Genomic DNA, 43833 nt, shown 5'->3' on the forward strand with positions numbered 1-43833 from the left:
GGATGACTTTGATGAACAAGCCAACCAGCACTGCTCCAAGTATTGCGTAAATAGCGGTAAAAGCAATTACCGAGAAGAGCACCTGACCGCTCGTTACATTAGGCGATACACTGTCCTTCGTCTGCATCAGACCGAAGACGGTCCAAGGCTGGCGCCCGAATTCTGTCATCACCCAACCCGCCGTATTGGCAATAGGAGGAAGCAGCAAGCCCCAGAACATCAACCGCATAAACCAGGTGTTCGGACGGTCCATTTGTTTGCGCCACATGAGATACACTGCATACATAGTAAGCAGAATCATCGCCGTACCTGCCAAAATCATAATCCGGAAACTCCAGAATGTCGTTCTTACCGGCGGGATATAATCCCCGGGACCGTATTTCTGCTCATACTCCGCCTGCAGCTCATTCATCCCTTTAACTTCACCGGAAAATTTACTATAGGAGAGGAAGCTGAGCAAATAAGGAACTTTGAATTCCCCGGTACTCATTTTATTCTCCGAATCAATATTCGCCCACACTGTCCAAGGCGCAGGGTCGCCGCTCTTCCCCCACAGACCTTCGGAAGCCGCCATCTTCATCGGCTGGGTTATGACCAAGTACTGTGCCTGCGTATGTCCGCTGGCAGCTACACCAATAGAGGAAATAACGCCTACAATGGCCGCAATTTGAAACGATTTCTTAAAAAAAGAAATATCCTGCTTCTTGAGCAGCTTATATGCACTGATGCCCGTTACAAGAAACGCGCCTGTTGCATAGGCAGCGAGTACAGTATGCGGAAATTCCACCAGCAGTTGTCCGTTAGTAATCAGAGCCAAGAAATCATTCATTTCTGCCCGGCCATTATTCATCGCAAAGCCTACAGGATGCTGCATAAAGGAATTGGCCGCCAGAATCCAGAATGCGGATAACATGGTGCCGAGCGCCACCATCCAGATGGACAGCAGATGAATTTTTTTGGACACCTTGTCCCAGCCAAAAATCCACAAGCCGATAAACGTTGATTCCAGGAAAAAAGCCAGCAGCGCTTCAATCGCAAGCGGAGCCCCGAATACATCACCGACAAAGCGTGAGTAGTCGGACCAGTTCATGCCGAACTGAAATTCCTGCAAGATCCCTGTCACTACGCCTACTGCAAAGTTAATGAGGAACAGCTTGCCCCAGAACTGTGCCATTCTCTTGTACTCTTCATTGCCTTTTCTTACATACATAGTCTCCATAATTGCAATCAAGAGCGCCAGGCCGATCGATACCGGCACAAAGAAATAATGAAAAATCGTCGTTGACGCAAATTGAATACGCGACAGCATCACTGTATCCATATTTCTCCCCTTCCTTCTCCCTAATTCGTAATCCTATTTTGTCAAAAATTTAAAAATAAAAGTGTGACATTTATCACATACAACATCTGATTTCGGGGTGAAAAATAATAATTTTGTGACAAAAGTCACAATTCGACAGAAAAATCGCAAAAAAATAAGACGGTTTAACCGTCTCATAGTTGAATGTGAATCTATATAAACTTTGCCCACAAAGGCGTTGGTTAGGTAATGGAAATACCCTTCTTCAGCGACTTGAGATCGCCATTCGAATTAAGCAATATTGGAAGCATCTTCATGCTTCGTTCCATTGGGGAGTCACAGAGACGGCAAGAAGGCGCATGCTCAAATGCGAAATTATCCCTCATCCATCCATTACATCCATCACTGGTACAGGCCCATATTGCGGTATTTTCTTCCGGTATTTCCTCCAAAGGCTTCTTCCGGTAGTTCATTGCCGTTCCTCCCTTCCTTTATGTCACAAGTTGATTAACAAAATAAAAAAAGACCGTCCCAACTTTCACAAGCGGGGACGGTGCCTTCTATTATTACAGTTTTACAACGTTCTCGGCTTGTGGTCCACGGTTGCCTTGAACAACGTTGAATTCAACGCGTTGGCCTTCGTCCAAAGTTTTGAAGCCGTCGCCAGTAATTGCGCTGAAGTGAACGAATACGTCGCTTCCGCCTTCAACCTCGATGAATCCGAAACCTTTTTCTGCGTTGAACCATTTAACTGTACCTGTTTGCATGTGTGTTACCTCCACAAATTTAAATTAATATGTTCTTTTTATCTTCAAACAAAGAAAAAATTCACACATTGAAAAGGGTTTTATTTATTCAATAACAGCCCTTTTCAATAGGGAAATTTACATCATCAGCTGTATGAGTATTTTCATATTACCACACCTCTGATTCAAAGGCAAGCTGTCCTATCCGAATTTCTCCGTTTCTCCCCATAAAAGGCTGACTTCCCAATGTAAGGGTTATCAGCCTCCCTAAACATGACTTCTACATTAGTATATACTGCTTTAATCATTTTTATTCCTGCGGTTTCTCCTGAAGGGTTACAGAAACTTGTTTCATGACTCCATTCCGGTAAAAGGTGATCTTCAGCTTGGACCCGATCTCCGTATGATCATACAAATACTTGCGCAGGGATAGCGTTGAGGTAATCTCCTGGCTGTCAAACTTCGTTATCACATCATTGAACTTGAGACCTGCATCTTTAGCCGGTCCAAGGGCATCCAGAACAACGGCTCCTTCTTTAACGCTGTCCGGCAGGTTCAAATTCTTACGCTGTTCCTCATCAAGCGGTACATAAGGATTATTGAGATCAACGGAGTATACGCCCAGATAAGAGCGGGCAATCTTGCCTTTTTCCGTGAGTTCATCGGCTGTTTCAAGGACATGGTTGGCCGGAATGGCAAACCCCAGTCCTTCTACGCCCGTATCGGATATTTTCATTGTGTTAATTCCGATGACCTGGCCGTTCAGATCAACCAAAGCCCCGCCGCTGTTGCCTTCATTAATAGCAGCATCGGTCTGAATGACCTCCTGCTCCCAGTCATATACACCATCCTGGTTAAGCGATACCGGAATCGTCCGTTCTGTATAGCTTACAATCCCGGAGGTGAGTGTATCCCCTAACCCAAGCGGATTGCCAATCGCAATAACGGTCTCTCCGAGACGCAGCTTGGAAGAGTCACCGATTTGCGCCACCGTAGTAATGCCTTTAGCATCAATGGAAAGTACTGCAATATCGGTTACTTTATCTGCGCCGACCAGTTCCGCCTTGCGGGTCTCGCCATCCACTGTGACTACTTCCAGCTTACCGGCTCCTTCAATCACATGATTATTGGTAATAATGAAGGCTTTGGCATCTGTCTTTTTATATATAACACCGGATCCGAGTGCGGACTCATCCAGAATATTCTGCTCCTCTTTATCCTCTTTATGGTTGATAATACTTACTACTGCCGGACGTACCATAGCAGCAGCCTGAATAATGCGGTCGTAGGGATCACCGCTGCTCGGAGTAATATTCTGAATCAAGGCAGGTTCCGCTGCCTGTTCTTGTATCCACTGTCCTGTAACCAGGCTGAAAAGAAGAACTGCGACTACTGCACTAATCAAGGAGCTAATCGCGGAAACTTGTAGAGTGGACAGACTTTGGCGCGATTTCCTCGGCCAGCCGTGGGTTGAAGATGCCTTCGATGCCTTACGCATTCTGCGTCGAGATACTTTGGTTGAATAAAAATCATCATCAAACAGTCCCACCGGAAATCCTCTCCTCTCTATTTCTACCCTCTTATAGACTCCCAAGAGCACTAAAAGGTTTCACTATAGGCATTCTCAAATTCTTTTAATATGGAATATTTCACTTCTCATAAGACTACAATAGTAGAAAACATATGTTTCAAGACGATACTTCTCTATATGATTGTATCACAGGCCGCAGCCGGGACGTTATTTTTCTAAAGTAAAATTTATGCATAATTATGGGGATCATAGGGTCAGAGCTAATAAAAGGAGGACGCATTATGGATTCTTTTTCAACAAGTCTTGATCTGGTGCAGTTTATCGGCAAGCTGGGTGATTTGAAAGACGAGCATTATCATATGACACTTACCATCAGTGCAATGGTTGAACTGCTAATCGACAAAGGTCTGATCTCCCGCCAAGAGCTGGAACGCAAGACTGCCGAGCTTGACGGACTTATGACTGGCTCACCATATCCCATGGCGTAGGACGGTCATAGTAGGTGTCACATAGTTTGAACTCACTGTCTTTGAAGAAGCAGCCCATGTCCTCCATAGCACTGCGGACTGACAATTTAGCCAAATCCATCATATTATGATCCCTGCTTAGATGGGCTAGGTAGGTCCGTTTCGTACGTCCGGTAAGAATCTCACTTAGCGCTGCGCCGGCAGCATCGTTGGACAGATGGCCCATGTCTCCCAAGATACGACGCTTGGTGTTCCATGGATAACGTCCCATCCGTAGCAGCTCAATGTCGTGGTTGGCCTCCAGTACCAGTACATCGGCATCCGAAATCGCCAGCTTTACCTTTTCACTGACATATCCCAGATCCGTAGCCACGCACAACTTCTCCTTGCCGTCATAAAAATTATACCCCACAGGCTCAGCCGCATCATGGGAAATCGCGAACGACTCTACACGCATACTGCCAAAGTCTCTATGTTGACCGGTCTCCAGGACCATGCGGTTATGTTCTTCTATTTTACCAACCCCCTTTTCAATCGCCCCCCAAGTATTGGTGTTGGCATAGATCGGAAGGTCGTATTTGCGCGCCATCGCTCCAAGTCCTTTAATATGGTCGGAGTGCTCGTGGGTTACCAAAATACCGTCTATATCCCCGCCTGATAACTCGCGCATACTGAGCAACTCATCAATCCTTTTCGCGCTAAGTCCCGCATCTATCATAAGTGTGGTCTCTCCGTTGCGTACCACCGTAACGTTTCCGGTAGATCCGCTGGACAGTACTGTAAATGAAATCCCCATAATTCCTTGCTCCTTTTACTCCGTTGTCTTCGGACTGATGATATCCGCACTGATGCCATGCACATAATATGATTTTCCATTCTCCAGCATGAAGCGCCACATCGGAGCGGCCACCTGGCTCTCGGAGTTAAACAATTCACCATAATAACCAAGCTGAATATCGGTGACCACCGTATCCGGCGCAAAATACTTCTCAATCAGACTGCTCAGCGCCTGGGAAGCCGGAAGGACTTTCTGAACCTCTTGGCTGCTGCTGGTCCCAATCTCAATCTGCGGCCGGCGGTAAGCTACAATCTTCTGGTTGCTGTTGATTAGCTCCAGACTCACTCTGAACAGTGGCCACTGCTTCTGAACCAGCGGATGGAGCACAAACTTGCCAACCTCGCTCTCCTGCGAATCAAGCCTATAGCCCGCGATATCGGGAATCTGGCTTTGCAGCTCGCTGCTTAGCTCGGAGAAAGAGGAATAGATCAGCTTGCTGTCTATCGGCTGCACCAGCGGCACAGGCTGTTGATCCAGCTCTTCACCCGAGTATCGGTAGGTGATATCAGGCAGCTGCGGTGTGGCAGCCGGGATCGGACCGAGCACGCGAATACCCTTCTGCTCCATAATCTGCTGGGTCTCTTCGGAGAGGGAGGTGAAATCAAGGTTGGCGCTGACCTGATCGCGCAGATCCACCCACAGCTGATAGCACAGCAGCAGATTCAGCAGTAAAAAAGCGTAGATCAGCACATTTTTGGCTCTTCCCCAATCCATACCCCATCCTCCTCAACTTGTTAATTCAGTGTAAGCACAGTCCCGTCACTGAGCGTAACCTTCCATACCGGATGCAGCTGCAGCTTGTCCCCCTTGACCACAGGGACATAGGCGGGTGCCAATTCCTTCACGGACGAGGCTTTGCCGATTTGAGCCAGTTGGTTTTTCAGCGTTTCCCCTCCAGACAGCTCTACCACTTTTTTTACGGCTTTAGTCTCATCAACGTACATCAGGGAACGTTCATATGAGGATACCGTGCCCTGCTGCAGATCCAGATTTATTACACCATACCGGAGCTGCGGTTTGTTCATGATCGGATAGGAGCCGTAAGGATAGGAGCCATAATATTGCTGGAAGGAAACGAGCCTTTCCTGATTTCCCTCTTCGGCCGATGCCATCTGTTCCCCGGTTCCATCCTCCGATGCTTCAAGACGGTAAGAACCGTTCCAGCCGCCATGCTGGTTCACGAAATCCACAGCTTCCAGAGCATCTTTGGCCGGCGTACTCTCCCCAGCGGGCAATGCGGCAGGATCGCTGTAGCTCATCCAATTCTGCTCCTGATCGACCTGCAGACTGCGTTTGCTGTCCGTATAGATTTCCGAGCCGTCTTTTTCACGAATATACCTTGTGCTTCCGGCATCGAAGAAGAGGCTGCTCTGCATCTGCCCGATGGTATACATGCCCGAAGGGATTTCCGCTTCCACTACTGATACATTGCTGTCAGGCACATAATAATCACCGTTGACCGTCGTATAGGAGGTCCAATTCTTGCCGAAATCCACATGCTGCTGCACATCCTGTACCGTAAGATCGGCTTTTGCCGCTTCGTACACGATATCTCCCCTTGTACTGAAGAAGATGGCATGCGCTTTGGAGTCATTCTTCAGGTTGTAGATCCAGATCCGGTCAATGCTTTCCCCGGCGAACAGGGAATCGGGCGACAGCTGCATGACTCTCTGCAGCAGCGTTACAGGAATACCTGCTCCGAAGCTCAGCTCAATGCCCGGATTCTCACTGCGAAGCTTGGCCCAATCAAAATCCTGCACAGACCGCCGCTGAAAGCTTTCAAAGCCGCGTCCTTTCAGTCGGTTAAGGATCAAGTTATAGAAGGTTGAGCTGGGGTAGAACAAGGTGTGTTTGTTATCACCCATATGAATAATCATTTGGTCAGGGTAAAGCAAATTCTCAACTTTCTCTTCCGGACCCATGTTATCTGTCTTTACATACAGGTTCTTCGAAAGGACCGCGGTATCACTGCCCGGGAGACGGTAAATCAAATAATAACTCTCGATAAGACTGCTGAGCACCAGCAGGGCAAGTATCCAAGACTTTATTCTTTCCTTCACGCCTGCCCCCTCCTTTGCTCGTCCAGAGGCAGCGTAAAGGTTACCTTTGAGCCTTGGTCCAGTTCAGATTGCAGGGAGATGGAGCCCCCATGCGCTTTCACAATTTCCCGGGCAATGGACAGACCCAGTCCGGTTCCGCCCATGTTCCGGGAACGTGCCTTATCGACGCGGTAAAAGCGTTCAAATATACGCTCGATATCTTTCTTAGGGATACCTATCCCGGAATCCCGGACGGAGATTGCCAGCATTCCTTCCTCATTACGGCAGGCCTCCAGTTCAATCTTGCCGCCTTCCGGTGTATACTTCAGCGCATTGGAAACGAGATTGCCGAGAACCTGGTCGATTTGGTCCCGGTCGAGCCAGGCACTTGAGATCCCCCGGCGGACTCTCGTACTAATATCAATACGTTTTTGCCGAATTTGAAAGGAAAAGCGGTCGGCCACATCCTCCAGCATCTCGGCAATATCGGTCTGCTGGATGCGCAGCCGCGCTTCCTTGGAATCCAGCCGTGACAGGTGGAGCAGGTCTGTTACCAATCGGATCATCCGCTCCGTTTCATTGCGGATAACTCCTACAAAACGTGCAGCAAGCTGCGGATCATCCAGCGCCCCGTCATCCAGCGCCTCCGCATAGCTCTTGATCGTCGTAAGCGGTGTACGCAGCTCATGGGATACATTGGCTACAAACTCGCGGCGGGATTCCTCCAGATTCTCCTGATCCGTCACATCCTGCAGCACGGCAATGGTACCGGCTATACCGCCTTCCCGGCGGTGAATCGGGGTAAAGGTCACCCGCACAATGTTAGGATCCTCGCTTCCATGATGGGACAGCCGCAGCAGCGACGACTGGGCATTGCCTCCGGACAACGCTCCGGCCTGCTCGGGATCCAGACCCAGCAGCAGTTCAAGCGGCGCCCCTTCCGGCAGCGGCCCTTCCTCGCCAAGCATTAGCGCCGCACGCCGGTTCATCAGAATAACGATCCCGCGTTCATCGGTCGCTACTACACCATCACTCATATTCGTCAGAATAGAAGCGAGCTTCTCCTTCTCTTCCTCATTTTGCGAGAGTGCTTCCCGCAGTCTTCCGGTCATATAATTGAACGCCTGGCTCAGCTGTCCGATTTCATCATTGCCGAATACCGGCATTTTCCGGTTGAAACGGCCTTCCGCAACAGCTGTGGCATGGCGGGTCATTTCCTTGATAGGCTGCGTAATCGTGTGGGCAAGGATAACACCCAGCACAGCCGTAAGCGCGAGCGCCAGCAGCAGGCCGGAAATAAACACTCTGTTGATCCGGCTCATCGTAGCATACAAATCCTTCATATCCGCAGCGATATAAATGGCGCCAACAATTTTGCCCCCGGAGACCACCGGCTTGGCCACTACCTTCTTCCGCACATTATCATCGCCAATGATATATTCCTCGTTATCACTAATCCCCTGCAGGGCACGGCTTACCACCGTTTGCGTGTTGCGTTGTCCCACGTAGTCGTTCTGTGAGGGAACGGAGGTTGTGATAATTTTACCGCTGGCATCAAGCACCTGAATCTCGGCACCGTTAATGTACAGATTGTTCACCATCCCGCGCAGGCTGTCCACCGATGTCTCATCATCGGACGTTGCCGTTTCACTGCCAAACTTGTCCGCCGTCAGAATAGACAGCATCTCGGCCCGGGCTTTGAGATCCTTTGTAAAGTTCTCGGTTAATGAATTTTTCATCGAGCTCACAAAATAAACGCCAATCAGCTGCATGGCAATCAGAATCAGCAGCACGTAAATAATAATAAGCTTGGCCTGTATCGTCCGAAAAAAGGACAACCTCTTCATCACAGCCCTCCGCTTTTGGGATTATGCATCAAGTAGCCAAGTCCGCGCCGCGTAAAAATATATTCCGGTTTGCTCGGATTCTCCTCGATTTTCTCCCGCAGCCGCCGAATCGTCACATCCACTGTCCGTACATCACCGAAATACTCGAAGCCCCATACCGCCTGGAGCAAATGCTCCCGGGTCATCACCTTGCCGGCATGCCGGACCATATAGTAGAGCAGCTCGTACTCACGGTGCGTCAGATCAAGAGGCTCCCCGTCCTTGTATACCATATACATATCCGTATCTATAAATAAATCGAAGTGATAAATCCCCTGCTTGCTTTCCGCAGGTTCACTGAAGGTCTCCGCCGGGGTCGGCTTGTTCTGCCGCCGCATCTGTGCTTTTACACGGGCCAGCAGCTCACGCGTACTGAACGGCTTCGTCACATAGTCATCGGCACCAAGCTCCAGGCCCAGCACCTTATCAATCTCTCCATCCTTGGCAGTAAGCATAATTATAGGAATATCAAGATGGGCTGAACGCACCTCGCGGCATACATCCATACCATCCTTGCCCGGCAGCATAAGATCAAGCAGCATAAGATCGGGCCTTTTGGACAGAGCAAGCTCAACCGCGCTGTTACCGTCAAATGCGCAGATTACCTCATAGCCCTCTTTTTCCAAATTGAATTTCAATATATCGGCAATAGGCTGTTCATCGTCCACTACCAAAATCGTCCCCATCTGCATGTCTATAGCTTCACCTTTCTATCTTTACTAGTGCATTGTTTCTTTTATTTTACCATACCTGCCTTGGCGTCACACCCTGCTCAAAAAAGAAACCGCCCGGACTTAAACCGGACGGCGCATTTATAGTAAAATGTATTATTTCAAGTATTTCATTGGATTAGCAGCCGAGCCATTCTTGCGGATTTCAAAATGAAGGTGGGTGCCGGTTGAACGCCCGGTGTTGCCCATTACACCAATCTTCGCCCCTTGCTCCACTCTCTGACCGAGTGAAACAGAGATTTTGCTTAAATGACCATAATAAGTTTCGTATCCGTTGCGATGATCGACAATAATTACGTTGCCATAACCACTCTGAACACCTGCAAAGGTAATGGTTCCGGCATCCGCAGCCATGATTGTACGATTGCCTGACACTAAATCCAATCCTTTGTGTGCACGGCCCCAACGTTCACCAAAACTGCTGGTAATGGACGCTCCGGACACCGGCCAAGCAAACATACCGGAACCTTCACCAACCACCTTCGTCCCCCGGTATACAACCTCCGGCAGTGAAGCCTTCAGAACCTTCTGTCCGAGCCATTCCTCCTGGACAACAACGCCATTCTCCTTGGTCAGGCGGTATTGCATTTCTTTAACTCCCGTTTGACCCGCCCGAACCACCTTGCTTTTGCCGGCTGTCAGCAGATCACTTTTACGCACGATCACTTCAGGCTCTGTAACCAGCTGCTCTGTCACCTGTTCTACCGACACCACGGTAATCGCGGGCTGAGGTACGGTCAACTGAAGCTCGTCCCCAATTTGCAGCGTCAGCTCCTTCACTACCGGGTTGTTCCTGAATATTTCCTTTTGTGTGATTCCGAAACGCTTGGCAATACTGGATATGGTATCACCTTCCTGAACGGTATAGAGCAGCGGGGCTTCTTCGCCTTCAGTCAGCACCTTGACCGCTTCGTCCATAGTCAGCACTTTATTGGGATCAGCCTTTATCGGTAAAATAGCTACATCCTCGCGAATATTAGCCGACTCTACCTTATCCGCCGCAGTTGAAGTTATCGCCCTTTTCGTGGTGGCAGCCGTCTTTTTCAGCTTTGCCCCGGCAGCTGGAGCCTGCTGAGGTATGTAATGCTGTTTAACTTTTTGCAATACAGCATTGGCTGTTTCCTGATCCTTCACAACACCTATCGACTTGCCATTCACCATCAGCTGCACGCCTACTGCGTAAGCCTTCAGCATGCCGTCCAGTTTTGCCAGTGTAGCTTCGCTATTGATTTCCGGTTTGTAAGCTTTTTCCGATTCTGTCGTGATTCCCTCGGTCTGCAGGATCATCACGGCATCCGGATATTTGGCCTGATACTCCTGCCGCTTTTTTTCAAACAGCTTATCCAGGTCAGTCTTTTCGCTAAGCGTTCCAATCTCTTCACCCTGCAACAGTACGCGATAATAAGACTTCGTGTTCGCGCCTACATACTGCTTCTCTGCCCCTATTAAAAAAGTAGTCAGGAGCACAATGCCTGCTGATGCCAAAATCCAGGTACGCCGCAGCTTGCGGTTTCCTGCTTCCTGAGGTAAGCCACCAGCAGCATTAGCGGTCTTACTGTCATTCTGACTTTCCACGCTGGATTCTGCCGCCGCCGTTTGGCCTTTCAGCAGTTTCCCCATCCAGCGCGTAAACTTTAATCCCCTCATGAAACTCTCCCTTTCAGCCCACTCATTCCTAACCTAACAGCGGACAAGCTTGTTTTACGACCCCTTATATATAATCTGGTGCATTCAAATTCTGTACAAACTATAGAAGAATAATCACTGGTATGAACCCTTTTAAAGGTTACAAAAATTTAACCGATTATGATCCTTGTTTACTTTAACATACTTGCGCGAAAAGTTTCAACTTTGTTCATATAAAAAAACCCGCTAAAAATGCGGGTTTTTTTCCATTTTATGCGTTTTGTTCCTATCCACGGTGTCTAAAATGTGACATTTTTTTATTTTATTGAATGGCGGTCGAAGTTGGTGTAAGCATTTTCATAAGAACATCGTATTCCTCTTTATCCACATACTTGGCGATGACCTCCTGAATCTCTTTTACTTCACTCTCCGTCAACCCATCCTCCATGGCAGTCGAGATTTTCTGCATTTCCTCCTGGGGAAGCTTGGTCATAAGAATGTTGAAAATATCGACTTTTTCCTCAGAAGGCAGGTTCTCCTTCAAGTCCCGCATAGCTTCCGGTGTCATCACCAACTGCTGATCCAGTGCACTCCCGCTCTGGCCTTCAGAGGTAACCGCCTCTTCTGCCGCCTCCCCCATAACAGGCAGTGCATCCTCCAGACTCTTGTCATCCCCGGGTTCTGATTGGCCGGAGCCGCTGCTGTCTCCACTGCTCTCTGTCGTTTCGGTCGACTTACTCTTGTTATCGCTCCCTGTGATACTGCTGAGTATCCCGGTAATCCCTGAAACCGGACTGTCGAGCTTCATATCGAAGCTGGACAGCACCGACTGAATATAGGCATTCACTACAAACCCTGTCGTCAGTACTGAAAGACTGCTCGCCAGTACCGAAATCAGGAGCACTCCAAGCGCACGCTTTACAATCCTCATCCTCATCTCTCCCTTGCGTCGGTTCATGTCCTTTCTCTTAGTATTGACCGTAACCGACTTCGGGAAACCTCTTTAAATAGATTGAACTTCCTTATATGTAAAAAAAGAGGCCCCGGAGGGCCAATGTCATTAAGTTAAGGCGCAAGGCCAAAAATCAAGAAAAAGAGTAGGTTATCGAAAAGATAGCCCGCTCTTTTTTTTGCACTAAAAAAAGAACTTGACAAGCAGATGGAAATGTGTGGCGAAGCCCCTTGAAAAAACGAGGAGGTTACGCCAATGGATGAGTACGCGATCTCGCTAAAAAAAACGCTGACATCCCTCATACGAAAAATGTCAGCCGCACCCGCTCCTTTTGTCAAAAACCCTGAAAAAGATTTTACCCGAAAGAAAAAGCTGCCCTTTGAAACGGTCATGCAACTCCTGATTTCCATGGGAGGAAACAGCCTTTACAAGGAACTCTTGGAATCGCAGGGCTATGACGTAAACACCGCAACCACTTCTGCTTTTGTCCAACAGAGGAATAAAATCCTGCCGTCTGCTGTGGAATTCTTGTTTCACGAATTTACGCAATCCTATACGGATATCAAGGACTACCGAGGGTATCGATTACTTGCCATTGACGGTTCGGATTTGCATATCGCAACCGACCGGGCGGACACGGATACCTATTTCCAAAGTCAACCGAACACGAAAGGCTACAACCTTCTGCATTTGAATGCAGCCTATGACTTATGCAACAGACTTTACGTGGATGCCATTATTCAGCCACGGAGGTTGTGCAACGAGGGAAGGGCGCTGGCTGCCATGGTTGACCGTTCCCCCATTCAAGGCAAAACCATTGTTACTGCCGATAGGGGTTATGAAAGTTACAACAATTTCGCGCATATGGAACGCAAAGGGTGGAGCTATGTCATACGGGTTAAGGATTTGGATTCGAATGGCATTCTTTCGGGCTTGCATCTGCCCTCTGGCGGAGCGTTTGATATGGACGTTCATCTGACACTCACCAAAAAACAAACCAAAGAGGTCAAGGCTCATCCTGAGATGTACAAGTTCGTCCCTTCCACGTCTACCTTTGATTTTTTAGATTTGCACGAGAACTTGTTTTACCCGATTTCCTTTCGGGTTGTCCGTTTCGTCCTGCCGGGTGGCGCTTATGAAACCGTCATTACGAATCTTTCTGCCGCTGATTTCCCACCCGATGAAATCAAGTCCATTTATAACATGCGATGGGGCATTGAAACCTCTTTCCGGGCATTGAAATACACCGTCGGCCTGACGAATTTTCACGCAAAGAGACAAGAGTCCATCACCCAAGAGATTTTTGCAAGAATGATCCTGTACAATTTCGCTGAAATGATGACCTCGCACGTCGTCATTTCCCAAATGGATAAACGGCACCCCTACCAAGTCAACTTCACGGTTGCCGTTCACGTTTGTAGACATTTCCTGCGCTCACGGGACGATGAACCCCCGCCCGATGTAGAAGCACTGATTCGCAAGAACATTTTGCCGATTCGACCCATTCGCCCAGGGCAGAAGAATACGCGCAAAATCCGCTGGAAATCAGTCGTTAGCTTCGTCTACAGAGTAGCATAATTCGTTTCGTATGAACATTTTTTTAAGCGGATATTCCGTCCGCTTGTTTGCTGTGCGCTTTTTTCTTGCTTGCACCAAAAAAACAAACGGCACAGGGCTTTTTCCCATGCCGTTTCGGATTCCATTTTTATTCCCAGTCTTATCTTTGAGCTTATCTTAATGACATTGCCCGGAGGGCCCCTTCAAGCACAACATATTATTCATAAATCGGCAGTACTTGATTCGTCTGTTCACGATTTCGTCCTACGGAGAAAATAGCGATTGGAATCCCCGTTAACTCCGATACACGCTCTACGTATCTGCGGGTATTCTCCGGCAGGTCCTGAAGCGTCTTCGCGGATGTAATATCCTCGCTCCAGCCTGGCAGCTCCTCATATACAGCTTCACATTCAGCCAGCATTTTAAGGCTAGCCGGATAATGAGTAATGATCGCGCCCCGGAATTTGTAGCCTGTGCAGATCTTTACGGTCGTAAGTCCGCTCAATACATCAAGCGAGTTCAAGGACAAGCCTGTGATCCCGCTGACACGGCGGGCATGACGGACAACTACACTGTCGAACCAGCCTACACGGCGGGCACGCCCGGTTACTGTGCCATATTCATGTCCTGTTTCACGAATATAGTCGCCGATCTCATCATTCAGTTCAGTCGGGAAAGGACCGTCACCCACGCGGGTCGTGTAAGCCTTAGCCACTCCGATAACCTGTTTGATCTTGGAAGGGCCTACGCCCGAACCAATGCAGACACCGCCTGCAGAAGGATTGGAGGATGTAACGAACGGGTAGGTTCCCTGGTCGATATCCAGCATGACCCCTTGTGCGCCTTCGAACAGTACCTTGGAATCTGCATCAATTGCATCATTCAATATGACCGATGTATCTGTCACATAATTACGCAGTACTTCCGCATATTCCAGGTATTTAGTCAGAATCTCCTCAACATCCAGAGCTTCCGCTCCGTACACCTGAGTGATCACCTGATTCTTCTCTTCCATCAGGTGGCGCAGTCTCATTTCAAACTCTTCTGCGTCCATCAAATCTGAAATACGGATACCGTTGCGCGCTGCTTTATCCATGTAACAAGGGCCTATGCCTTTGCGTGTCGTACCAATCTTGTTCGGGCCTTTGCGATCCTCTTCCAGAGCATCAAGCAGCATGTGATACGGCATAATGACATGAGCGCGGTCGCTGATTACCAGGTTCTTCGTATCGAATCCATTCTCGTGGATATAATTGATTTCTTCTATTAGGGCAGCCGGATTGATAACCATACCATTACCGATTACACAAGTTTTCTCTTTATAAAATACACCTGACGGAATCAGGCTGAGCTTATACTTCTTACCGTCAATCAGAATCGTGTGACCGGCATTGTTTCCCCCTTGATAACGGGCGACCACATCTGCGCTCTCTGCCAGAAAGTCTGTGATTTTCCCTTTGCCTTCGTCTCCCCATTGTGTTCCCACCACGACTACCGTTGACATATTGTTCATTCCTCCGTAGGTGCTAGCAAAAGCACCATTATTTTTCATAATATGGGCTCTTTACGTCACTCTTATGTACGCAGCCCTCCGGACGCCAAGCGGTTTAGCCCGCTAAAGCACAATTAACAGTGTAACAGCCGTTATTTTTAAAGTCAAATAAAAACGAACGATTACACACTCAAATGTGCAATCGTTCGGAAATCGTCAATATTCAGCTTACCCGGCAAAAGGTTCAGCATGGGCCCGCTCGTAGTTGACGAACTTGTTGAAATTTTTCAGAAATACCAGCTCCACCGTCCCTACCGGACCATTACGCTGCTTGGCTATAATAATTTCGATAATATTTTTCTTTTCGGATTCCTTATCGTAGTAATCATCACGGTACAGGAAGGCAACGATATCGGCATCCTGCTCGATGGAACCGGATTCACGCAGGTCACTCATCATCGGCCGCTTATCCTGACGCTGCTCTACACCCCGGCTAAGCTGCGACAGGGCAATAACGGGAACGTCAAGCTCGCGCGCGATCTGCTTAAGTGTACGGGAGATTTCCGAGACTTCCTGCTGACGGTTCTCTCCCCCCTTGCCGCGGCCCTGAATGAGCTGCAAGTAGTCAATGACGATCATGCCAAGCCCCTTCTCCTTCTTAAGCCGCCGGCACTTGGCACGAATATCCGTTACCGTGATGCCCGGTGTATCATCGATATAAATCTCCGATTCAGAAAGAGACTGAATCCCCATCGTCAGCTTGGACCAGTCATCGTCACTCTTGAAGTCACCGGTACGCATGATGTTGGCGTCCAGATTCGCTTCAGCGCAGATCATCCGCTGTACCAGCTGCGGAGCTGACATTTCCAGACTGAAGATGGCTACAGTTTCTTTGGCGCGCACCGCTACATTTTGAGCAATATTAAGCGCGAAGGCAGTCTTACCTACAGACGGACGTGCTGCCACTATAATTAGATCATTGCGTTGAAAACCATTGGTCATCTTATCCAAATCTGCGAAACCTGAGGGAATACCCGAGGTTCCACCCTTATTCTGGTGAAGCAGCTCCACACGGTCAAATACCTGCATCAATACATCACGAATAGCAATAAAACCGCTCCCGCTGCGCCGGTTGGAGATTTCCAGAATACGGCGCTCCGCATCACTCAGCATATCCGAGACGTCTTCTCCGCCCGTATAGCCCTCGCTTACGATCTGCGTTGCGGTGCGGATCAACCGCCGCAGCATGGCCTTTTCCTCTATAATCTGTGCGTAGTACTCCACATTGGCCGCAGTAGGCACCGCATGAGCCAGCTTGGCCAAATAGCTTACTCCACCGATGTCTTCCAGCTGTCCCTTATCCTGCAGTCTGGATGTCAGCGTAATCAGATCAATCGGCTGGCTCTCTTCTCCGAGCTGTACCATCGCTTCAAAGATCATTTGATGCGGCTTATCGTAGAAGTCTTCGGTATTCACACGCTCCATAGCCGTAATCAGCGCTTCGTCCTGCAGAAGGACCGCACCAATTACCGCCTGCTCTGCTTCCAGATTTTGCGGGGGAATCCGATCGAAAAAGAGATCTCCACCCATATTACTCCTCCGTTACCTGAACCTTAAGCGTAGCCTTTACTTCGGTATGCAGCTTCACAATTACTTGAGTTACACCCAGATGGCGAATCGGCTCATTCAGCTCAATTTTTCTTTTATCGATAACAATTCCTTGAACCGAGGCCAATGTCTCGGCAATTTGTTTGCTTGTAATGGCACCGAACAGACGGCCGCCTTCACCAGCTTTTGCTTTCATGCTCAGCGTCAGTTCATCCAGTTTCTTACCCAGCTTCTGAGCTTCTTCCTTCTCGTTGTCTTTACGGCGTTGTTCAGCCGCAGCCTGATTCTCCAGTGTCTTCACATTGCCGTCCGTAGCTGGACGAACCAAGCCCCGCGGCAGGAGGAAGTTGGCGGCATAGCCTTCCGATACTTCTTTAACCTGGCCTTTCTTACCTTGCCCTTTAACATCTTTTATAAAAATGACCTTCATTCGAATAGCCCCTCTTTCGCTTCAATTTCAGCCAGAACTTCCAGCAGTCTGGCTTCTGCTTCCTTGCCTGTTCCCTCCAACTGAGCTGCAGCATTGGATAAATGCCCGCCACCGCCCAGCTTCTCCATAACCACCTGTACATTCATCCGTCCCAGTGAACGGGCGCTAATGCCTATCAAGCCATCCGGCCGCTCGCTAATCACAAACGAGGCCAAAACATTCGTCATTCCCAGCAGCGTATCCGCTGTCTGTGCGATCAACAGCTGCGGAATTTTCATTCCGGAAGCCGTCACAACCACCGCAATATGATCATATACCATACGGGCATGCTTGATAATTTCAGCTTTGGAGAGATACTCCTGCAAATCCTCCTTCAGCATTCGCTGAATTAGTATCGTATCGGCGCCAATGCGGCGCAGAAAACCCGCCGCTTCGAACGTACGCGACCCGGTATGAAGGGCGAACTGCTTCGTGTCCACCGTAATGCCGGCTAGCAGCATCGTCGCTTCCAGCGGTGTGAGATGAACCTTCTCATGAATATATTGCAGCAGCTCCGTTACCAATTCACAAGTAGATGAGGCGTAAGGCTCCAGATAGACCAGAACGGCATCGTTAATGAACTCCTCGCCCCGCCGGTGATGATCCACGACTACAATCCGGCTGGCGTATTGCACAAGCCGCGGCTCCATAGTCATCGACGCCTTGTGGGTATCCACTACAATCAGCAGAGTATGCTCAGTCATTACCTGCAGAGCCTGCTCTGTGGAGATGAAGGATTTGTACAGCTCCTCATCCTTACGTATCTCTTCAATCATCCGGGTAATAGAGGGATTCGGTCCCTCCATAACGATATTTGCTTCCACATTGTACATCCCTGCAGCCTTCAACAACCCGATCGCCGCTCCTACCGAGTCGATATCCGGAGTCCGGTGTCCCATAATTAGTACCCGGTCGCTCTCCTGCATCAAATCACGCAGCGCATGAGCAATGACGCGGGCTCTTACGCGGGTCCGCTTCTCTGCTGCATTGCTCTTCCCGCCGTAAAAGGACAAACGCTGTCCCGCCTTAACAGCTGCCTGGTCGCCGCCGCGCCCAAGGGCCATATCCAGACTTGATTGTGCCAAAGCCCCCAGCTCGCTGGCGGATTCAGCCCCGAAAGCAAGCCCAATACTCAGCGTCATCGGCACCTTAAGGTTCGCTGTCATCTCCCGCACTTCATCCAGGATAACAAAACGGCTTTCTTCAAGAGCCTGAAGACTGCGGTGATTTAGCATCATCAGATACCGCTCTGAGGACAGACGGCGCAAATATACATCGAACTGCTTGGCCCACTCGGTAATTTCACTTGTTACTTTGGCAATAAGCGAGGTTCGCTGCTGATCATCCATCCCCTGGGCGGATTCGTCGAGATTGTCCATCAAAAGAATCCCCAGAGCCAGCTTCTCTTCCTCGTAACGTTCCCTAAGCACTGCCAGCTCCGTTATATCGTACAGATATAGAAGGCGCTCACTGGGAATGAGTACAACCTGATAGTAGCGCTCATCTACAGCAATTTCCACGCGTTGATCCTTTAAAGAAGGTTCCTTGGGAGAGCTGTCCCTGGAGAGATCTCTTTTGACCAGGGCAGTCCCTTGAAAAGAGGACATCAAATCCGGCAGCAGCTCCGGCAGCGGTTCACCCACCAGTGATTTCCGGGAAAATATATCGCCTGCATAACGGTTATTCCACTCAATCGCACGATCCTCACCGTAGAGAATAATTCCGAGCGGCAGCATGCTGACCGCTTCACCCTCCACCCGCTTGATACGAAACGACAGACCATTTATATACTCCACAAGTTTGCGCCGAAACGATATTTCCGCTTTCAGCATAGAGAAGCATAAGGTTCCGGCTAGAAACAGGCTGGAGACGCCCAGAACCCAGTTGTAGGTGCTGACTATAATGATAAGTACCAGCAGCAGCATAAACGCCCATACGGTGTGATAGCCGTGCCAGCGTCTTTGCAGAAATTTAGGCATGAACTCTCACCCTATCGTTTCGATTTCGTGACACGCTCGCGCAGCGGAAACACCAGATCAATAATACCGATAATCCACAAGGATGGCAGTAAAATAACCGGGATCGCCAGCAAAATCGGAAATACCTTATTCCAATTCCGTTCATGCGCAACAAAAAAGAAAAATCCAATCGCCTGAATCTTAAAGCCGAGCTGTAACAACGGCAGCAGATTGGCAGATATCATTAACATATAGCTGTTATCTGAACCGGAGAACAACATAAGAACAATAAAACCGATTAGATAATACCAAATAAATGATCTTGGAAGTCTCCAATCACGTATAGGCTTCATCTTAGGTACTGCATAGTTCATACTGTTCAGAATCGGACGAACAATAGAGTGGGTTATAACGGCAATCAGTGCCGAGCTGATAATCAGCGTCATTGGAATCATTTGAATCGTCATCACACTGAGCTTCTGAATTTCCTCGGAAGTCCAGCCCAAATCGCTCGTAGATAGCCCGATCAAGGGGGTCACCTTTAACACTTCATTCACATAATTATACAAATCAAAATGAAATAAGGTCTTGCCCAGAAACAACAGGAGCAGAAATTCACCAAGAATCGTAATCATGCCCGCGACCAGTGTAGACTGTGCCGAAGCACGTTTTTTATACCAGCGGCCCATGACCAATGCAGGAACTAATAAATAGGCAGCTATCAATACGTAGACCGGCGTAATAAGACCTACAATAAGCCATACCGGCAGGATATGAAGTACAAATTGCCTTGTATTCAAGGTTGTGAACAGCACTACCGGCGGAATGATCATAAACAGGGTGGTGATGATCAGTAAAGGGGTTGATAAGGAAAGAAGCAGGAGCAGATACGCTACGCTCCAAGCCACGGATGTCCAGCGAAATTTCAACAGTATTCACCTCTTACGCATATGTTCTTCTAACGCAGAAATATCTTTGTACCATTCCTCCAGCTGATGGCCCTCCTGCCTATGCTTCCTGAGCTTCTCAATCAGCAAATCGTCCAGCTCACGATAGGGAATGCCAAGTCTTCTCCCAAGAATGTAAGAGCTCATCATCAGACTGGCCAGACTGTCGCCTACGCGGGCCGTGCTGCCTTCCCACAGCGCTTTAAACAACCGGGATACCTGATCAATTACTTCCGTTTTCAGCCACTCAATAACCTTGGCGCGTTTGGCCACATCCAGGTCCTTCGGCACATTGGACACGTCTCTCTACCTCCGGCAAAAAGCTTTATTCTCCATTATAGCATAAAAATTTTACTCAGGTGCAAGCGCCCCCCGGTAATTCGGACTTGCCCTTTTTCAAAAAAAGCCCGCATTCCGTTGTTGCCGGAAATACAGGCCTTATTTACTTTGCTTCTGCATTCATCACAGGAATATTTATAATGATTCCATGGATTGCCGTGAAACAAATTTCTCGCAATATTCAATGATCTGACTCCGGCGCACAATACCGATGAACCGGTTCATGTCATCAACCACCGGCACAAAATTCTGCACCTTAGCCAGATTAATCAGATCTTCCATATCCGCTTCAATGGATACCGGTTTGTTGTTCATCCGCAGCGGTACATCCCTTAAAAGAAACTTGGAGGCATTCTCGAATGTAACCTTCCCGTCTGAGTCTTTCATGTACCAGAGCAAATCACCTTCGGTTACCGTACCCGCATATTCACCTTCCCGATTTAAAATCGGTACCGCAGTGTAACGGTGAAACTCCATCCGTTCCAATGTCTGCCGCAGTGTGGAATCGAGCGTTACGCAAGCCACTTCCTGTTTGGGAAGCAAAAAAAATGCAATATTCATGTCTTGATCCTCCTCAAAGAGTTCCGAAGGAATTACGGTTCCTTACCTTACCCTAACTATAAGGGCCAATGTTGATATACGCAGGGAATGATAAATAGTTCCAGATTATTATACCATAAAGACAACAAGCAGCAGCCGGTAACATTCCCCATGCTGCTGCAATTGGCAACTCATTGTTATCTAAAGCTGAACTATTGTGCCGAAACCGCAGCTGTATCTTTAGGTTCCAGCGCATTCCCTGCTTTTCCCGGATCAATTAATTGGTTGATAGGCGTTCCGGCATTCATCCAGTTGTCAATCATCAGCTTGGCCTTGCTCAAATCTTCCTCATTGACGATATCATAGAATACTCCGCCAATACGGGTGCCTTCTCCCAGCACCGTAAAGCTGGATATGTCCATCTTTTCGCCGCCCATGAATGTTTTGGCCAGACCAATAATCATCGAAGGCTGCATATCTGTTTTGAAATTATCGCCCATGATATCCAGCAGCTCCGGGATGTTCCCTATTTGATTGATTGATAACATCTTATTCGCTACCACATCAAGAAATACCTGCTGCCGCTTCGTACGGTTAAAATCACTATCCTCACGGTAACGAACGTAATTAAGCGCATCCGTACCGCCATAACTCGATTTACCGCCAATAATAGTAAACTTCTCGTGGTCTTTGCCTTTATTCACTATATCCTTCTGAATAGGGAGCGGAATGCCGCCGATGGCATCGACTGCGTCCTTCAGTCCCTGGAAATTAATCGTGGCATAATATTCGATATCATGGCCAAGCAGTGCTTGCAGAGTATCCTTAGCCATTTGCTGCCCGCCGAACGCATAGGCATGGGTGATTTTGTCTTTCTTATCATCTTTATATCCTATGATTTCTGTATAAGTATCGCGCGGGATAGAGACCAGCAAGATCTTGGAATCCTTGGGACGAATCACCGCATAGATCATCGTATCCGAACGTGCCGCTTCATTTTCGCGCTGATCAGTACCCAGCAGCATAACAGAAAACGGGTCATTTTTGTACACAATGGACTCCGGTTGAACCGTCTCTTTCTCGTTCGCCAGCGGCTGGTAAGATTTTGCCGCCAGTGCCTGCTCCACTTGATCCGACAGAAACAGGTCAAAGGCGAGAACGGTCAGCGGTTTGCGGAACAAAAAGCCTCCACCTGCAATAATCAGAAGAATGATAAGAGCGATATATCTTTTTTTCGATTTTTTCATTTTTTTTAATTCCTCTTTTATTTATTTAATAGACAGAACAGCTTGTATCCTGATACGAACAATATTTCTATTGTAATCACTAAACGGCAAAAAAGAAACTACAAAAATCGACAATATTAGCAAAAAAGCACCAAACTCTTTTCACAATAAGAGCACGGTGCTTGGATATTAGACTAGGAAAGAACCTATCATGCTTATAATATGCTTGACTTTCTCCCCCGAAGACAAGCTGTAGTAAAAACCGTAATCGAACAATCTGGCCGTCTCTTCGAAACGTTCTTGGCTGGTCTTTGCTCCCATGATTACGGCAATCAGGCGGCGCCCGTCCCGCTGCACAGTTCCCGTAAAACAATAACCGGTACGGCTATAACCCATTCACCAAGAATAAAGAAGGAAGAAACCCTTTCGGTTGCTGCTTACTTTAACAAAACTTTTTATGGCTCAACACCAATATCAGTTCTTGACGGAGAGGGATACTGTGCAAAAGGAATTACTCGGACTTTTGAGAAGCTGGTCCTAACTACTTACAGCAAATATAAGCGTGTTGATTTACCAAAAAAGAACTGAGTTGGTCGGCGGCCGGAAGTCCAAACCAAATCATAGTTATGACCGATATCTGTAAAGGAAATTCTTAAGTTCAAATTATCGGGTTGTGAACGGACCCAGGAGACTCTATCTACTTGAAACACCCCCGATTTCGTATTTGGCGGACAGAGGTGCACTTATTTTGCTGAAAGCGGGCTTAAGAAGGCATTGAACCTACAATTAGCGTCACCTCAGTCCGGGTCTGATCTCTTTTAGTACATCAGCACGATAATAGTTATCATGAACGAAACCGACATCGCAATTTGTTTATCTCGTAGGTTGAAATGGAAATCCTAAGAGTGAATGGCTCAAAGATTCCAATTCAGAGCTAACAAACAAAAAGGAGTCGGTTTACTAATGAGTATCGCCAAAAAGTATATTGGATTAGACGTATCCAAAGCCAAAATTGCTGTAGCCATCGCGGACGAGGGCCGAAGCGAACCCCGCTTCTGGGGGATTATCGAACATACCAGGGAACGTGTTCTAAGGCTTTTGCAGCAGTTGCAAGGTTCCGGAGAATCCAGAGCGGAACTGGAAGTCTGCTACGAAGCCGGGCCCACCGGGTACATGCTTCACCGCTGGCTGCTGGAATCCGGCATTTCCTGTACGGTTGTCGCTCCCTCCCTCATCCCTCAGCGGGCCGGCGACCGAATCAAGACCGACAAGCGGGATGCGCTGCGTTTGGCTCAGCTGTTTCGTGCCGGCGAGCTGACCGGTGTTTACATCCCATCCCCTGAGGAGGAAGCTCTCCGGGATCTCGTTCGAGCCCGGGAGGACGCAAAAGAAGATATGAACCGCCACAAGCAGCGCATGGGCAAGTTTCTGCTACGCTTGCAGCTCGCTCCCCCAAGCAAGGTCAAGGCATGGACCTTCGCCTACGAAGAGTGGCTGGACACCCTCCGCTTCGAGAGTCCCTGCCACCGTATGGTGTTTCAGGAATACCGGGAGAGCATTCGAGAAACGGCAGAACGACTCCGGCGTTACGAAAAAGAGATCGAGCTTCTCTCCCACACCCATGCGCAGGCGCCGCTTATTGAAGCGCTTCAGGCGCTGCGAGGGGTGGCTACACTCACCGCCACGACGCTGGTGTCGGAGATGGTCAGCGTGACGCGGTTTGCCAGCGCCCCCTCATTCATGAGTTACTGTGGTCTGGTGCCCAGCGAGCACTCCAGCGGCGTGAGCCGCAGTCAGGGGAAGCTGACCAAGGCCGGTAATGCGCATTTGCGACGGGTGCTGGTCGAAGCTGCCCACCATTACCGGCACTCGCCGGGAGTGCGCCGCAAACTGCGCGAGCGGATCACCGGACTGCCGCCGGAGGTGCAGCGGATGGCCTGGGAGGCACAGAACCGGTTGCACCGCAAATATATGAACATGCTGGGAAAAGGGAAGCACAAATCGAAGATCGTAGCCGCCATTGCCCGGGAGCTTGCCGGATTTGTATGGGCGATTGCCCGAGCTTTGGAGATGGACGACCGAAACCCCGTCCCGGAGTCCAAGCTTGCCGGGTAACCCTCTCCGTCCGTCTACTGCAATGTGACGCTGTATACCACTGAAAAATCACTCCCTAAAGGAAAGGAGATGAATGCCAGGAAGCCGGAGCATGACTTACCTTGGAGGCAAAATCGAGCAAGGTGAAGAGAAACGCCGCGGAAGCCCTTTGTGCCCGTTTGCTTGCGAACGATGGACGAAAATAGTTAGCGGCAGGCTCTTCAGATGGATTAATACCATGTGTAAACCCACGAATATCAGGATGCCGACCAGCGAATGATTTTTGCCTCCAAGCTAAGGACATGCTCCCTCCCTAATGTGTAAGGAAAGAAGTCACACTCAGAGTCAACCCCTTTGGAAAAAGGGGGCTCTCTTTAAAAGACGTCTATTGATAGGTTTGTTTAAGTGCGCCAAAAACGGAGTTGCTACAGCGGCGCTTGACAGTTTCGTTCATATCAAGGGCTATACAGTCCGCCCAACGGCTCGAATCCGCGTATCCCTACCTGCAACATTTTGTCAAGTACTGATTCTGGTGTTGATCCCTTTTAATAGCATACAATTTGTAATTTATTGAAATTAATATAAAAAGCCTGCCCGAGTAGGCAGACTCTCTATCTAATATGCGGGTTGTCAGTTGTCCTCTCCATCATAAACGATGCTGATTCCCTCAACATATTTGCGGCTCATCAGCTTCTTTTTCTTGCGGTTCTCCTTGCTCTCAAAAATAATATCGAAATCGTAATCGTCCGGATACAGCTCCTCTTTGGATATATAAGGTTTGAGCCGCTTGTGGTTGACGAACATTTTTTGCTTCTGGATCATAACGCCAATCATGCCCATTCCGTTTCTCTTCTCGAATACGATCCCTGTTCTGCCTAAGGAGCTGACATACACCGCATCGCCAATTTCAAAAGAGTGCGGCAGCGCCTTCCCGTTTGTCTCGTTGCAGTTGTCCTCGCCGTCGATGACCTCCTTTTCCGATTGCTTTGAGCGTGATCCTTTATCTGCAGGTTCTTGAGTTTTTATCTTCCGCTGCTGTACATGTGCATCCCGGAGCCCCCGCTCCTGGCGCTGTTCCTGTACAATTTGCCGTGATCGGTCAATTACCGCTCGATCTATTCCTAGCTTCTCGGCAATCTGCAGCGCATAGCTCTCGCCTGCTTCACCAATGGTCAGCCGGTATAACGGCTGCAGGGTATCCTTGTCGAACTCCATCCTCGCGTTTTGGAATCCCGGCGTGGCGGCCGCGAAAGCTTTTAACTCATTAAAATGCGTAGTGACGATAATGTTCGCGCCTCTACGGCTCAGCTCCTCCAAAATTGCAGTGGATAGTGCGATTCCTTCCCCGGGGTCCGTACCTGCAGCCAGCTCATCAATTAACAGCAACACGCCTTTTCCGGCGCCGCGCAGCATGCCCTCGATGCTCTTCATCTGTGCAGAAAAGGTACTGAGCGATTGCGCCAAGCTTTGACCGTCACCAATTACACTCATTACATCCGAGAAAACTGTAAATTCACTATCGGCCTCCACGGGAATCAGCAGCCCGGATTGCGCCATTAGGGTCAGCAACCCCAGCGTTTTCAAGACTACCGTCTTGCCGCCTGTGTTAGGCCCGGTTACAATAAGTGATTTATAGTCCTTCCCAAATTCCAGGCTGATCGGCACCATGCCCTGCAGCATCGGGTGTCTGCCTCCGTTCATCCGCAGTATGCCGCGCTCATTAAACCTGACGGCTTGCGCACCAAGAGAACGGGCGTACTTTGCTTTGGCAAAAATAAAATCATACGTACCCGTCACCTCAATGTTAAGCCGCAGCGCGCTCTCCTCCTGCTCCACCAGACCTGTTAAACGGCTTAGAACAACAGCCTCTTCCCGGGCCTCATCAGCCTGCAGCAGATCCATTTCTCCCTGCAAAGCAGCAATTTCATAAGGCTCTACGAACACCGTTTGCCCGCTTGTCGATTGATCGAGCACAGAACCCTTCACCTGCTTGTGATACTCCCGTTTCACCGGGATAACATAGCGCCCATTCCGCATGCTGTAGATGTTTTCCTGCAGGATGGACTGATGTCGGGACATAACACCTTCGATCTTTTTGTGGAGACGTTCTTTGGCTACAGACAACCTCTTGCGTACCTTTTCCAGACCTTTACTGGCCCCGTCATCGATGGACCCGAACCTGATACACCGGGCAATCTCTTCCTTGACATGATTCAGCTCCAGCAGCGAAGAGGCATAGGAACCGATCCTCGGTGCGCTTTGCTCCTTGGACGCCATGTATTTGCGCAGTTGGGTGCAGCTGTTCAGAAACGTACCTACTGCCGTGAAATCCTGCTCATTGTACAAATATCCTGTTCCCATTAGTGACATGATCCACTCGATACCTTCCAAAGAAGGAAGAGGGACACTTGATCCCCGCTCCAGCAGTTCCTTGGCTTCCGCCGTCTCTTCTATGGATCGGTGTATGGACGGCAGGTGGGTCATGGGCATCATATTCTTGATATGATCGGCTCCGGCATAGGACACGGCATAACGCGCCAGATCCTCCTTGATTTGATCGTATTCCAGTGTGCGTAAGCTTTGTAAATTCATTATTTTATATCCTCCTTTTGCTCTGTTGCTGTCATTTCCGGTGTAACTTCTCCTTAACGCAAAAAAAGGGCAAAGAATGCCACTACGGCAGTCTTTGCCCTCATTTGTACGGTATTGTTCCTTGTGGTTTCCAGGGCACCTGAAAACAGAAAAAACCGTGCTGCAAGAGCACGGTTAATCACAAAGAGAACAACAGCCGTAAAGAGGCCATTTGACACTTCGCGTGTTCTTAACTAAATCATCCACCCTTCAAGTAACCTAATCCTTCGCAGTGACAGACTTAAATAAGGCATGTAATCGCCATAAAACGAGTCTGCTGCTGTTACTTCAAGGTGATATGAAATTGCTTAGTTAAGAACGGCCACCAACATCAAAATTTCCCCTTTAGTTATAGGATACCTGTAATTTACTACATTCCTTTGCTCCCGTCAATTGGACACAAAGCAATTAAGCACCCAGATTATGCCGTTTTTTGAGTCGGCCACTTGCCCGTGCAGCGCTCCAAAGAAAGTATTCTGCAGCTCCACGAGTACTTGACCGCCATCAGCACCAATCTTGTTATAAATATTCCGTGTCTCTTCTTCGTTGTTGAATTGCATGATGATTCTGACATTCTCTCCCTTTGGAGTCCTGCCGAACGGATCTGCGAAATGAATCAGAGTCTGATCATCTTCATGCCTCCTGGCGCTTTTATATGTAAAGAAAAGACAGCCGACTTCCCGGCTGTCCTGAGTAGCATCCTATTCCGTTGTGTAAGGCAGCAGCGCGATTTGACGCGAGCGCTTAACAGCGATTGTCAGAGCACGTTGGTATTTTGCACTAGTACCTGTTACACGACGCGGCAAAATTTTTCCGCGTTCGCTGATGAACTTCTTAAGAAGCTCAGTATCTTTATAATCAATGTGAGTAATCTTGTTCACAGTGAAAAAGCAAACTTTTTTACGCTTGTTGCGTCCACCACGACGTGCCGGTCTTTTGTCGTTGTCTCCGCCTTCTCTTGGTTTGAAAGCCATGTTCTGTTCAGTCCTTCCTTATTAAAATGGCAAATCATCATCCGATATATCAATCGGTTTACCATCGCCCGAAAAAGGATCTTGATTATTGTTGGTGTTACGTGAGAAATTATTGTTATTTCCACGTCCACTGTTTCCGCCGCCACCATAGGAAGGCTCTTCTGGTATACTGCCACCACTTGCAGTATTTCCGCCTTCACGGTTCTGCGTAGATTCCAGGAAACGGACATTATCGGCAATGACTTCGGTTACGTATACACGTTTACCTTCGTTATTCTCGTAATTCCGAACTTGGATACGTCCTTCCACGGCTGTCAGACGGCCTTTGCGCAAATAATTGGCACAGGTTTCCGCCAGCTGTCTCCAGGTAACTACCGGGATGAAGTCCGCCTCGCGTTCGCCGCCTTGGCTTGTAAACGGACGGTCTACGGCAAGCGTAAACTGCGTTACAGCAACACCTGCTGGTGTATATCGAAGTTCCGGGTCACGGGTTAACCGACCAATCAGTATGATACGGTTCAACAATAGGATCTCCTCCTTTTGAGCAAATGGGTTACAAAGCTAACAAGATCTTAAGCTACATCGTTCGTAATGAGATAACGAATAACTTCGTCCGAAATCTTCATGATACGCTCTAACTCAGTAACTACTGCAGGTTCTGCAGTGAAGTTAACCAAAACATAGACGCCATCACGAAATTTCTTGATCTCATACGCAAGACGGCGTTTACCTTGCACATCGTGCTTTGTAATTTCCCCGCCATTGGAGATGATGCCTTGGAATTTTTCGACTGCAGCTTGAACAGCTTCTTGTTCAATGTCAGGACGAATAATGTACATCACTTCGTATTTGCGCATAATTTTCACCTCCTTATGGTCTGAGGCCCCTGATCACGTCAGGAGCAAGGATCGAGCACAAACTCGAACCATATTAATATACCAAAATGGACAAGTCAATGCAAGCTTTATTATCCTGTAGTTAATATCCATCTCTGTTTCGTACATGAAGAGAACACGGGGTGAGCACAATACAAAGGATATCATTTTTCAAAAAAAGGAGGGATATCATGGGCGAACAAACCGAATATGAAAAGGGCGATAAAGCGCCAAACCCCGGGATGTACACGGAGGTAGGTGAAGCACGAAGCTTCCATACCCAAATTTCCAATCCCAAACCAATTGAAATGAAAAAAGGGGATACCTTCCCCGAGACGACAAACAAGAACCGCAAGTGGAAAAAGGTTGAAAAAGCTCGGGTTCACTAATTTGGAGCTTCATGTATAGAACGCAGTTAGCCGGCCCATAATAAACTCAGGCAGTACAAAAGAGAGGTGTGGTTCCGTTGGACTTTCTAGTCGAACACGAACACAGGGATTCTGATTTGGCACCTATTGTCAGCAAGGAAGTGTAGATAGGGTATTGCCTTAAAAAAGCACTGCCCTAATGCAAAACCTAGTCACTTTAGCGGCTTATACAGAGAAATTCCAAACATCATTAATGTACTGCCTCTGAGGAAGGACCCGAAAGGGACCTTCCTTTTTGCCGTTTCAGGAATACCGTTTATTATTTATCGTAAAAGACATTAAAAATCCTCCACCACAAGGGCGAAGGATTGATTATTTGCTATGTAAAATGAAGATGGCGGAGAGGGTGGGATTCGAACCCACGCACGCTGTGACACGCCTAACTGATTTCGAGTCAGCCCCCTTGGGCCTCTTGGGTACCTCTCCGCAGCAAGAATTATTGTATCATGCAGCTTACCCTTTTGCAAGCTTAATTATTGCCCGGAAGGCTCCTCTGCCGAGCGCAGAACCTTCTTCATATTTTTCTCAAACTTGGCGCGGGGAATTAATACACTATGCTGACAACCGGTACATTTAATACGAATATCCATTCCCATGCGGATAATCTCCATCTCATTCGTCCCGCAAGGATGCGGCTTCTTCATCTGCACGGTATCTCCAAGCTGGAAGGCCTTACGCTCCACCACTTCGATCCTCTCCTTCTCTACCTTTGTATAACCGACTGTCCCCCCCGTACAATCCCAGAGAGCTCCAGGTGCCGCAGTCGTATTCCGTATAATTCTCTCTGTCATACTCTTGTCCAAAGCGCCTATTCCCCTGGTGCAGCCTCCAAACCGGTTTGCCGCTCCAACGCTTGCTTAATTTCGCTCTGAATTTGGCGTTCTGCTGCATCTCTGGCATTTGGCAGACAGCTCGCCACCACGCGGATAACGTACTCTGAGGTGCTCATGGATTGAATACCCAGCACATTAGGATAGGCAAGTATGCTCTCGTTGCGATCCTCAATTCCTCTAAGAGCTTCTCCTATGAGCCCCAGCGTCGCCTCCAGACTTCGTTCCATCTTAACGGGCACATCGACCACAGCCAGCGCATTGGAAAGCGAATAATTCGTCACATTGGCTATGGTGCCATTCGGAATGATGTGTACTTCTCCGGTGCTGCTGAGCAGGCGGGTTGTTCTCAGTCCGATCATTTCTACAGTGCCCTTGTAAGTACCGGTCTGAATCACATCACCAACCGCGAATTGATCCTCAAAAATAATAAAGAACCCGGTAATAATATCCTTGACCAGACTTTGGGCCCCGAAACCTACCGCCAGACCAAGTACACCGGCTCCTGCCAGTAATGGCGCAAGCTCGAAGTTAAACTCCGATAAAATGAGAATAATCATAACAAAGTTGCAAATGACCGTCACTACATTTTTCAGCAGCTCACCTACTGTTGTAAACCGCCGGGCATTTGATAACAACCGCGTATTGGTTTTGCGCTCCAGAGAACGGTCAATGGTTTTATTAACCACTTTAATAATAATCCGGGTCAGTATGAAGATGATGATAATCCGCAAGCCTGAAAAAAGTATATTGGCCCACATATCGGCATCCGTTACCCAGTTCCAAACCTTGTCCTTGAACTGTATTGCTTGCTGCACCGCTTCCTCAGATGAGTTTACTTCCAACCACCACTTATTCATAAGCTCCTCCTTACCCCCAAATCAATGTGTAACCGTCATTAGGACCCTTGCTATAGATCCCCTTGATTTCAACTTCCTGTTCTGCAACTATCTTTTTCACTGCCTCAAACCCATCCCGGAAAAACTGAATGGACATCGCGCAGCCTGCCGTAATCTCTTTCGGTGTCGGAAAAATATCGATTTCAATCTCTGCATATTCAAGCAGCATTTCGGCCCGAAGCGCCTGCTGGGTAGAGTCAAACGCTATCAGCATCTCATTTTCCATACCCTGCTCCCCCTCTAGGTTTCTTGTCCTATCTCTTACTCACCCGAGTATAAAATCGCTCTTTCATCCATATACTAGATATCAACAAATAGAATCAGCCCGGAAAGGAAGATGATATGTCTTATTCTTCAAATACCTCACCCTTGCAGGAATCATCTGGTTTAAAAATATCACATGCTGATCCCGAAATCTATTCAGCGATCATTCACAGATTACTTTTTCACTTTTCGCATACGCATCCTGGCACAGATATCGTCGTTGTTTGTATTGGTACAGACCGTTCCACCGGCGACTCTCTCGGCCCGCTTGTCGGCACCGCCCTTTCCCGCTATCATAGCCCATTGTTCCATTTATACGGCACGCTTGAAGAACCGGTACATGCCGTCAATCTTGAAGATACACTAGCAGTAATAAATCAAAAATTCAGTAATCCCTTTATTATCGGCATTGATGCTTGCCTCGGGCATTCTGCCAGTGTCGGTTGCATCCAGGTAGTAGACGGGCCTTTAAGACCCGGTGCGGGTGTAAACAAACAACTGCCGCCGGTAGGCGATATCCACTTAACAGGGATCGTCAATGTCGGCGGCTTCATGGAATACTTTGTTCTTCAAAACACTAGATTAAGCTTAGTCATGCGATTATCGGACATTATCGCTTCCAGTCTCTATACCGCCTTAAAACAGTGGCACATGCACTCTTCTAAATCTGCTGCAGCGCGAGAGCAATAACATCCTTTTCTTCCGGAGACAGGGAGTACTGCGATTCACCTGCCTGCAGCGGTTTAGCATAAATGTATGAATTCTCACGATTATGCAAGCTCGTAAGCACAACGCCATTTCGGTTGTCATCAACGATAGCCAATGAAAAGCTAAGATCATTCCCGCGTTCTCCGAATGCGTTATACCGCTTAACTGCTACATTGGACTTCATACCGCGGATTTTCTTCTGTGCAGCCTGAAGGATCTCTTTGTGCTGCCGTTGTTCATCTTCCAGCATTTCGCCCTGATTTCTCAGCTCTACCAGTAAGCCTTCCAAATCTTCAACACCACTTCCGGCCATCATGGCTTCATACCTGCGGCGAACCGTACGTAGCTTGGCTCCTTGCACCATAACCATAATTAGCAACAACAGAATAAACCCTGAAAAAGCTATAACAAACCACAGTAATTGCTCATTTATGAATTGATTCATTTCTGACATGGATTACCCATCCTTCTTTTTTATCTAGTGCCTGTCTTGCCATAAAGCTCTCCCATAGCATCCAGCATCCTGCTCACATCCAGCTTTGTCGAGTCTACGCCCACACTTGCCCTTACGGCGCCACTTTCCAGCGTATTCATAGCCTTGTGCGCTAACGGTGTACAGTGGAGTCCAGCCCGAACGGCTATTTGATATTCCCGATCCAAATGATGGGCGATTGTCGCTGAGTCCTGTCCTTCAATTACAAATGAAACAATGCCTGTCCGGGAGGCTCCATGAACGGGTCCAAGCAATCTGATACCCGGTATATGGATTAGTCCCTCCATCAACACTTGAGTCAGCTCCCATTCACGTTCATGGATCAGGTCTACACCTATAGATTTAACTTTTTGTACACCTGCCAGCAATCCGGCAATACCCACCGCGTTTTGCGTACCCGCCTCATATCTATCCGGCCGCACTGAAGGCTGTTCATTGTTCTCGGACTGGCTCCCCGTACCCCCATGTATTAGCGGTTCCAAGTCTAACCGAGGGGATATATATAGCCCCCCCGTTCCCTGGGGCCCAAGCAGCCCCTTGTGTCCCGGAAATGCAAGGAGATCGATATTCATCGACCCTACATCGATATGGAGTGAACCCGCGCTTTGGGCAGCATCTACCAGAAATACTGCTCCATGCGATTTGGCCAAATCCCCAATATCTCCGACAGGAAGAATGCTGCCGAGCAGATTGGAGCTGTGGCTGCAAATGACCATTTTAGTATTGGGCCTGAAGGCTTGTTCTACTTCCTGTAATTCCAATTGGCCCTCTTCGTTAACCTGCAAATAATCTACGGTAATACCCATTGTTCTACGCAAATATTCTAACGGCCTACGAACGGAGTTATGCTCTGTCATGGTGGAAATAACATGGTCTCCCCTGGTCAAGGTTCCTTTAATGGCCATATTTAGTGCCACAGTAGTGTTGTGTGTAAACGCAATATCTTGGGCATTTGTTATTGCAAACATTTCAGCCAATGCACTCCGCGCTCTTACAAGCACTCTGCCTGCCCCCATGGCCAGAGCATGATTTCCCCTTCCAGCATTGGCTCCAGATTGTTCCAAAGCCTTCAGCATGGCCTCTGCCACCTCTGGCGGTTTAGGCCAAGAGGTGGCGGCATGATCCAAATACAAAAGCTCTTTCAATCCTTCCCCTCCTCCGCTCATATTTGCTGCCCTATTTCGTCCAAAAAACATATCCTTCCTTATCCGGTTGCGGATATCTCAGGATATGTTCCAAGGTCATCCATTTATTAATTTCCCAATAATTCCAAAAGTCTTTCGAGATCTTGAGCATTGTAATAATTAAGTTCAATCTTACCCTTTTCTTTTCCCTGCTTTATCTTAACTGTTGTTTTGAATCTTTCACGCAGGGTTTCTTCCACATTAGCAATGTAAGGATCACGTTTCACGATTTTAGCTTTAATTCCATTGACAGGTTTACGATCAAGGTTCTTCACTGTTTCTTCCAGTTCTCTAACACTCCACTGCTGCTCCACGCATTGCTCTGCAAGCTGCTTCACCAATTCCGGATCTTTCAAAGCCACAATTGCCCGGGCATGTCCCATGGAAATTGTTCCACGTGAAACATAATCTTTTACCTCTGCCGGTAAGGAAAGTAATCGTAAGAAGTTAGCAATATGAGATCTGGATTTGCCAACCTTGAGTGAAAGCTCTTCCTGAGTAAGTGAAAATTGATCCATCAAGCCCTGATAAGCGACTGCAATTTCCATGGCATTCAGGTTCTCCCGCTGTAAGTTTTCAATCAGCGCGATCTCCATAACCTGCTGATCACTGAGACTCCGGACGACAGCGGGGATCGTAGCCTTGCCACAATATTGGGATGCGCGGAATCTTCGCTCTCCGGCGATGATTTCATAACCTTTTAAAACACTGCGGACAATAATGGGTTGAATGACCCCATGCTGTCGTATGGACTCAGCCAATTCCTGAATCGCTTCCTCATTAAAATCTTTACGCGGCTGGTAGGGATTCGCTCTAAGCTGCCCAAGCGGAATTTCAACCACCTTATCGTCCTCGTTAATAGACAAGGATGGAATGAGTGCATCGAGCCCTTTTCCTAACCTTTTACTCATAAGAAATCACTTCCTTTGCCAACTCTAAATACACTTCCGCTCCTTTAGAACGGGGATCATAGGTGATAATTGACTGTCCATGCGATGGAGCTTCGCTTAGTCGAATATTGCGCGGAATAATCGTTTTATATACTTTTTCCTGAAAATACTTTTTCACTTCTTCTATAACTTGAATCCCGAGATTCGTACGGGCATCAAGCATGGTTAATAATACCCCTTCAATCATCAGATGAGGGTTTAGATTTTTCTGTACCAAACGAACAGTGTTGAGCAGTTGACTAAGACCTTCAAGCGCATAATACTCGCATTGAATCGGTATGATCACAGAGTCAGCAGCTGTGAGTGAATTAATGGTTAGGATGCCTAGCGAAGGAGGACAGTCAATAATAATGTAATCATAATTACTTTTAACTGAATTCAACGCCTTCTTAAGACGCAATTCTCTGGAAATGGTCGATACCAGTTCGATTTCTGCTCCAGCTAATTGAATAGTAGCCGGAATGATATGCAGTCCATCGATCTGTGTTTCCAGAATTGTTTCCCCAGGGTTCACTTCATTAATAAGGATGTCATAAATGCAATTGGCTACATCCGCTTTATTGATGCCAACGCCGCTGGTAGTGTTGCCTTGAGCATCAATATCGACAAGAAGCACTCTCTTTCCCAGGGTAGCCATACCGGCTCCCAGGTTCACAGAGGTCGTTGTTTTACCGACACCGCCTTTTTGATTTGCTATGGCAATAATCTTGGACACTTATTTCACCTCGAATAGTTAGGAACAATCTTCTGTTGTAGGCATCATATATGCGCTATTTACTGTTTTTGTGTATCGCCAATACGACAAGAAGTAAGCCATGGAAAAGGCGGCCAATCACCTCAGGGCCGCCCTCAGCTTTGAATAGATTTTATCTTTTTGGTATTTGTATAATAATTTCGTAGTGATCGCCGCGGTCATTCTCCGACGTCTTAATCTCTAATCCCGATCCTGTAACCATATCAATGGATTGACGGATCGTGTTCAGGGCTAGTCGAACATCCTTTGTATAGGAAATCCGTTTAGATTTTTTATTCTTTGTAACTTCCTTATAAAATGCAATACGCGCCTCTGTTTGCTTAACATTCAGCTCTTTGGCAATAATCTCTGACAGTACCTTCAGTTGCATCTCTTCATTGTCCAGGGACAAGAGAGAACGAGCATGTCTTTCCGTAACTTTACGTTCCATTAGAGCCGTCTTAACTTCCTCGGGCAGCTGCAGCAGACGAATTTTGTTAGCAATCGTTGACTGGCTCTTTCCAAGACGCTGTGCCAGACTTTCCTGAGTGAGTTGATGAAGGTCTATCAATTTCTGATACGCGAAAGCCTCTTCAATAGAGGTCAAACCCTCTCGCTGCAAGTTCTCAATCAGTGCAATAGAAGCAGCCTGCGAGTTATTGAATTCACGAACAATAGCGGGAATACTCTCCATACCCAGCTTTTTAACAGCCCGCCAACGCCGCTCGCCGGCAATGATCTCATACTGCGAGTCACGCATACGGACAACTATTGGCTGAATAATCCCATGAGTTTTAATCGTTTGACAAAGTTCATCTATCTTGTCGTCATCAAAAATGGTCCGAGGCTGATAGGGACTGGTGACAATTTCATGGACCGGGATTTGTTTGATTTCTTCTCCGCTGCTCCGCTCTGTAAATCCAAACAGTTTGGTGAATTGTTCTTTCATTCCGTTCATAACCACCTAATTTCGTTATAGTACGATCTTCTCTACCTACATGACAGGAAAAGCATATCGTACGGTTTCAGAACAGCGCGGTCCATTAATTATTCGTACCGCTTACGAGCTTACTCTATTATTCTATCACTTTTCTACTCATAATCCTATTCTTCATATGGATCATTTTTTCCTGCATCATTAATAGTTTTCCGCTTCAAAAAAGAGCACTCCCGCATATGAATCCATTTGCAGAGAGCGCTCTTTAAGAAAACCTATTTTAGGCAAAATTGTTTCACGTGAAACAATCAAATCAAAGGTGATTTAGCCGGAAGCCCTGCCTTACGCGGATATTTCGCCGGAGTCAGTGCCGTTTTACGAATTAAAATAATATGTCTTGCCGACTCCTCAATAGGGAGACTGAAAGACTCAACTTTTTCCAAACGCCCGCGTAGTTCTTTAAGGCTGAATTTGGCTTCCGCCAGCTCTTCTGAGGGATCACTGCCTTTCATAGCAGCAAACAATCCGTCCTTGTGCACAAAAGGCAGACAAAACTCATTAAGCAATGAAAGACGGGCGACAGCCCGGGCCGTAACCAAATCATAAGCATCACGATGTCCGGATTGACGAGCCACATCTTCAGCACGGCCGTGGATGAGTTGTACCCCTTCCAGCTTCAGCTCATTACACACATGCTGTAAAAAGGATATTCTCTTGCTCAGAGAATCTACAATCGTCAACTCTAGATGGGGATAGCAAATTTTAAGAGGGATTCCCGGAAAGCCTGCCCCCGAGCCGATATCCGCCAAACTTTTAATACCGCTAAAATCTAGGTGAAAAGCTAAAGAAATGGAATCATAGAAATGCTTCGTATAGACCTGCTCCCGCTCAGTGATTCCTGTTAGATTCATTTTCTCATTCCAGGACACCAACTCCTGGTAATACAGCTCAAACTGCTCCAGTTGGGAGGCCTGTAAGATGATTCCTTTTTCCTGCAAACGCTGTGTAAATTGCACTACAGTATGATCCATTATTTATCCTTTCGCCGCTGTTACCCGATTGTAATGTTCCAAATATACAAGAAGTATAGAAATATCTGCTGGTGTCACACCGGAGATACGGGAAGCCTGTCCGATCGATATCGGGCGAATTTTCGAAAGCTTTTGCCTTGCTTCAATGGCTAACCCGTGAATATCGGTATATTCAATATCATCTGGTATTTTTTTCTTCTCCATCTTCTGCAAACGGTCTACATGCTGCAGCTGTTTTTCAATATATCCGGCATATTTAATTTGAATTTCTACTTGCTCCTTCATATCTTCATCCAATTCTACCGGCGAAGGAGACACCATGTCGACCAGAGTATATCCAAGCTCCGGACGACGCATTAAGGTAAGCAGGTTGCTTCCGTCCACGATAGGAGCAGACTCCATTTCTTCCAATATAGAATTCACATCTACAGGCTTTACTTTGGTTTCCTGCAGTCGTTTGATTTCCTGATCCACCCGGTTCTTCTTCTCCGTGAAAAGCTCGAACCGCTCCTGTGGAATGAGACCAATTTCGTAGCCTATCGGTGTAAGACGCAAGTCAGCATTGTCATGCCGAAGCAGCAGGCGATATTCCGCACGGGATGTGAGCAAACGGTAAGGTTCATTGGTGCCTTTAGTGACAAGATCATCAATCAATACGCCAATGTATCCCTGTGACCGGTCCAGTACCACCGGTTCTTTATCCTGTACTTTGCGGGCTGCATTAATGCCGGCGATGACACCTTGACCAGCAGCTTCCTCATAACCGGAAGTGCCATTAATTTGTCCGGCTGTAAAAAGCCCTGGCAGACGTTTGGTTTCCAGTGAAGGCCATAGCTGGGTAGGAACCATTGCATCATATTCAATAGCATAACCATTGCGCATCATTTCTACCTTCTCCATACCCGGAATTGAACGAAGAACGGCTAGCTGCACATCTTCCGGAAGGCTGGTAGACAAACCTTGTACATAGTATTCCGATGTGTTTTTTCCTTCAGGCTCCAGGAAGATTTGATGCTTTGATTTATCACTAAACCGCACCACTTTATCCTCGATAGAAGGACAATAACGGGGACCCGTTCCTTCAATGATACCTGTGAACATCGGTGCACGGTGCAAGTTATCATTAATGATCTGGTGCGTTACTTCAGAAGTGTAGGTTAACCAGCATGGAAGCTGTTCATTCTGGGAAGACTTCGTTTCAAAGGAGAAAAATTTAGGCTTATCATCTCCCGGCTGAATTTCTGTCTTTGTAAAATCAATGGTATCTTTATGAACACGCGGTGGTGTACCTGTCTTGAATCGAACGAGATCAAAGCCTAATTCACGCAAATTATCCGCCAAACGGACAGAAGGCTGCTGATTGTTAGGACCACTTTCGTAAGTCAGCTCGCCCATTATCACCTTACCACGTAAATAAGTTCCGGTAGTCAAAATAACAGTCTTACTGTGATATACCGTTCCGGTCTTGGTCACGACCCCGGCGCAGCGGCCATCTTCAACGATCAGCGTCTCAACCATTCCTTGGCGCAAAGTCAGATTCGGTGTCTTCTCCATCGTTTCTTTCATCGCGTGCTGATACAGAAATTTATCCGCTTGTGCCCGCAGGGCGTGAACCGCAGGACCCTTTCCTGTATTAAGCATACGCAGTTGAATAAAAGTCTTATCTATATTACGGCCCATCTCTCCGCCGAGCGCATCAATTTCGCGCACTACATGTCCTTTGGCAGGTCCGCCAATAGACGGATTGCAGGGCATGAACGCAACCATATCCAGGTTAATGGTAATCATCAACGTACTGCAGCCCATCCGGGCCGCTGCCAGAGCAGCTTCGCAGCCTGCATGACCGGCGCCAATGACGATAACGTCATAGCTGCCTCCTTCATAACTCATGTCCTGTTTCCTCCTTATAATAGAAAAATGTTATTTCCCTAAGCAAAATTGCGAGAATATCTGGTCCAGCAGTGAATCCGCAGCGGTATCGCCTATAATCTCACCCAGCTGCTCCCACGCGAGACGTACATCAATCTGAATCATATCAATCGGGATGAACTGATCCGCAGCCTCATAAGCATCCTGCAGCGATTGGTATGCTTTTTTAAGCAAGGCGATGTGCCGTACATTACTGACATATGTCAAGTCACCCGATTCCAGCTTGCCGCCGAAAAAGAGTGCCGAAATGGCTTCTTCCAATTTATCGAGACCTTCCTCTTCAATAACAGACATAGGCACAATACTCGATGGATCAAAATAATGGAGCAGCACCTTCTGGTCCAACCTGGACGGTAAGTCCATTTTATTCATGATTACTAAGGCTTGTCTACCGCCCATTTGTTCCATCAATGCCAATTCATCCTCATGAAGAGGTTCATTAGCATTTAGAACGAGCAGAATCAGGTCCGCCTCATTAACCGCAACCCTGGAACGTTCTACGCCTATTTTCTCCACTACATCCATGGTTTCTCGTATTCCGGCAGTATCCAGAAGTTTGAGAGGTATATTGTTAATCGTAACGTACTCTTCAATAACATCCCGTGTTGTTCCGGGAATATCCGTCACGATCGCCTTATTGTCACGGGCAAGAGCGTTAAGCAGCGAGGATTTACCTACATTCGGTCTTCCAATAATTGCAGTAGTAATGCCCTCACGCAGAATTTTCCCTTCATTTGCCGTTTTAAGAAGTTTATTAATGCCTTCCATAACTTCACTGCTCTTGGTCTTAATAAAATCTGCCGTGAGCGATTCCACATCATGCTCCGGGTAATCTATATTTACCTCGATATGAGCTAAAGTTTCAATCAGAGTCTGTCTTAGGGCATGGATACGCTGGGACAAAGAGCCGCTAACTTGCTTCAGTGCAACAGAAAAGGCCCGATCTGACTTGGAGCGTATCAAATCAATCACCGCTTCAGCCTGTGACAAATCGATTCGTCCATTTAGAAAGGCTCTCTTGGTAAACTCTCCAGGTTCAGCCAGGCGGATATCCTGCTGCAGCAGCAGCTCCATTACTCTTCTTACAGATATAACTCCACCATGCGCACTAATTTCAACAACATCTTCTGTGGTAAAAGAGCGAGGAGCTTTCATTACCGTAACCAGTACTTCTTCCAGCTTCTCTCCATCACCGGGATTTACGATTAGGCCATAATGTACCGTGTGGGATTCCGCCTCATTCAGCGAAATCCGGCTGCGGAACAAAGGTGCTACCTGGGTTATAGCTTCCGGACCGCTTACGCGGATGATCGCAATCCCTCCCTCGCCTATCGCCGTTGACACAGCAGCAATAGTATCGCTAAGCATGACATCATTCACCCCTTATCTCTATAACATTCTAAAAAAACAATGACCCCTTACATTGGACAAGGAGTCATTGCAGCAATATAGTCTTACTTCAAGGTTATTACGACTCGGCGGTTCGGATCTTCACCCTTACTAAGGGTATTCACTTGCCTATGATCCTGCAGTCTGGAATGAATAATCTTCCGCTCCTGAGGAGACATAGGTTCAAGGACAACCTCTTTGCGGGTACGAACGACACGGCTGGCCAACCGGTCAGCCAGTTCTTCCAGTGTCTTCTTCCGACGGTCACGGAAATTCTCCGCATCCAGCACAAGCCGGATAAAGCTGTCCGAATAACGATTGGCTACGATATTAGCCAAATATTGCAAGGCATCCAGAGTTTGTCCTCTTCTGCCAATCAGCAGCCCCAGATCCGGACCCGATATTTGCAGGGTAGTTGATTCTTTGGTATGGATGATCTCTACTTCGACCGTAAGGCCCATGCTCTTGGCGACATCCACAATAAAAGCAATGGCCTCTTGATAAGCTTCCTCTGCCAGATGTCCGGAATCCTGCCGCGGCACACCGCCGGTAGCCTCTTGTTTGCTCTCTCTGGTTGACTGCTGAGGCAGTGACGGAGAACTCGCCGCTGATAACGGTGCTGTTTCGGGCAGCAAGGCCAATTCGACCTTAGCCGCTTTTGCACCGATAAATCCCAGGAATCCTTTTGACGGCTGTTCCAGTACGTTGACCGTTACCCGGTCCCTGTTCACTCCAAGCTGGGTAAGTCCTCGTGCTACAGCTTCTTCAATGGTTTTCCCTGTCGCGACGGCTTTGCTCATTTTGACTTTTTGGCCTCCTTCGATGCCTTGCCTCCACCGCTGTTTCCAGCAGCAGCGACAGCCAATTGGGTGGTATCGTTATTGCGGTATAAGAAGTAGTTCTGAACAATGGTGTAAATATTACTATATACCCAGTACAAAGGCAGAGCTGCCGGGAAATTGTAGGACATGATAAAAATCAACACAGGATATACCATCATCATAAATTGCATTGGGCCTTGCATTTGTGTCGGGTTCATTTTGGTCATCATTCTGGTTTGCAGGAATGTTGTTAATGCGGCAAGTGCCGGCAGTATAAACAGACGATCCGGTTCACCCAGCTGCAGCCATAGGAAGGAATGCTCCCGCAGAGCCGGATTGTAATAAATAGAGTTGTAGAGAGCGATAAAAATCGGCATTTGCACAACTAGCGGAAGACAGCCGGCCATAGGATTAACCTTGTTCTCCTGGAACAAACGCATGGTTTCCTGCTGTACCTTTTCGGGCGTGTCTTTATATTTTTTCTGGATCTTTTGGAGTTCCGGCTGTATGGCTTGCATCGCACGCGAGCTCTTCACCTGTTTCATAGTAAGCGGCAAAATCAGCGTGCGGACAATGATAACCATAACCAGTACGGCTAATCCATATTGTCCATTAAACCACTCTGCGAACGTATCTAGAGCCAATGCAAAATAGTAAACTACGTTACTCTGCCATAAGCCCCCATTCTTCAAATCCTCCGTAGTGTGCGTAACTGTAGTCGACGACGGAGAGCATCCCGACAATACAGCTAACGACAACACCAATACAGCGATGACGAGGAACCATTTTCCACGTCTAGTCTTCAATAGAGACACTTCAAAACCCCTCTCATAAACATTCCTTTGCACCGTAAATCATATCATAATTATGAATACAAATAAACAAGCCTCTTTAGCCTCTATTTATTTACGGGAAGCCTTTAGAAGCTTGGCTTTGCGCAGCACATGCAGCACACTTTTTTCGAGCTCCGCATACTCCATCGCGAGAGCTCCCTTTCTTACGATAAATACCATGTCCAGTCCACTGGCAATTTCGGGTTCATGATGACGGACAATTTCCTTCACCACTCTTCTCATCCGGTTGCGGACGACGGCATTTCCGACCTTCTTACTGACCGACACACCCAGCCGGAACCGTTCCACCTCTTTTCTGCTGACCCAATAGACTACAAATTGATGGTTAGCAAATGATTTCCCATGGCGGTATACGCGGCTGAAGTCGGCACGGTTTCGCAATCGCAAACTTTTGTGCACGACAATCTCCTTATTAAAAGACCGGCTGAGCAGCTCCCCGGAATTTTCCTTCTAATTAGTATGGTCATTCAAGGTCGGGTATAAACGGCTTCGCCGCCTCTCATTATCCAACCTCTTTTTAATGAAGACTTCTAGAATTTCCATTCATAAATGAAACAACCCCACAAAGTGGCGCAAACGCTGGAAGCGTAAACCAAACTTTGCGGGGTTCTTGAGCCTTATACAGCAAGAAGAAACGGCTGAGTCATCCTTTATGGACGGCATCCGTTTCCAGGTGAAATATAAAAAAGAATAAGGAAAGACTTAACCTTTTTATATTTTAAAAAAGACCACCGCAGTGGTCTCTTAGTGTCCTAACTTACGCACTCAAAACTTTTCTGCCTTTCAAGCGGCGGGCTGCCAGCACTTTGCGGCCGTTTTTCGTGCTCATTCTTGCGCGGAACCCATGCACCTTTTTGCGTTTGCTAACATTCGGTTTGAACGTCGGTCTCATGTATTGCACCTCCCTTACAGGAACTAATTACTGTCGTATAAGCAAAAACGGCTAAGCCGTCCTTTAGTAGGGACAGTATCTACAGTATTATCATTTCATTTGGAGAAATCACCAGAGAAAACACCTTTATATATTTAAACATATTTTATTGATAAAAGTCAACCTCATAGAACGTCCCTCTCCTGCTAAACAGAGAATCAAATTATCCACAACCCTGTACAGTAAAAAACTAATCCACAGGCTTCTAAAGTTATCCACCTGTTACTAATAATAAAAATCGACTATCCGCAAATGAGCACAACCTGTGTATAAAAATATCCACACCGTGACGTATGCTGTCGAATCATAAACATATTATCAACAATATGTAGTGTTGTTCCTAATATTTATACACAAGTGATTGAATTTGTGGATAAAATATCTGCGATCATTGAAAAGCAGGGGTTGTTTTGCTATGATAGTATTACTTTTGAATGTGAATAGATTTGTTTGTTCTCTATTTTATCAACAAGTTGTGGATAACGTTGTGAACAATTCAAATTTATCCATATTTTTTTGTCTCCATATCTTGCGTACTGGGGATAAAGTTCTTCATTAACTTATTTTCTTCGACATTCCACTCATGGCTCAAGCCACATTTGGAAGATTTAAAGGAGTGACAGTCT

Annotated in this window: 45 protein-coding genes and 1 tRNA gene (1 of these 46 only partly in view); 5 read left to right on the forward strand and 41 right to left on the reverse strand. The window is 47.5% G+C overall.

Features of this window, described 5'->3' with window-relative positions; genetic code table 11:
- The 4 genes from PaeBR_RS23780 to PaeBR_RS23795 form a co-directional block, all read right to left on the reverse strand.
- On the reverse strand, positions 1 to 1321 hold the 5' portion of the coding sequence (locus PaeBR_RS23780) for a cytochrome ubiquinol oxidase subunit I (protein WP_410512890.1). 83 nt of this gene lie to the left of the window's left edge; the window shows 1321 of its 1404 coding nt (coding positions 1-1321); it begins with the start codon at positions 1319 to 1321; its stop codon lies off the left edge, out of view.
- Between the two features lie 221 nt (positions 1322 to 1542).
- Positions 1543 to 1773: a cold-shock protein gene (locus PaeBR_RS23785; RefSeq protein WP_410512891.1), complete on the reverse strand. Its 231-nt coding sequence runs from the start codon at positions 1771 to 1773 to the stop codon at positions 1543 to 1545.
- A gap of 93 nt (positions 1774 to 1866) precedes the next feature.
- A complete protein-coding gene (locus PaeBR_RS23790) occupies positions 1867 to 2067 on the reverse strand; it encodes a cold-shock protein (protein ID WP_019914582.1) in 201 nt (66 codons plus the stop codon).
- A gap of 289 nt (positions 2068 to 2356) precedes the next feature.
- Positions 2357 to 3595, reverse strand: coding sequence for a S1C family serine protease (locus PaeBR_RS23795; protein WP_410512892.1), 1239 nt, complete (start codon positions 3593 to 3595; stop codon positions 2357 to 2359).
- A 263-nt stretch (positions 3596 to 3858) separates the two neighbouring features.
- On the opposite strand from PaeBR_RS23795, the gene PaeBR_RS23800 reads away from it, so the two are divergent.
- A complete protein-coding gene (locus tag PaeBR_RS23800; protein WP_410512893.1) occupies positions 3859 to 4065 on the forward strand; it encodes a hypothetical protein in 207 nt (68 codons plus the stop codon).
- Here PaeBR_RS23800 and PaeBR_RS23805 read toward each other — a convergent pair.
- From PaeBR_RS23805 to PaeBR_RS23835, 7 genes are all read right to left on the reverse strand, one after another.
- On the reverse strand, positions 4034 to 4840 hold the full coding sequence (locus PaeBR_RS23805; RefSeq protein ID WP_410512894.1) for an MBL fold metallo-hydrolase: 807 nt from the start codon (positions 4838 to 4840) through the stop codon (positions 4034 to 4036). The genes PaeBR_RS23800 and PaeBR_RS23805 overlap by 32 nt on opposite strands.
- A gap of 15 nt (positions 4841 to 4855) precedes the next feature.
- Positions 4856 to 5596: a two-component system regulatory protein YycI gene (gene yycI / locus PaeBR_RS23810; RefSeq protein WP_410512895.1), complete on the reverse strand. Its 741-nt coding sequence runs from the start codon at positions 5594 to 5596 to the stop codon at positions 4856 to 4858.
- A 20-nt stretch (positions 5597 to 5616) separates the two neighbouring features.
- Positions 5617 to 6942 carry a YycH family regulatory protein gene (locus tag PaeBR_RS23815; RefSeq protein WP_410512896.1) on the reverse strand — a complete coding sequence of 442 codons (1326 nt, stop codon included), beginning with the start codon at positions 6940 to 6942 and terminating at the stop codon, positions 5617 to 5619.
- On the reverse strand, positions 6939 to 8768 hold the full coding sequence (gene walK, locus PaeBR_RS23820; protein ID WP_410512897.1) for a cell wall metabolism sensor histidine kinase WalK: 1830 nt from the start codon (positions 8766 to 8768) through the stop codon (positions 6939 to 6941). The genes PaeBR_RS23815 and walK overlap by 4 nt, the downstream gene beginning before the upstream one ends.
- Positions 8768 to 9499, reverse strand: coding sequence for a response regulator YycF (yycF, locus tag PaeBR_RS23825; RefSeq protein ID WP_410512898.1), 732 nt, complete (start codon positions 9497 to 9499; stop codon positions 8768 to 8770). The genes walK and yycF overlap by 1 nt, the downstream gene beginning before the upstream one ends.
- A gap of 135 nt (positions 9500 to 9634) precedes the next feature.
- Positions 9635 to 11158: a peptidoglycan DD-metalloendopeptidase family protein gene (locus PaeBR_RS23830; RefSeq protein ID WP_410512899.1), complete on the reverse strand. Its 1524-nt coding sequence runs from the start codon at positions 11156 to 11158 to the stop codon at positions 9635 to 9637.
- A 328-nt stretch (positions 11159 to 11486) separates the two neighbouring features.
- The gene (locus PaeBR_RS23835) at positions 11487 to 12095 is read right to left on the reverse strand and encodes a hypothetical protein (protein ID WP_410512900.1); all 609 of its coding nucleotides are present in this window, start codon (positions 12093 to 12095) and stop codon (positions 11487 to 11489) included.
- 276 nt (positions 12096 to 12371) lie between these two features.
- Between PaeBR_RS23835 and PaeBR_RS23840 the strand changes: the two genes are divergently transcribed.
- Positions 12372 to 13694: an IS4 family transposase gene (locus PaeBR_RS23840; protein WP_410511435.1), complete on the forward strand. Its 1323-nt coding sequence runs from the start codon at positions 12372 to 12374 to the stop codon at positions 13692 to 13694.
- 196 nt (positions 13695 to 13890) lie between these two features.
- Here PaeBR_RS23840 and PaeBR_RS23845 read toward each other — a convergent pair whose 3' ends face one another.
- From PaeBR_RS23845 to PaeBR_RS23885, 9 genes are all read right to left on the reverse strand, one after another.
- A complete protein-coding gene (locus tag PaeBR_RS23845) occupies positions 13891 to 15177 on the reverse strand; it encodes an adenylosuccinate synthase (protein ID WP_410515295.1) in 1287 nt (428 codons plus the stop codon).
- Between the two features lie 216 nt (positions 15178 to 15393).
- Complete coding sequence (gene dnaB / locus PaeBR_RS23850) at positions 15394 to 16755, reverse strand: replicative DNA helicase (protein WP_410512901.1); 1362 nt, start codon at positions 16753 to 16755, stop codon at positions 15394 to 15396.
- A gap of 1 nt (position 16756) precedes the next feature.
- Positions 16757 to 17203 (reverse strand): 50S ribosomal protein L9, encoded by a 447-nt coding sequence (rplI, locus tag PaeBR_RS23855; protein WP_410512902.1) that lies wholly within the window; start codon positions 17201 to 17203, stop codon positions 16757 to 16759.
- On the reverse strand, positions 17200 to 19221 hold the full coding sequence (locus tag PaeBR_RS23860) for a DHH family phosphoesterase (protein ID WP_410512903.1): 2022 nt from the start codon (positions 19219 to 19221) through the stop codon (positions 17200 to 17202). The genes rplI and PaeBR_RS23860 overlap by 4 nt, the downstream gene beginning before the upstream one ends.
- Before the next feature lie 11 nt (positions 19222 to 19232).
- A complete protein-coding gene (locus PaeBR_RS23865; protein WP_410512904.1) occupies positions 19233 to 20129 on the reverse strand; it encodes a DUF2232 domain-containing protein in 897 nt (298 codons plus the stop codon).
- Positions 20130 to 20135: 6 nt separating this feature from the next.
- Positions 20136 to 20438, reverse strand: a complete 303-nt coding sequence (locus PaeBR_RS23870) for a MazG-like family protein (RefSeq protein WP_410515296.1) — start codon at positions 20436 to 20438, stop codon at positions 20136 to 20138.
- 183 nt (positions 20439 to 20621) lie between these two features.
- Complete coding sequence (locus tag PaeBR_RS23875; RefSeq protein WP_410512905.1) at positions 20622 to 21047, reverse strand: CBS domain-containing protein; 426 nt, start codon at positions 21045 to 21047, stop codon at positions 20622 to 20624.
- A gap of 191 nt (positions 21048 to 21238) precedes the next feature.
- A complete protein-coding gene (locus PaeBR_RS23880; RefSeq protein ID WP_410512906.1) occupies positions 21239 to 22273 on the reverse strand; it encodes an LCP family protein in 1035 nt (344 codons plus the stop codon).
- Positions 22274 to 22441: 168 nt separating this feature from the next.
- A complete protein-coding gene (locus PaeBR_RS23885) occupies positions 22442 to 22648 on the reverse strand; it encodes a hypothetical protein (protein WP_410512907.1) in 207 nt (68 codons plus the stop codon).
- Between the two features lie 567 nt (positions 22649 to 23215).
- On the opposite strand from PaeBR_RS23885, the gene PaeBR_RS23890 reads away from it, so the two are divergent.
- Positions 23216 to 24367 (forward strand): IS110 family transposase, encoded by a 1152-nt coding sequence (locus PaeBR_RS23890; RefSeq protein ID WP_410512566.1) that lies wholly within the window; start codon positions 23216 to 23218, stop codon positions 24365 to 24367.
- 609 nt (positions 24368 to 24976) lie between these two features.
- Here PaeBR_RS23890 and PaeBR_RS23895 read toward each other — a convergent pair.
- From PaeBR_RS23895 to rpsF, 5 genes are all read right to left on the reverse strand, one after another.
- Positions 24977 to 26938: an endonuclease MutS2 gene (locus PaeBR_RS23895; protein WP_410512908.1), complete on the reverse strand. Its 1962-nt coding sequence runs from the start codon at positions 26936 to 26938 to the stop codon at positions 24977 to 24979.
- Between the two features lie 428 nt (positions 26939 to 27366).
- The gene (locus tag PaeBR_RS23900) at positions 27367 to 27537 is read right to left on the reverse strand and encodes a VOC family protein (protein WP_410512909.1); all 171 of its coding nucleotides are present in this window, start codon (positions 27535 to 27537) and stop codon (positions 27367 to 27369) included.
- A gap of 141 nt (positions 27538 to 27678) precedes the next feature.
- A complete protein-coding gene (gene rpsR / locus PaeBR_RS23905) occupies positions 27679 to 27951 on the reverse strand; it encodes a 30S ribosomal protein S18 (RefSeq protein ID WP_189028979.1) in 273 nt (90 codons plus the stop codon).
- 21 nt (positions 27952 to 27972) lie between these two features.
- On the reverse strand, positions 27973 to 28476 hold the full coding sequence (gene ssb, locus PaeBR_RS23910; RefSeq protein ID WP_410512910.1) for a single-stranded DNA-binding protein: 504 nt from the start codon (positions 28474 to 28476) through the stop codon (positions 27973 to 27975).
- A gap of 47 nt (positions 28477 to 28523) precedes the next feature.
- The gene (rpsF, locus tag PaeBR_RS23915) at positions 28524 to 28808 is read right to left on the reverse strand and encodes a 30S ribosomal protein S6 (RefSeq protein ID WP_025706808.1); all 285 of its coding nucleotides are present in this window, start codon (positions 28806 to 28808) and stop codon (positions 28524 to 28526) included.
- Positions 28809 to 29017: 209 nt separating this feature from the next.
- On the opposite strand from rpsF, the gene PaeBR_RS23920 reads away from it, so the two are divergent.
- Complete coding sequence (locus PaeBR_RS23920) at positions 29018 to 29215, forward strand: YjzC family protein (RefSeq protein ID WP_410512911.1); 198 nt, start codon at positions 29018 to 29020, stop codon at positions 29213 to 29215.
- Between the two features lie 374 nt (positions 29216 to 29589).
- Here PaeBR_RS23920 and PaeBR_RS23925 read toward each other — a convergent pair.
- The 4 genes from PaeBR_RS23925 to PaeBR_RS23940 all read right to left on the reverse strand — a co-directional run bounded on the left by PaeBR_RS23925 (position 29590) and on the right by PaeBR_RS23940 (position 31209).
- Positions 29590 to 29680 (reverse strand) — tRNA-Ser (locus PaeBR_RS23925).
- A 47-nt stretch (positions 29681 to 29727) separates the two neighbouring features.
- Entirely contained in the window at positions 29728 to 29937 is a 210-nt protein-coding gene (locus PaeBR_RS23930) for a DUF951 domain-containing protein (RefSeq protein ID WP_410515297.1), read from the reverse strand.
- 125 nt (positions 29938 to 30062) lie between these two features.
- On the reverse strand, positions 30063 to 30944 hold the full coding sequence (locus PaeBR_RS23935) for a mechanosensitive ion channel family protein (RefSeq protein ID WP_410512912.1): 882 nt from the start codon (positions 30942 to 30944) through the stop codon (positions 30063 to 30065).
- Between the two features lie 10 nt (positions 30945 to 30954).
- Positions 30955 to 31209, reverse strand: a complete 255-nt coding sequence (locus tag PaeBR_RS23940; protein WP_410512913.1) for a DUF3343 domain-containing protein — start codon at positions 31207 to 31209, stop codon at positions 30955 to 30957.
- A gap of 116 nt (positions 31210 to 31325) precedes the next feature.
- On the opposite strand from PaeBR_RS23940, the gene yyaC reads away from it, so the two are divergent.
- Positions 31326 to 31937, forward strand: a complete 612-nt coding sequence (yyaC, locus tag PaeBR_RS23945) for a spore protease YyaC (RefSeq protein WP_410512914.1) — start codon at positions 31326 to 31328, stop codon at positions 31935 to 31937.
- Here the strand turns inward: yyaC and PaeBR_RS23950 are convergent.
- The 12 genes from PaeBR_RS23950 to rpmH form a co-directional block, all read right to left on the reverse strand.
- Positions 31909 to 32409 (reverse strand): DUF4446 family protein, encoded by a 501-nt coding sequence (locus PaeBR_RS23950; RefSeq protein ID WP_410512915.1) that lies wholly within the window; start codon positions 32407 to 32409, stop codon positions 31909 to 31911. The two genes, yyaC and PaeBR_RS23950, sit on opposite strands and share 29 nt — an antisense overlap.
- Positions 32410 to 32429: 20 nt before the next feature.
- Positions 32430 to 33593: an aminotransferase class V-fold PLP-dependent enzyme gene (locus PaeBR_RS23955; protein WP_410512916.1), complete on the reverse strand. Its 1164-nt coding sequence runs from the start codon at positions 33591 to 33593 to the stop codon at positions 32430 to 32432.
- 107 nt (positions 33594 to 33700) lie between these two features.
- Positions 33701 to 34543, reverse strand: a complete 843-nt coding sequence (locus PaeBR_RS23960; RefSeq protein WP_410512917.1) for a ParB/RepB/Spo0J family partition protein — start codon at positions 34541 to 34543, stop codon at positions 33701 to 33703.
- Positions 34536 to 35297 (reverse strand): ParA family protein, encoded by a 762-nt coding sequence (locus PaeBR_RS23965; protein ID WP_410512918.1) that lies wholly within the window; start codon positions 35295 to 35297, stop codon positions 34536 to 34538. The genes PaeBR_RS23960 and PaeBR_RS23965 overlap by 8 nt, the downstream gene beginning before the upstream one ends.
- 151 nt (positions 35298 to 35448) lie before the next feature.
- Entirely contained in the window at positions 35449 to 36264 is an 816-nt protein-coding gene (gene noc / locus PaeBR_RS23970; RefSeq protein WP_410512919.1) for a nucleoid occlusion protein, read from the reverse strand.
- Positions 36265 to 36560: 296 nt separating this feature from the next.
- Entirely contained in the window at positions 36561 to 37283 is a 723-nt protein-coding gene (gene rsmG / locus PaeBR_RS23975) for a 16S rRNA (guanine(527)-N(7))-methyltransferase RsmG (RefSeq protein WP_410512920.1), read from the reverse strand.
- A gap of 3 nt (positions 37284 to 37286) precedes the next feature.
- Positions 37287 to 39173 carry a tRNA uridine-5-carboxymethylaminomethyl(34) synthesis enzyme MnmG gene (gene mnmG, locus PaeBR_RS23980; RefSeq protein ID WP_410512921.1) on the reverse strand — a complete coding sequence of 629 codons (1887 nt, stop codon included), beginning with the start codon at positions 39171 to 39173 and terminating at the stop codon, positions 37287 to 37289.
- A 30-nt stretch (positions 39174 to 39203) separates the two neighbouring features.
- A complete protein-coding gene (gene mnmE / locus PaeBR_RS23985) occupies positions 39204 to 40580 on the reverse strand; it encodes a tRNA uridine-5-carboxymethylaminomethyl(34) synthesis GTPase MnmE (protein WP_410512922.1) in 1377 nt (458 codons plus the stop codon).
- An 86-nt stretch (positions 40581 to 40666) separates the two neighbouring features.
- The gene (gene jag / locus PaeBR_RS23990) at positions 40667 to 41401 is read right to left on the reverse strand and encodes an RNA-binding cell elongation regulator Jag/EloR (RefSeq protein WP_410512923.1); all 735 of its coding nucleotides are present in this window, start codon (positions 41399 to 41401) and stop codon (positions 40667 to 40669) included.
- Complete coding sequence (locus PaeBR_RS23995) at positions 41398 to 42237, reverse strand: YidC/Oxa1 family membrane protein insertase (protein WP_410512924.1); 840 nt, start codon at positions 42235 to 42237, stop codon at positions 41398 to 41400. Before PaeBR_RS23995 ends, jag begins: the two co-directional genes overlap by 4 nt.
- An 87-nt stretch (positions 42238 to 42324) precedes the next feature.
- On the reverse strand, positions 42325 to 42675 hold the full coding sequence (gene rnpA / locus PaeBR_RS24000; RefSeq protein WP_410512925.1) for a ribonuclease P protein component: 351 nt from the start codon (positions 42673 to 42675) through the stop codon (positions 42325 to 42327).
- Between the two features lie 358 nt (positions 42676 to 43033).
- Entirely contained in the window at positions 43034 to 43168 is a 135-nt protein-coding gene (gene rpmH, locus PaeBR_RS24005) for a 50S ribosomal protein L34 (protein WP_025337168.1), read from the reverse strand.
- Positions 43169 to 43833 lie beyond the last annotated feature (665 nt).

It is taken from the genome of Paenibacillus sp. BR2-3, assembly GCF_046529485.1.
Taxonomy (GTDB): Bacteria; Bacillota; Bacilli; order Paenibacillales; family Paenibacillaceae; genus Paenibacillus_AQ.

Excerpts from the sequence above, each read along its gene's own strand:
- PaeBR_RS23785 (WP_410512891.1), bottom strand. The coding sequence starts at position 1,773 with ATGAACTACCGGAAGAAGCCTTTGGAGGAAATACCGGAAGAAAATACC.
- PaeBR_RS23790 (WP_019914582.1), bottom strand. The coding sequence starts at position 2,067 with ATGCAAACAGGTACAGTTAAATGGTTCAACGCAGAAAAAGGTTTCGGA.
- PaeBR_RS23800 (WP_410512893.1), top strand. The coding sequence starts at position 3,859 with ATGGATTCTTTTTCAACAAGTCTTGATCTGGTGCAGTTTATCGGCAAG.
- PaeBR_RS23805 (WP_410512894.1), bottom strand. The coding sequence starts at position 4,840 with ATGGGGATTTCATTTACAGTACTGTCCAGCGGATCTACCGGAAACGTT.
- yycI (WP_410512895.1), bottom strand. The coding sequence starts at position 5,596 with ATGGATTGGGGAAGAGCCAAAAATGTGCTGATCTACGCTTTTTTACTG.
- walK (WP_410512897.1), bottom strand. The coding sequence starts at position 8,768 with ATGAAGAGGTTGTCCTTTTTTCGGACGATACAGGCCAAGCTTATTATT.
- yycF (WP_410512898.1), bottom strand. The coding sequence starts at position 9,499 with ATGCAGATGGGGACGATTTTGGTAGTGGACGATGAACAGCCTATTGCC.
- PaeBR_RS23830 (WP_410512899.1), bottom strand. The coding sequence starts at position 11,158 with ATGGGGAAACTGCTGAAAGGCCAAACGGCGGCGGCAGAATCCAGCGTG.
- PaeBR_RS23835 (WP_410512900.1), bottom strand. The coding sequence starts at position 12,095 with ATGAGGATTGTAAAGCGTGCGCTTGGAGTGCTCCTGATTTCGGTACTG.
- PaeBR_RS23840 (WP_410511435.1), top strand. The coding sequence starts at position 12,372 with ATGGATGAGTACGCGATCTCGCTAAAAAAAACGCTGACATCCCTCATA.
- PaeBR_RS23845 (WP_410515295.1), bottom strand. The coding sequence starts at position 15,177 with ATGTCAACGGTAGTCGTGGTGGGAACACAATGGGGAGACGAAGGCAAA.
- dnaB (WP_410512901.1), bottom strand. The coding sequence starts at position 16,755 with ATGGGTGGAGATCTCTTTTTCGATCGGATTCCCCCGCAAAATCTGGAA.
- rplI (WP_410512902.1), bottom strand. The coding sequence starts at position 17,203 with ATGAAGGTCATTTTTATAAAAGATGTTAAAGGGCAAGGTAAGAAAGGC.
- PaeBR_RS23860 (WP_410512903.1), bottom strand. The coding sequence starts at position 19,221 with ATGCCTAAATTTCTGCAAAGACGCTGGCACGGCTATCACACCGTATGG.
- PaeBR_RS23875 (WP_410512905.1), bottom strand. The coding sequence starts at position 21,047 with ATGAATATTGCATTTTTTTTGCTTCCCAAACAGGAAGTGGCTTGCGTA.
- PaeBR_RS23880 (WP_410512906.1), bottom strand. The coding sequence starts at position 22,273 with ATGAAAAAATCGAAAAAAAGATATATCGCTCTTATCATTCTTCTGATT.
- PaeBR_RS23885 (WP_410512907.1), bottom strand. The coding sequence starts at position 22,648 with ATGGGTTATAGCCGTACCGGTTATTGTTTTACGGGAACTGTGCAGCGG.
- PaeBR_RS23890 (WP_410512566.1), top strand. The coding sequence starts at position 23,216 with ATGAGTATCGCCAAAAAGTATATTGGATTAGACGTATCCAAAGCCAAA.
- PaeBR_RS23895 (WP_410512908.1), bottom strand. The coding sequence starts at position 26,938 with ATGAATTTACAAAGCTTACGCACACTGGAATACGATCAAATCAAGGAG.
- PaeBR_RS23900 (WP_410512909.1), bottom strand. The coding sequence starts at position 27,537 with ATGCAATTCAACAACGAAGAAGAGACACGGAATATTTATAACAAGATT.
- rpsR (WP_189028979.1), bottom strand. The coding sequence starts at position 27,951 with ATGGCTTTCAAACCAAGAGAAGGCGGAGACAACGACAAAAGACCGGCA.
- rpsF (WP_025706808.1), bottom strand. The coding sequence starts at position 28,808 with ATGCGCAAATACGAAGTGATGTACATTATTCGTCCTGACATTGAACAA.
- PaeBR_RS23920 (WP_410512911.1), top strand. The coding sequence starts at position 29,018 with ATGGGCGAACAAACCGAATATGAAAAGGGCGATAAAGCGCCAAACCCC.
- PaeBR_RS23935 (WP_410512912.1), bottom strand. The coding sequence starts at position 30,944 with ATGAATAAGTGGTGGTTGGAAGTAAACTCATCTGAGGAAGCGGTGCAG.
- PaeBR_RS23940 (WP_410512913.1), bottom strand. The coding sequence starts at position 31,209 with ATGGAAAATGAGATGCTGATAGCGTTTGACTCTACCCAGCAGGCGCTT.
- yyaC (WP_410512914.1), top strand. The coding sequence starts at position 31,326 with ATGTCTTATTCTTCAAATACCTCACCCTTGCAGGAATCATCTGGTTTA.
- PaeBR_RS23950 (WP_410512915.1), bottom strand. The coding sequence starts at position 32,409 with ATGTCAGAAATGAATCAATTCATAAATGAGCAATTACTGTGGTTTGTT.
- PaeBR_RS23960 (WP_410512917.1), bottom strand. The coding sequence starts at position 34,543 with ATGAGTAAAAGGTTAGGAAAAGGGCTCGATGCACTCATTCCATCCTTG.
- noc (WP_410512919.1), bottom strand. The coding sequence starts at position 36,264 with ATGAAAGAACAATTCACCAAACTGTTTGGATTTACAGAGCGGAGCAGC.
- rsmG (WP_410512920.1), bottom strand. The coding sequence starts at position 37,283 with ATGGATCATACTGTAGTGCAATTTACACAGCGTTTGCAGGAAAAAGGA.
- mnmG (WP_410512921.1), bottom strand. The coding sequence starts at position 39,173 with ATGAGTTATGAAGGAGGCAGCTATGACGTTATCGTCATTGGCGCCGGT.
- mnmE (WP_410512922.1), bottom strand. The coding sequence starts at position 40,580 with ATGCTTAGCGATACTATTGCTGCTGTGTCAACGGCGATAGGCGAGGGA.
- jag (WP_410512923.1), bottom strand. The coding sequence starts at position 41,401 with ATGAGCAAAGCCGTCGCGACAGGGAAAACCATTGAAGAAGCTGTAGCA.
- rpmH (WP_025337168.1), bottom strand. The coding sequence starts at position 43,168 with ATGAGACCGACGTTCAAACCGAATGTTAGCAAACGCAAAAAGGTGCAT.